This window comes from Pseudomonas sp. TKO26 (assembly GCF_003225665.1).
Classification (GTDB): Bacteria; Pseudomonadota; Gammaproteobacteria; order Pseudomonadales; family Pseudomonadaceae; genus Aquipseudomonas; species Aquipseudomonas saponiphila.
Window position 1 is genome coordinate 1 of sequence record NZ_QKLN01000042.1, and the last position, 57,671, is coordinate 57,671.

At 64.8% G+C, this 57,671-nt stretch carries 49 protein-coding genes (1 of these 49 running past the window's edge); 28 read left to right on the top strand and 21 right to left on the bottom strand.

Annotation, left to right across the window (positions count from 1 at the left end):
• From uvrC to DNK59_RS30255, 4 genes are all read right to left on the bottom strand, one after another.
• Nucleotides 1-855: excinuclease ABC subunit UvrC (gene uvrC, locus DNK59_RS30240; protein ID WP_146249950.1), on the bottom strand; the 855-nt coding region annotated here is incomplete at its 3' end.
• A 1-nt stretch (nt 856) separates the two neighbouring features.
• Nucleotides 857-1,498, bottom strand: a complete 642-nt coding sequence (gene uvrY / locus DNK59_RS30245; RefSeq protein ID WP_011061841.1) for a UvrY/SirA/GacA family response regulator transcription factor — start codon at nt 1,496-1,498, stop codon at nt 857-859.
• 171 nt (nt 1,499-1,669) lie between these two features.
• The gene (locus DNK59_RS30250; protein WP_092313882.1) at nt 1,670-2,122 is read right to left on the bottom strand and encodes a GNAT family N-acetyltransferase; all 453 of its coding nucleotides are present in this window, start codon (nt 2,120-2,122) and stop codon (nt 1,670-1,672) included.
• Nucleotides 2,122-2,877, bottom strand: a complete 756-nt coding sequence (locus DNK59_RS30255; protein ID WP_110725678.1) for a carbon-nitrogen hydrolase family protein — start codon at nt 2,875-2,877, stop codon at nt 2,122-2,124. Before DNK59_RS30255 ends, DNK59_RS30250 begins: the two co-directional genes overlap by 1 nt.
• A 159-nt stretch (nt 2,878-3,036) precedes the next feature.
• Between DNK59_RS30255 and DNK59_RS32210 the strand changes: the two genes are divergently transcribed.
• From DNK59_RS32210 to DNK59_RS30315, 13 genes are all read left to right on the top strand, one after another.
• The gene (locus DNK59_RS32210; protein WP_016968530.1) at nt 3,037-3,171 is read left to right on the top strand and encodes a hypothetical protein; all 135 of its coding nucleotides are present in this window, start codon (nt 3,037-3,039) and stop codon (nt 3,169-3,171) included.
• 347 nt (nt 3,172-3,518) lie between these two features.
• The gene (locus tag DNK59_RS30260) at nt 3,519-4,610 is read left to right on the top strand and encodes a 3-deoxy-7-phosphoheptulonate synthase (protein WP_110725679.1); all 1,092 of its coding nucleotides are present in this window, start codon (nt 3,519-3,521) and stop codon (nt 4,608-4,610) included.
• 194 nt (nt 4,611-4,804) lie between these two features.
• Nucleotides 4,805-5,086 carry a peptidylprolyl isomerase gene (locus DNK59_RS30265; protein WP_007924449.1) on the top strand — a complete coding sequence of 94 codons (282 nt, stop codon included), beginning with the start codon at nt 4,805-4,807 and terminating at the stop codon, nt 5,084-5,086.
• Between the two features lie 131 nt (nt 5,087-5,217).
• Nucleotides 5,218-7,080, top strand: coding sequence for an extracellular solute-binding protein (locus DNK59_RS30270; RefSeq protein ID WP_110725680.1), 1,863 nt, complete (start codon nt 5,218-5,220; stop codon nt 7,078-7,080).
• Entirely contained in the window at nt 7,080-8,141 is a 1,062-nt protein-coding gene (locus DNK59_RS30275; RefSeq protein WP_060839897.1) for a microcin C ABC transporter permease YejB, read from the top strand. The genes DNK59_RS30270 and DNK59_RS30275 overlap by 1 nt, the downstream gene beginning before the upstream one ends.
• Entirely contained in the window at nt 8,141-9,163 is a 1,023-nt protein-coding gene (locus tag DNK59_RS30280) for an ABC transporter permease (RefSeq protein WP_110725681.1), read from the top strand. The genes DNK59_RS30275 and DNK59_RS30280 overlap by 1 nt, the downstream gene beginning before the upstream one ends.
• A 14-nt stretch (nt 9,164-9,177) precedes the next feature.
• Nucleotides 9,178-10,752 carry an ABC transporter ATP-binding protein gene (locus DNK59_RS30285; RefSeq protein WP_110725682.1) on the top strand — a complete coding sequence of 525 codons (1,575 nt, stop codon included), beginning with the start codon at nt 9,178-9,180 and terminating at the stop codon, nt 10,750-10,752.
• A 141-nt stretch (nt 10,753-10,893) separates the two neighbouring features.
• A complete protein-coding gene (locus DNK59_RS30290) occupies nt 10,894-12,312 on the top strand; it encodes a sigma-54-dependent Fis family transcriptional regulator (RefSeq protein ID WP_110725683.1) in 1,419 nt (472 codons plus the stop codon).
• Nucleotides 12,313-12,632: 320 nt separating this feature from the next.
• Nucleotides 12,633-14,024 (top strand): GntP family permease, encoded by a 1,392-nt coding sequence (locus DNK59_RS30295; protein WP_110725684.1) that lies wholly within the window; start codon nt 12,633-12,635, stop codon nt 14,022-14,024.
• 7 nt (nt 14,025-14,031) lie between these two features.
• On the top strand, nt 14,032-14,805 hold the full coding sequence (hbdH, locus tag DNK59_RS30300; protein WP_110725685.1) for a 3-hydroxybutyrate dehydrogenase: 774 nt from the start codon (nt 14,032-14,034) through the stop codon (nt 14,803-14,805).
• A 197-nt stretch (nt 14,806-15,002) separates the two neighbouring features.
• Nucleotides 15,003-16,958: an acetoacetate--CoA ligase gene (locus DNK59_RS30305; protein WP_110725686.1), complete on the top strand. Its 1,956-nt coding sequence runs from the start codon at nt 15,003-15,005 to the stop codon at nt 16,956-16,958.
• A 242-nt stretch (nt 16,959-17,200) separates the two neighbouring features.
• A complete protein-coding gene (locus DNK59_RS30310; protein ID WP_110725687.1) occupies nt 17,201-19,741 on the top strand; it encodes a PAS domain-containing sensor histidine kinase in 2,541 nt (846 codons plus the stop codon).
• Between the two features lie 51 nt (nt 19,742-19,792).
• The gene (locus DNK59_RS30315; protein ID WP_011061856.1) at nt 19,793-20,068 is read left to right on the top strand and encodes a peptidylprolyl isomerase; all 276 of its coding nucleotides are present in this window, start codon (nt 19,793-19,795) and stop codon (nt 20,066-20,068) included.
• 47 nt (nt 20,069-20,115) lie between these two features.
• On the opposite strand, the gene DNK59_RS30320 is transcribed toward DNK59_RS30315, so the two are convergent.
• From DNK59_RS30320 to DNK59_RS30335, 4 genes are all read right to left on the bottom strand, one after another.
• Complete coding sequence (locus DNK59_RS30320; RefSeq protein WP_110725688.1) at nt 20,116-21,024, bottom strand: sugar kinase; 909 nt, start codon at nt 21,022-21,024, stop codon at nt 20,116-20,118.
• A gap of 99 nt (nt 21,025-21,123) precedes the next feature.
• The gene (locus tag DNK59_RS30325; protein WP_110725689.1) at nt 21,124-22,341 is read right to left on the bottom strand and encodes an amino acid deaminase; all 1,218 of its coding nucleotides are present in this window, start codon (nt 22,339-22,341) and stop codon (nt 21,124-21,126) included.
• 47 nt (nt 22,342-22,388) lie between these two features.
• Complete coding sequence (locus DNK59_RS30330; protein ID WP_110725690.1) at nt 22,389-23,153, bottom strand: IclR family transcriptional regulator; 765 nt, start codon at nt 23,151-23,153, stop codon at nt 22,389-22,391.
• Between the two features lie 71 nt (nt 23,154-23,224).
• The gene (locus tag DNK59_RS30335) at nt 23,225-23,611 is read right to left on the bottom strand and encodes a RidA family protein (RefSeq protein WP_022639351.1); all 387 of its coding nucleotides are present in this window, start codon (nt 23,609-23,611) and stop codon (nt 23,225-23,227) included.
• Nucleotides 23,612-24,137: 526 nt separating this feature from the next.
• On the opposite strand from DNK59_RS30335, the gene DNK59_RS30340 reads away from it, so the two are divergent.
• From DNK59_RS30340 to DNK59_RS30350, 3 genes are all read left to right on the top strand, one after another.
• Complete coding sequence (locus DNK59_RS30340; protein WP_256596735.1) at nt 24,138-24,326, top strand: hypothetical protein; 189 nt, start codon at nt 24,138-24,140, stop codon at nt 24,324-24,326.
• A gap of 89 nt (nt 24,327-24,415) precedes the next feature.
• Nucleotides 24,416-24,595 carry a type II toxin-antitoxin system HicA family toxin gene (locus tag DNK59_RS30345; RefSeq protein WP_110725691.1) on the top strand — a complete coding sequence of 60 codons (180 nt, stop codon included), beginning with the start codon at nt 24,416-24,418 and terminating at the stop codon, nt 24,593-24,595.
• Between the two features lie 50 nt (nt 24,596-24,645).
• Nucleotides 24,646-25,071 (top strand): type II toxin-antitoxin system HicB family antitoxin, encoded by a 426-nt coding sequence (locus DNK59_RS30350; protein ID WP_110725692.1) that lies wholly within the window; start codon nt 24,646-24,648, stop codon nt 25,069-25,071.
• A 608-nt stretch (nt 25,072-25,679) separates the two neighbouring features.
• Here DNK59_RS30350 and DNK59_RS30355 read toward each other — a convergent pair.
• The 4 genes from DNK59_RS30355 to DNK59_RS30370 all read right to left on the bottom strand — a co-directional run bounded on the left by DNK59_RS30355 (nt 25,680) and on the right by DNK59_RS30370 (nt 29,786).
• On the bottom strand, nt 25,680-26,225 hold the full coding sequence (locus DNK59_RS30355; protein ID WP_110725693.1) for a hypothetical protein: 546 nt from the start codon (nt 26,223-26,225) through the stop codon (nt 25,680-25,682).
• 182 nt (nt 26,226-26,407) lie between these two features.
• Nucleotides 26,408-27,841, bottom strand: coding sequence for an RtcB family protein (locus tag DNK59_RS30360; protein ID WP_110725694.1), 1,434 nt, complete (start codon nt 27,839-27,841; stop codon nt 26,408-26,410).
• Nucleotides 27,842-28,039: 198 nt separating this feature from the next.
• A complete protein-coding gene (locus DNK59_RS30365) occupies nt 28,040-28,825 on the bottom strand; it encodes a hypothetical protein (protein WP_146249949.1) in 786 nt (261 codons plus the stop codon).
• A 136-nt stretch (nt 28,826-28,961) separates the two neighbouring features.
• On the bottom strand, nt 28,962-29,786 hold the full coding sequence (locus DNK59_RS30370) for a hypothetical protein (RefSeq protein WP_110725696.1): 825 nt from the start codon (nt 29,784-29,786) through the stop codon (nt 28,962-28,964).
• 227 nt (nt 29,787-30,013) lie between these two features.
• On the opposite strand from DNK59_RS30370, the gene DNK59_RS30375 reads away from it, so the two are divergent.
• Nucleotides 30,014-30,586 (top strand): type 1 glutamine amidotransferase family protein, encoded by a 573-nt coding sequence (locus DNK59_RS30375; RefSeq protein WP_110725697.1) that lies wholly within the window; start codon nt 30,014-30,016, stop codon nt 30,584-30,586.
• A 45-nt stretch (nt 30,587-30,631) separates the two neighbouring features.
• Here the strand turns inward: DNK59_RS30375 and DNK59_RS30380 are convergent, their stop codons facing one another.
• The 4 genes from DNK59_RS30380 to DNK59_RS30395 all read right to left on the bottom strand — a co-directional run bounded on the left by DNK59_RS30380 (nt 30,632) and on the right by DNK59_RS30395 (nt 35,023).
• A complete protein-coding gene (locus DNK59_RS30380) occupies nt 30,632-31,429 on the bottom strand; it encodes a hypothetical protein (protein ID WP_110725698.1) in 798 nt (265 codons plus the stop codon).
• A gap of 354 nt (nt 31,430-31,783) precedes the next feature.
• The gene (locus tag DNK59_RS30385; protein ID WP_110725699.1) at nt 31,784-33,346 is read right to left on the bottom strand and encodes a TerC family protein; all 1,563 of its coding nucleotides are present in this window, start codon (nt 33,344-33,346) and stop codon (nt 31,784-31,786) included.
• Nucleotides 33,347-33,688: 342 nt separating this feature from the next.
• Nucleotides 33,689-34,066, bottom strand: a complete 378-nt coding sequence (locus DNK59_RS30390) for a VOC family protein (RefSeq protein WP_110725700.1) — start codon at nt 34,064-34,066, stop codon at nt 33,689-33,691.
• A 75-nt stretch (nt 34,067-34,141) separates the two neighbouring features.
• A complete protein-coding gene (locus DNK59_RS30395; protein ID WP_177431321.1) occupies nt 34,142-35,023 on the bottom strand; it encodes a LysR family transcriptional regulator in 882 nt (293 codons plus the stop codon).
• 104 nt (nt 35,024-35,127) lie between these two features.
• On the opposite strand from DNK59_RS30395, the gene DNK59_RS31850 reads away from it, so the two are divergent.
• The 7 genes from DNK59_RS31850 to DNK59_RS30425 all read left to right on the top strand — a co-directional run bounded on the left by DNK59_RS31850 (nt 35,128) and on the right by DNK59_RS30425 (nt 43,873).
• Nucleotides 35,128-35,277, top strand: a complete 150-nt coding sequence (locus DNK59_RS31850) for a hypothetical protein (protein WP_158288769.1) — start codon at nt 35,128-35,130, stop codon at nt 35,275-35,277.
• A complete protein-coding gene (locus DNK59_RS30400; protein WP_110725702.1) occupies nt 35,274-36,815 on the top strand; it encodes an MFS transporter in 1,542 nt (513 codons plus the stop codon). Before DNK59_RS31850 ends, DNK59_RS30400 begins: the two co-directional genes overlap by 4 nt.
• 66 nt (nt 36,816-36,881) lie before the next feature.
• Complete coding sequence (locus DNK59_RS30405) at nt 36,882-37,013, top strand: hypothetical protein (RefSeq protein ID WP_256596736.1); 132 nt, start codon at nt 36,882-36,884, stop codon at nt 37,011-37,013.
• Nucleotides 37,014-37,141: 128 nt separating this feature from the next.
• Nucleotides 37,142-37,591: a PTS sugar transporter subunit IIA gene (locus DNK59_RS30410; RefSeq protein WP_092313808.1), complete on the top strand. Its 450-nt coding sequence runs from the start codon at nt 37,142-37,144 to the stop codon at nt 37,589-37,591.
• 237 nt (nt 37,592-37,828) lie between these two features.
• Nucleotides 37,829-39,577, top strand: coding sequence for an efflux transporter outer membrane subunit (locus DNK59_RS30415; RefSeq protein ID WP_110725703.1), 1,749 nt, complete (start codon nt 37,829-37,831; stop codon nt 39,575-39,577).
• 12 nt (nt 39,578-39,589) lie between these two features.
• Nucleotides 39,590-40,786 carry an efflux RND transporter periplasmic adaptor subunit gene (locus DNK59_RS30420; protein ID WP_110725704.1) on the top strand — a complete coding sequence of 399 codons (1,197 nt, stop codon included), beginning with the start codon at nt 39,590-39,592 and terminating at the stop codon, nt 40,784-40,786.
• A 9-nt stretch (nt 40,787-40,795) separates the two neighbouring features.
• The gene (locus DNK59_RS30425) at nt 40,796-43,873 is read left to right on the top strand and encodes an efflux RND transporter permease subunit (protein WP_110725705.1); all 3,078 of its coding nucleotides are present in this window, start codon (nt 40,796-40,798) and stop codon (nt 43,871-43,873) included.
• 171 nt (nt 43,874-44,044) lie between these two features.
• Here DNK59_RS30425 and DNK59_RS30430 read toward each other — a convergent pair whose 3' ends face one another.
• From DNK59_RS30430 to DNK59_RS30445, 4 genes are all read right to left on the bottom strand, one after another.
• Nucleotides 44,045-45,664, bottom strand: a complete 1,620-nt coding sequence (locus tag DNK59_RS30430; protein ID WP_110725706.1) for a serine hydrolase — start codon at nt 45,662-45,664, stop codon at nt 44,045-44,047.
• 237 nt (nt 45,665-45,901) lie between these two features.
• Entirely contained in the window at nt 45,902-46,474 is a 573-nt protein-coding gene (locus DNK59_RS30435) for a TetR/AcrR family transcriptional regulator (RefSeq protein WP_110725707.1), read from the bottom strand.
• Entirely contained in the window at nt 46,467-47,015 is a 549-nt protein-coding gene (locus tag DNK59_RS30440; RefSeq protein ID WP_110725708.1) for a dihydrofolate reductase family protein, read from the bottom strand. Before DNK59_RS30440 ends, DNK59_RS30435 begins: the two co-directional genes overlap by 8 nt.
• A gap of 87 nt (nt 47,016-47,102) precedes the next feature.
• Nucleotides 47,103-48,008, bottom strand: a complete 906-nt coding sequence (locus tag DNK59_RS30445) for a LysR family transcriptional regulator (RefSeq protein ID WP_092313787.1) — start codon at nt 48,006-48,008, stop codon at nt 47,103-47,105.
• A gap of 92 nt (nt 48,009-48,100) precedes the next feature.
• Between DNK59_RS30445 and DNK59_RS30450 the strand changes: the two genes are divergently transcribed.
• The gene (locus DNK59_RS30450; RefSeq protein ID WP_110725709.1) at nt 48,101-49,063 is read left to right on the top strand and encodes an SDR family oxidoreductase; all 963 of its coding nucleotides are present in this window, start codon (nt 48,101-48,103) and stop codon (nt 49,061-49,063) included.
• Here DNK59_RS30450 and DNK59_RS30455 read toward each other — a convergent pair.
• Entirely contained in the window at nt 49,045-52,062 is a 3,018-nt protein-coding gene (locus DNK59_RS30455) for an autotransporter outer membrane beta-barrel domain-containing protein (RefSeq protein ID WP_110725710.1), read from the bottom strand. The genes DNK59_RS30450 and DNK59_RS30455 overlap by 19 nt on opposite strands.
• A 247-nt stretch (nt 52,063-52,309) precedes the next feature.
• Between DNK59_RS30455 and DNK59_RS30460 the strand changes: the two genes are divergently transcribed.
• The 3 genes in view from DNK59_RS30460 to DNK59_RS30470 are tightly spaced (each overlapping or abutting the next) and all read left to right on the top strand, a layout consistent with a single transcriptional unit that may run on beyond the window.
• Nucleotides 52,310-55,147, top strand: coding sequence for an ATP-binding protein (locus DNK59_RS30460; protein ID WP_110725711.1), 2,838 nt, complete (start codon nt 52,310-52,312; stop codon nt 55,145-55,147).
• Complete coding sequence (locus tag DNK59_RS30465; protein ID WP_110725712.1) at nt 55,144-56,424, top strand: EAL domain-containing protein; 1,281 nt, start codon at nt 55,144-55,146, stop codon at nt 56,422-56,424. Before DNK59_RS30460 ends, DNK59_RS30465 begins: the two co-directional genes overlap by 4 nt.
• Nucleotides 56,376-57,671, top strand: the 5' end (the start) of a protein-coding gene (locus DNK59_RS30470) for a hybrid sensor histidine kinase/response regulator (RefSeq protein WP_256596737.1). It continues 1,884 nt past the right edge of the window; 1,296 of the gene's 3,180 nt are visible here — the first part of the coding sequence; its start codon is at nt 56,376-56,378; its stop codon lies beyond the right edge, outside the window. The genes DNK59_RS30465 and DNK59_RS30470 overlap by 49 nt, the downstream gene beginning before the upstream one ends.

The following is a 57,671-nucleotide window of genomic DNA, read 5'->3' on the forward strand; positions in this document are numbered from 1 at the left end:
CACCTGGGGGAAGAAGGTCTTGCTGCCCAGCACCCGCCCGCCCCGCACGCTGATCAGGTGCACGCAGGCACCGCCCGGGTTGACGAAGGCGGCCACCACATCCACATCGCCGGTGCCGCCTTCCATGCTCTGCTGGTCCTGGACCCGGCGCAGCAGGGAGATCTGGTCCCGCAGTTCGGCGGCCTTTTCAAAATCCAGGGCGGCAGCCGCCGCTTCCATGGCGCTGGAGAGTTCATCGGTCAGGGCATTGCTGCGCCCTTCCAGGAACATCACCGAGTGGCGCACGTCCTCGGCATACACTTCAGGCTCCACCAGGCCTACGCAAGGCCCCTTGCAGCGCTTGATCTGATACTGCAGGCAGGGTCGGGTACGGTTCTTGTAGTAGCTGTCCTCGCACTGGCGAACCATGAAGGTCTTCTGCAACAGGCTGAGGCTTTCGCGGATCGCGCCGGCGCTGGGGTAAGGGCCGAAGTACTTGCCCTTCTGCTTCTTCGCCCCACGATGGATGCTGAATCGCGGAAAATCACCGTCCGAAAGGAACACATAGGGATATGATTTATCGTCGCGCAGCAGAATGTTGTAGGGCGGCCGCCATTCCTTGATCAGCGTCTGCTCCAGCAGCAGTGCTTCGGTTTCGTTGGCGGTGATGGTGGTTTCGATCTGGGCGATACGCGCCACCAGGGCGGCGGTCTTCGGTGCCTGGCCGGTCTTGCGGAAGTAGCTGGACAGGCGGTTTTTCAGGTTCTTGGCTTTACCGACGTACAGCAAGCGTGCATCGCTGTCGAACATGCGATACACGCCAGGACGGCCACTGCAGGTAGAAAGAAAAGCGCTGGGATCAAACAGGTCGGTCATTTCAGAGGCTGGCATCGACCATGCCATGACGAACCGCCAGCAGCGTCAGCTCGACATCGCTGCTGATCGAAAGCTTCTCGAAAATACGATAGCGATAGGTGTTCACGGTTTTCGGCGACAGACACAGCTTGTCGGAGATGATCTGCACTTTCTGGCAGCCGACAATCATCAGCGCGATCTGAATCTCACGCTCGGACAAAGCGTCGAACGGCGAGTCGCTGGAAGGCTGAAACGATTTGAAGACCAGTTGCTGGGCAATCTGCGGGCTGATGTAACGCTGACCGGCAAATACCAGGCGAATCGCCTGGACCATTTCGTTGAGGCCCGCGCCCTTGGTGAGGTAGCCCGCCGCGCCGGCTTGCAGCAGGCGTGTCGGGAACGGATCCTCTTCGCAGACAGTCACCGCCACGACCTTGATGTCCGGATGGCTGCGCAGCAGTTTGCGCGTGGCTTCAAGACCTCCGATCCCGGGCATCTTGACGTCCATCAGGACGACGTCGGGCTTCAGCTCCCGCGCCTTGAGCAGGGATTCTTCCCCTGACTCCGCCTGCCCGACTACTTGCAGGCCATCGATGTCAGCCAACATTCGTGTAATGCCCGTACGAACGAGATCATGGTCATCGACTACTAGCACCCTAATCAAGCAGACACCTCGCGATTTGGTCTTTAAAGGTTGCCGGACACCTTAGCAAAAAAGCGACGTACAAACCTAATCACAAGCGCTATATAAAATTCATCGGCGAGCGATAAAGCGACAGCGCCTGCCCGACCGCGGACGGCCTGGCACCTTCAGGCCCCGACAGCCCGGGGCCCGCTACCCAGGATCGGCGCCTGCGACAGTAGGACGCTCCATACGCCAGAAACACTCCTCCTCCCCCACCACCTTCAAACCCATCCGCTGGTACAGGCGCTGTGCCGGGTTGCCCTTGAACACCGTCAGGCGCAACAGCCCAAGGTGCTCCTGACGCGCCCGCTCCAGCAGCCGCGCCAGGGTCCAGGCGCCAACCCCACGCCCGCGCCATGCCTGCTGCACATGCAATTCACGAATATAAAGGGCCCGCAGGTCCCGACTCAGGCTGACATAGCCCAGCACCTCGTCTGCCTGGCAGATCAACAGGTTCTCGCGACCGGCCCAGGCCACATCGAAAGCCTCATCGAGCCATAGCAGATCATTGCGGATGTAGTAGCCGAGCATGGTCGAGCGGGTCAGGTCCCGGGCGAAGGCCAGGTCGGCCGCTGACGCCGGGCGCAATTGCAGCGCATTCATCAGCCGGCCACCGGCACAACCTGGGCCCGCCATTGCCCGGCAACACAGCGGGCAATCAGCAGCGCTTCGCCAACCCCCTCCACGGCGCCCAGCAACTGGCCGTCAGGACCCCAGATCGCGCTACGCCCGGCACAGGCCCAACCCCCGCTGGGACCGCCATGATTGGCCATCAACAGCACAATGCCGTGCTCCCGGGCATAACCCTGCAACAACGCACTGTCGGCGGCATAACCACCCTCGCTGATCAGCACTCCGGCGGCATAGATGTCGGCACCGGCCGCCACTGCGGCCTGGACATGACTGGCATGGCAAAAATCCGCACACACCGCCAGGGCCAACCTTGCCTCTGCCAGTTGCAGCGGCGCCCCGCCAGTGCCGGGGGCAAAAAAGCGCTCCTCCCCGGCATGCAGATGCTGCTTGCTGTACAGCGCCAACGAGCCGTCGGCTGCCAGCACCAGCGCCCCGATCAGCACCGGCCCGTCCTCGACCAGGCGAATCGGCAAGCCCACCACCGCCGTCAGCCGCAGCTCCCGGGCCAGGTCCCGCAACGGCTGCAGCTGCGGGGCATCCGGGGCCAGCGCCAGTTGTGCGGCCAGCTGTGGCTCATAACCGGTCAGGGACAGCTCGGGAAACACCAGGACCTGCACCCCCTGCTGCGCCGCCAGCCGCATCAGATGCTGATGCCGGGCGAGATTCCCCAGCCAGTCGCCAGCAATGGACACCGATTGGGCGGCAGCGAGGGTCAGCACGGTCATGGAGATTCCTTGGCGAGGCAACGAGGGGAGAGCGGCGAGTGTGGCATAAATCCTGGCGCCGCTTAATCCATCACCCGAGACAACCGCACCCATAGAAATTACTGATTGAATCGCGGCCCTGGCCTCTAGTAAGCTCGCCCCACTTCACGGAGAAACCCCATGCTGTCCCAGACCCTTTCCCTGCATCGCCACACCGCCAGCGCACTGCGCTCGGTCGCGGCTGCCTGGGTCAACGGCACTCTGGCTCCGGTCAACTTTTATTTTGGGTATTGGTTTAGCCACTGGCGCGCCTGATACCCAACCGGCGCCCACTTTGACGGGTCGCCTACCAGAGAAATCTCAACCCCCGGTCGGCCTCCCGACCGGGGGTTTTGTTTTTTCCGGCACAACGTTTTCAACCACGACTTTTACGCAACACACCGAACTTACCGAGGATTGCCCCATGAACTACGCCACCTATTACCGCTACGACATGTTTTCCGCCTGGCGATTTAGCAGCCTCCGCTCGGGACAGCCTGCCGCCTCCGATCGGTCACCTACCGGTGGCAATTGCACACTGATGGCCAGTACGGCCAATTGTCGAACACCCCAGTAGGGCCGCGCGCGGGACATCACCCGCCGCCCGCCCAGGAAGACCGCACATGAACTCGTCCGTATCCGCTTTGCCCCTGTCCGCCCAAGTCAGCGCCAATGAACCCCTGACCCGGCGCCTGCCCAGCTCCCTCGAGCTCAAGCAGCAACTGCCGCTGTCCCAGGCCTTGAGCCAGCAAGTTGCCAGCCACCGCCAGGCGGTGCGCGCCATTCTCGAAGGTCGCGACCCACGCCTACTGGTGGTGGTCGGCCCCTGCTCCATCCACGACCCGCAATCGGCCCTGGAATACGCCGCCAACCTGGCCCGTCTGGCCGAAGAGGTGAGCGAGCAGATGTTCCTGGTGATGCGCGCCTACGTGGAAAAGCCCCGCACCACCGTCGGCTGGAAAGGCCTGGCCTACGACCCGCGCCTGGATGGCAGCGACGACATGGCCGCTGGCCTGAGCCTGTCCCGGGACCTGATGCGCGAGATGCTGCGCCTGGGCCTGCCGATCGCCACTGAACTGCTGCAACCCATGGCCGCCGGCTACTTCGACGACCTGCTGAGCTGGGTGGCCATTGGCGCCCGCACCACCGAGTCGCAGATCCACCGGGAAATGGCCAGCGGCCTGGAGATGCCCGTGGGCTTCAAGAACGGCACCGACGGCGGCGTCGCCATCGCCTGTGACGCCATGCGCTCGGCGGCGCACCCGCACCGTCACTTCGGCGTCGACAGCCAGGGCCACCCGGCAGTCATCCAGACCCCGGGCAACCCCGACACCCACCTGGTACTGCGCGGCGGCCACAGCGGCCCGAACTACGATCGCCAGAGCGTGGCCCAGGTCCAGCGCGACCTGCACAAACTGAAGATCCCGGCGCGGATCATGGTCGATTGCAGCCACGCCAACAGCGGCAAGGACCCGTTGCGCCAGCCGGCAGTGTTCAACGAAGTGCTGGAGCAACGCCTGCAGGGCGATCGCTCGCTGATGGGCGTGATGCTGGAAAGCCACCTGTTCGAAGGCTGCCAGCCCCTGAGCGGTCAGCTGCGCTACGGCGTTTCGGTGACCGACGGCTGCCTGGGCTGGGCCGCCACCGAGCAACTGCTGCGCACTGCCGCGCAACAACTGCAGCAGGCAGACAAGGTCGCTGCCGTCCCCGCCTGAGCACCGCCCGCCCCCTGTAGGAGCTGGCTCGCCAGCGAAGACGTCACCAAGAGCACCGCCCGCTCCAAAGGCCTCTTCGCCGGCAAGCCGGCTCCTGCAACACCCGCCGGGCGGCAACGCTTTGCAGGAACTTTGACAAGAAATAGCCACCTGAATCCGGTAGGCTCTCAACTTTCTTGAAAGGAGCAACACCCATGGCCAAAGCCACTGCCCGTCACATCCTGGTTGCCAGCGAAGCCAAGTGCAACGAACTCAAAGCCGAGATCGAAGCCGGCGCCGACTTCGCCGAAGTCGCGAAAAAGAACTCCACCTGCCCGTCCAGCCGCGACGGCGGCAACCTGGGCTCCTTCGGCCCGGGCCAGATGGTCAAGGAATTCGACACCGTGGTGTTCAGCGCCCCGGTCAACGTGGTGCAAGGCCCGGTGAAGACCCAGTTTGGCTACCACCTGCTGGAAGTCACCAGCCGCCAGGACTGATCCCCTCGCGCTTGCGTCTGCTCAACGGCCCGCCTCCTGGTGGGCCGTTGCGCTTGTAGAAGCGGCTGGCCAGTCACAGGCCGCTAGCGTACAAATCGTGGTCATCGATCACCCGGCTCGTAAGGCTGACAATGCGACTGCTTTTCCCCTCCGTACTGTTCACCGCGCTGCTGCTCGGAGCCTCGGGCGCCCAGGCGGCACCGCAACACGCCATGACCGTCTACGGCGAACCAGCCAAGTATCCCCAGGGCTTCAGCCACTTCGACTACGTCAACCCCCAGGCCCCCAAGGGCGGAACCCTGCGCCGCTCGGCCATCGAGATCGGCCGTTTCGACCATGTGCTGCCTTATATAGACAAGGGCATCGGCGTCTCCCAGCTCGACGGCCTGGTCTATTCGCCCCTGGCCCTGCGCTCCCTGGACGAGCCCTACACCGTCTACGGCCTGGTGGCAGAAAAGATGGAGCGCGCCGAAGACGGCCTGTGGCTGCGCTTCTACCTCAACCCCAAGGCCCGCTTCGCCGATAACACACCGATCACCGCCGAAGACGTGCGCTACAGCTACGACCTGCTGATGACCCAGGGCAGCATGCGCTACCGCACCCAGTTCGAGGACGTCAAAGGCGTCACCGTGGAATCGCCGCGGGTGGTGCGTTTCGACTTCAAGAGCAACGAAAACCGCACCCTGCCCCTGGATATCGCGACCCTGCCAGTGTTCCCCGAACACTGGTGGAAGAGTCGCGACTTCGCCGCAGGCGGCGGCTATGAAGCGCCCCTGGGCAGCGGTCCCTATCGGGTGGCCAAGGTGGATTCGGGCAACAGCATCACCTTCGCCCGCAACCCCGACTGGTGGGGCAAGGACCTGCCGGTGAGCCGCGGCCTGTACAACTTCGATCATTTCAGTGTCGAGTACTTCGGCGATATCGACGTCGCCCGGCAAGTGCTGCGCGGTGGCGCCTACGACTACAACCGCGAGTTCTCCGCCACCGGCTATTCCATCGGCTACGACAGCCCGGCCCTGAGTGACGGCCGCCTGCAGAAGGCCCACCTGGCCCAGTCGGCGCCGCAACCGGCCCAGGGCTACGTGTTCAACCTCGACCGACCGGCGTTCCAGGACCGCCGGGTACGCCAGGCCCTGGCCATGCTCTGGGATTTCGAATGGAGCAACCGGCAGATGATGCGCAACCTGTACATCCGCCAGCAGAGCTTCTTCTCCAACACCTCCCTGGCAGCCCGCAGCCTGCCGGACGCCGAAGAGCTGAAAATCCTCGAACCGCTGCGCGGGCAGATCCCCGACGAAGTCTTCACCCAGGTCTTCGAAGCACCGAAGACCGACGGCAGCGGAGTCATCCGCGACAAGCAACTGCAGGCCCTGGCCCTGCTGGAACAGGCCGGCTGGAAAGCCGATGGCGACAAGCTGGTGAATGCCGAAGGCGAGCCCCTGAGCTTCACCTTCCTCATCACCCAGGGCTCCATCGAACGCCTGCTGCTGCCCTACAAGCGCAACCTGGCGCAGATCGGCATCAGCCTGAACATCCGCCGCATCGACCCTTCGCAATACGTCAACCGCCTGATGGCCCGGGACTACGACATGATCGTCACCGGCTACCCGGTGACCACCTCGCCGGGCATGGAGCTGTACAACTACTTCGGCTCGGCCGCGGCCAACGACCCCGGCTCCAACAACTACATGGTGCTCAAGAACCCGGCGGTGGACAGCCTGCTCAACGGCCTGGTGAAAGCCACCAGCCAGCCGGAGATGCTGCGCTATGCCCACGCCCTGGACCGGGTGCTGCAGTGGAACTACTACTGGATCGCCAACTACTACCCGCCCGGCACCTCCACGGTGTGGTGGAACCGCTTCGGCAAGCCCAAGGTGCCGGCGAGCAACGACGAAGCCATCGAAAGCTGGTGGGAAGTCAGCAGCACCGCGCTGACCAATGAACAGATGGCCGCCGAGCTGATCCGCCGTGGCCAACCCGGAGGGCGCCACTGATGCCGGCCTATATCCTGCGACGCCTGCTGCTGATCATTCCGACCCTGCTGATCATCCTCCTGGTGAACTTCGTCATCGTCCAGGCCGCTCCCGGCGGCCCGGTGGAACAGGCCATCGCCCGCCTGCAAGGGATCGGCGGCGGCGCGGTCGGCGGCTCCGCCGATGCCATGAGCAGCAGCGGCTCGCGAGCCAGCCGCGGCCTCGATCCCAAGCTGATCCAGGACATCGAGAAACAGTACGGCTTCGACAAGCCGGCCCATGAACGCCTGTGGCTGATGCTCAAAAGCTACGCCCGGCTGGACTTCGGCAAGAGCTTCTTCCGCGGCGCCACGGTCACCGACCTGATCCTGGAAAAAATGCCGGTGACCATCTCCCTCGGCCTCTGGGCGACCCTGATCACCTACCTGGTGTCGATCCCCCTGGGGATTCGCAAGGCGGTGCACCACGGCAGCCACTTCGACATCTGGAGCAGCACCGCGATCATCATCGGCTACGCCATGCCGGCCTTCCTGTTCGCCATGTTTCTGATCGTGCTGTTCGCCGGCGGCACCTCGCTGAACTGGTTCCCGGTGCGCGGGCTGGTGTCGGACAACTTCGAGCAACTGAGCACCCTGGGCAAGGTCGCCGACTACTTCTGGCACCTGGTGCTGCCGGTGAGCTCCCTGGTGATCGGCGGCTTCGCCACCCTGACCATCCTCACCAAGAACTCCTTCCTCAACGAGATCACCCGCCAGTACGTGGTCACCGCCCGGGCCAAGGGCCTGAGCGAACGCCGGGTGCTGTATGGGCATGTATTTCGCAACGCCATGCTGCTGGTGGTGTCGGGCATTCCCCAGGCCTTCATCAGCGTGTTCTTCGCCGGCTCCCTGCTGATCGAGGTGATCTTCTCCCTCGACGGCCTGGGGCGCATGAGCTACGAGGCCGCGGTGTCCCGGGACTACCCGGTGGTGTTCGGCTCGCTGTTCATCTTCACCCTGTTCGGCCTCTTGATAAAACTCATCGGCGACCTGTGCTACACCCTGGTCGACCCACGCATCGACTTCGCCGCGAGGAACGCCTGATGCTCAAGCTTTCTCCCGTGGCCCGCCGGCGCCTGGACCGCTTCAAGCAGAATCGCCGCGGCTGGTGGTCGCTGTGGCTGTTCATCGGCCTGTTCATCCTGACACTGGGTGGCGAGCTGATCGCCAACGACAAGCCGCTGGTGGTCAGCTACCAGGGCTCGCTGTATTTCCCGGTGTTCAAGCGCTACACCGAGCAGGAGTTCGGCGGCCAGCTGCCGTTCCAGGCCGACTACCGCAGCGACTACGTGCAGCAACTGATCCGCAAGGACGGTGGCTGGCTGCTGTTCCCGCCGATCCCCTTCAGCGAAGACACGCCCAACTACGATCTGGCCCAGCCGGCCCCCAGCCCGCCGAGCCAGGTCAACTGGCTGGGCACTGACGACCAGGCCCGGGACGTGGCCGCGCGGGTGATCTACGGCGCCCGGGTGTCGATCCTGTTCGCCCTGGCGCTGACCGCCATCAGCGCCCTGATCGGCATCGCCGCCGGCGCCCTGCAAGGCTATTACGGTGGCTGGGTCGACCTTTTGGGCCAGCGCCTGCTGGAAGTCTGGTCCGGGTTGCCGGTGCTCTACCTGCTGATCATCCTCTCGGGCTTTGTCGAGCCGAACTTCTGGTGGTTGCTGGGAATCATGGCGCTGTTCTCCTGGCTGGCCCTGGTGGACGTGGTGCGCGCCGAGTTCCTGCGTGGGCGCAACCTGGAATACGTCAAGGCCGCCCGGGCCCTGGGCCTGAGCGACCGCAAGGTGATTCTGCGGCACATCCTGCCCAATGCCATGAACGCCACCCTGAGCTACCTGCCGTTCATCCTCACTGGCGCCATCTCGACCCTCACCGCCCTGGACTTCCTCGGCTTCGGCATGCCCGCCGGCAGCGCTTCCCTGGGCGAGCTGATCGGCCAGGGCAAGCAGAACCTGCAGGCGCCGTGGCTCGGGCTGACGGCGTTTTTCACCCTGGCGCTGATCCTCTCGCTGCTGGTGTTTATCGGCGAAGCGTTGCGCGATGCCTTTGATCCACGATCTTGAAGCGGACTCTAGACATGACTGACAACCTCATCGAAATCCGCCAGCTCAACGTGGCCTTCGGCGCCCAGACCGTGGTCCGCGACCTGAGCCTGGACATCCGCCCCGGCGAATGCCTGGCCCTGGTAGGCGAGTCCGGTTCGGGCAAGTCGGTGACCGCCCACTCGATCCTGCAACTGTTGCCGCAGACCGGCTGCAACAGTTCCGGCAGCGTGCGCTACCGTGGCCAGGAACTGATGGGCAGCGATCCTGCGACCCTGCAAAAGCTGCGGGGCAACCGCATTGCCATGATCTTCCAGGAGCCCATGACCTCCCTCAACCCGCTGCACAGCGTGGAGAAGCAGATCGGCGAAACCCTGCTGCTGCATCGCGGCCTGGGCGGCAAACAGGCCCAGGCGCGAATCCTTGAACTGCTGGAACTGGTGGGCATCCAGAAACCCCGGGAACGGCTCAAGGCCTACCCGCACCAGCTCTCCGGCGGCCAGCGCCAGCGGGTGATGATCGCCATGGCCCTGGCCTGCGAGCCGGAACTGCTGATCGCCGACGAACCCACCACGGCCCTGGACGTGACGGTGCAGCGCAAGATCCTGCTGCTGCTCAAATCCCTGCAGCAGCGCCTGGGCATGTCCCTGCTGCTGATCAGCCACGACCTCAACCTGGTACGACGCATCGCCCAAAGGGTGTGCGTGATGAAGGCCGGGGAAATCGTCGAACAAGCCGACTGCGACACCCTGTTCAACGCCCCGCAACATCCCTACAGCTGCGAACTGCTGCACGCCGAGCCCGAAGGCCGGCCGTTGTGCCGCGACAGCCGGGAAACCGTGCTGGAAGTGGATCGGCTCAGCGTCGAATTCCAGATCGGCGGCGGCCTGTTCCGGCGCAAAGACTACCTGCGAGCGGTGGACGACATCAGCCTCAGCGTGGAGCAAGGCAAGACCCTGGGCATCGTCGGCGAGTCCGGCTCGGGCAAGTCGACCCTGGGCCAAGCGATCCTGCGCTTGCTGGATTCCCGGGGCAGCATCCGCTTCCAGGGCCAGGCCCTGGATGGCCTCGACCAGAAGCAACTGCGGCCCTGGCGCAAGCAGATGCAGGTAGTGTTCCAAGACCCCTTCGGCAGCCTCAGCCCGCGCATGTCGGTGGCGCAGATCATCAGCGAAGGCCTGGAAGTGCACAGCCAGTACGATGCCCGCCAGTGCGATGAACAGGTGATCCGCGCCCTGGAGGAAGTCGGCCTCGATCCCGACAGCCGCCACCGCTACCCCCACGAGTTTTCCGGCGGCCAGCGCCAGCGCATCGCCATTGCCCGGGCCCTGGTACTCAAGCCGGCGCTGATCCTGCTGGACGAACCGACCTCGGCCCTGGACCGCACCGTACAGAAACAAGTGGTGGCCCTGCTGCGCCAACTGCAGGAAAAGTACGGTTTGACCTACCTGTTCATCAGCCATGACCTGGCGGTGATACGGGCCCTGGCCCACGACATGATCGTCATCAAGGACGGCCAGGTGGTGGAGCGCGGCGCCAGCCATGAAGTCTTCGACAACCCGCAGCACCCCTACACCCAGGAGCTGCTGGCCGCCGCCCACCCCAGCTGACCCGCAACTCCCCCCCTGTAGGAACTGGCTTGCCAGCGAAGACACCCGCAAGATCGCCGCCCAACCCAAAGCCCCCTTCGCCGGCAAGCCGGCGACGTCAAATCGGGCATAATCCCTGGCGCCCATTTTCAGGATGCCGCCATGAACGACAGCGAAAGCCTCAAGGATTACCAGCGTGTGCGCCAACTGGCGATCCGCTCGCTGTTCGAGATCATCGAGCAGTCCAGTGAAGGCACGGTGATCGTCGACCGCGACGCCAATATCGTCTGGATGAACGAGCGCTACGCCCGGCGCTTCGGCCTGGAGTCCGCCGCCTTCGCCATCGGCAAACCCTGCGAAAGCGTGATCCCCGGCAGCCTGCTGCGGGAAGTGGTACGCAGCGGTCGCCCGATCCTGCTGGACATGCAGGACACCCCCAAGGAACCGCTGGTGGTGATGCGCCTGCCGATCCACGACGCCGCCGGCACGGTGATCGGCGCCATCGGCTTCGCCCTGTTCGACGAACTGCGCAGCCTGTCGCCGATGCTCAAGCGCTACCTGAGCATGCAGGAAGAACTGGCCTCCACTCGCTCCCTGTTGCGGGCCCGGCAGACCAAGTACAACTTCGCCCATTTCATCGGCACCAGCGCCGCCAGCCTGGAGGTCAAGCGCCGTGCCCGCCGTGGGGCCAGCGCCGAGTCGCCGATCCTGCTGCAAGGTGAAACCGGCACCGGCAAGGAACTGCTGGCCCAGGCCATTCATGCTGCCTCGCCCCGGGCCCACAAGCCCTTTGTCAGCATCAACAGCGCGGCGATTCCCGAAGCCCTGTTGGAGGCGGAGTTCTTCGGCACCGCCCCCGGCGCCTTCACCGGCGCCGACCGCAAGGGCCGTGCCGGCAAGTTGCAGATCGCCCAGGGCGGCAGCCTGTTCCTCGATGAAATCGGCGACATGCCCCTGCCCCTGCAAAGCAAGCTGCTGCGGGTGCTGCAAGAGAAGGAGTTCGAACCGGTGGGCTCCAACGAAGTGATCCACAGCGACGTGCGGATCATCGCCGCCACCTCCACCGACCTGGAAGCGGCGATCAAGCGTGGCGAGTTCCGCGCCGACCTCTACTACCGGCTCAACGTGCTGCCGATCCAGGTGCCGGCCCTGCGCGAGCGCCTGGACGACCTGCCAGCCCTGAGCGAAGGGATTCTCGAAGACCTGCGCAGCCAGCATGAACTGGATCAAGAGGCCCTGGCCCTGCTGGCGCAACACGCCTGGCCGGGCAATATCCGCGAACTGCGCAACGTGCTGGAACGGGCGGCACTGCTCAGCGATGACCTGATACTCAATGCCGCGGACATTCGCGCGGCAATCGGCAACTTCAGCCCGGCGCAGCGCAATGCGGCCCCGCTGGCGGCCGAGTCGCCGAGCCAGGAAACCTTCGCCGCGGCCCGGGAGCGTTTCGACCGGCAACTGATCAGCGCCACCCTGGCGCAATGCGCCGGCAAGGTGGACGAAGCGGCCCGGCGCCTGGGGCTGGGGCGCTCGACGCTGTACAAGAAAATGGCGGCCTTGGGGATTGCCGAATCTCAATAAAGAGACACAAATCCATTTTTAGAGACAAGCGCTTTTGTGGCGAGGGAGCTTGCTCCCGCTGGGCCGCGTAGTGGCCAAAAACCCAGTAATTGCGGTCTTTCTGAGGCCACCTGGTGGCCAGTATGAGGAGTGCTACGCACTCCAGCGGGAGCAAGCTCCCTCGCCACACTGTCTCAAATAAGAGAATATCTGGATAAATCATATTTGGAATATCTAAAAAGTACTTATATTTCAATAAGTTAACTACATGGCACAGTTCTCGCTAAACCGCTCTCCACACGCAACACCCGACAACAATAACAATCCTGGAGAGACACACCATGAGTGTGATCATTGCCTTGGCAGCCCTGGCGCTGCTGATGCTGGCGGCCTACCGTGGCTACAGCGTCATCCTCTTTGCCCCGATTGCCGCCCTCGGCGCGGTGCTGCTCACCGACCCGTCCGCCGTGGCGCCCGCCTTTACCGGGGTGTTCATGGAGAAGATGGTCGGCTTCATCAAACTGTATTTCCCGGTGTTCCTGCTCGGCGCGGTGTTCGGCAAGCTGATCGAACTGTCGGGCTTCTCGCGTTCCATCGTCGCCGCCGCGATCCGCCTGCTCGGCACCCGCCAGGCGATGCTGGTGATCGTGCTGGTCTGCGCCCTGCTGACCTACGGCGGCGTCTCGCTGTTCGTGGTGGTGTTCGCGGTCTACCCGTTCGCCGCCGAAATGTTCCGCCAGAGCAACATCCCCAAGCGGCTGATCCCGGCGACCATCGCCCTGGGCGCCTTCTCCTTCACCATGGACGCCCTGCCCGGCACCCCGCAGATCCAGAACATCATCCCCAGTACCTTCTTCAACACCACCGCCTGGGCCGCGCCCTGGCTGGGGGTGATCGGCACGGTGTTCGTGTTCTGCGCCGGCATGCTGTTCCTCCAGCGCCAGCGCAACAAGGCGCAGAAGGCCGGTGAAGGCTACGGCACCGAACTGCGCAACGAACCGGAAACCGCCCCAGACCTGAAGCTGCCCAACCCCTGGCTGGCGCTGTCGCCGCTGCTGCTGGTGGGCATCATGAACCTGCTGTTCACCCACTGGATTCCCCAGTGGTACGGCAAGACCCACAGCCTCAGCCTGCCGGGCATGGCCGCGCCGGTAACCAGCGAAATCGCCAAGCTCACCGCTATCTGGGCGGTGCAGGCGGCCTTGCTGGTGGGCATCCTGATGGTGCTGGTGTGCGGCTTCTCGGCGATTCGCAGCAAGCTCGCCGAGGGCAGCAAGAGCGCGGTCAGCGGTGCCTTGCTGGCAGCGATGAACACCGCTTCGGAATACGGGTTCGGGGCGGTGATCGCCTCCCTGCCAGGCTTCCTGGTGCTGGCCGACTGGCTCAAGAGCATACCCAATCCGCTGGTCAACGAAGCCATTACCGTAACCCTGCTGGCGGGCATCACCGGCTCCGCCTCGGGAGGCATGAGCATCGCCCTGGCGGCCATGTCCGAAAGCTTCATCAGCGCCGCCCACGCCGCCAACATCCCCCTGGAAGTGCTGCACCGGGTGGCGTCCATGGCCAGCGGCGGCATGGACACCCTGCCGCACAACGGTGCGGTGATCACCCTGCTGGCGGTCACCGGGCTGACCCACCGCGAGGCCTACAAGGACATTTTCTGCATCACCCTGATCAAGACCCTGGCGGTATTCGTCGTCATCGCCACTTTCTACGCCACCGGCATCGTGTGAGGTATTCATGAGCATTCTTTCTGGCAAGACCGCCCTGGTCACCGGTTCCACCAGCGGCATTGGCCTGGGCATCGCCCTGGTCCTGGCCAAGGCCGGGGCCAAGCTGATTCTCAACGGCTTTGGCGACGCCTCGAAGGCGATCGCCGAGGTCGGGCAATTCGGCGGCCAGGTGGGCCATCACCCGGCGGACGTCAGCGACCCGGCGCAGATCGCCGAGCTGTTCGCCTACGCCGAACGGGAATTCGGCGGCGTCGATATCCTGGTCAACAACGCCGGTATCCAGCACGTGGCGGCGGTGGAGGAGTTCCCCGTGGAGCGCTGGGATTCGATCATCGCCATCAACCTGTCGTCGGTGTTTCACAGCACCCGCCTGGGGCTGCCGGGAATGCGCGCCAAGGGCTGGGGGCGGATCGTCAACATCGCCTCGGTGCACGGCCAGGTCGGTTCCGTGGGCAAGGCCGCCTACGTCGCCGCCAAGCATGGGGTGATCGGCCTGACCAAGGTGGTGGGCCTGGAAACCGCCACCAGCAACGTCACCTGCAACGCCATCTGCCCCGGCTGGGTGCTGACCCCGCTGGTGCAGAAGCAGATCGACGATCGCGTCGCGGCGGGCACCGACCCGCAACAGGCCCAGCATGACCTGCTGGCGGAAAAACAGCCGTCCCTGGAGTTCGTCACCCCATCGCAGTTGGGGGAACTGGTGCTATTTTTGTGCAGCGAAGCCGGCGCCCAAGTGCGTGGCGCGGCCTGGAACATCGACGGCGGCTGGCTGGCGCAGTAAACAGGCCCATGCCCCTTTCTGTGGCGAGGGAGCTTGCTCCCGTTCGGCCGCGCAGCGGTCGCAAACCAGACGACCGTGTTTTGGAGTTGAATCTCGGTTGCCTGGTTTCAGGGCCGCTGCGCGCCCCAGCGGGAGCAAGCTCCCTCGCCACAAACAGCGACAGAGCCCCCCAACATAAGAATAAATAGAGGCCTTGCATGTCCGACATTCTCTGGCAACCCAGCGCCGAGCGCATCGGCAAGACGCGGATGGATGCCTTTCGCCGCTTCATCAACCAGCGTCACGGCCTGAATCTTCACGACTACCCCGCCCTGCACCAGTGGAGCATCGACCAGCGGCAAAGCTTCTGGCAGGCGATCGTCGATTTCTTCGAGGTCAGCTTCCACCAGCCTGCTCAATGCGTGCTCCGCGAAGGCCCGCAGATGCCCAGCGCGCAGTGGTTTCCCGGCGCCACCCTGAACTTCGCCGAGCACCTGCTCAAGCGCCGGGACAACGCAGTGGCGCTGGTGGCGATCAACGAAAACGGCCAGCGCGAACAACTGACCCACGCCGAACTGGCGGCCCAGGTCGCCGGCCTGCAACGCAGCCTGCGCGCCGCCGGGGTCGGCCTCGGCGACCGGGTCGCCGCCTGCATGCCCAACACCTGGCAAACCCTGGTGGCGATGCTCGCCAGCACCAGCCTCGGCGCGGTGTGGTCCAGCTGTTCGCCGGATTTCGGCACCCAGGGGGTGATCGACCGCTTCGGCCAGATCGAGCCCAAGGTGCTGATCACCTGCGCCGGTTATCGCTACGCCGGCAAGGACATCGAGCAGACCGCCAAGGTCAATGAAATCCTCGAACGCCTGCCGTCCCTGGAACAGTTGCTCATCGTCCCCTATGCCCGTCCGCAAGCCCGGGCCGAGGACTACCGCACCCCGGCCCGAGTCAGCCTGTGGGACGACTTCTACCGCCCCGGCGGCGAGCCCGAGTTCGTCCCGGTGCCCTTCGCCCATCCGCTGTACATCCTTTATTCCAGCGGCACCACCGGGGTGCCCAAGTGCATCGTCCACGGCACCGGCGGGGTGCTGCTGCAACATCTCAAGGAACACGGCCTGCATTGCGACCTCGGCCCCGGCGAGCGGCTGTTCTACTACACCACCTGCGGCTGGATGATGTGGAACTGGCTGGTGTCGGCGCTGGCCACCGGCGCCAGCCTGGTGCTCTACGACGGCTCGCCCTTTCATCCCGCCAACGAGCACCTGATCGACCTGATCGACCGCGAAGCCATCAACGTCTTCGGCACCAGCCCCAAGTACCTGGCGGCCCTGGAAAAGGCCGGCAGCCGGCCGCGCCAGAGCCACCGCCTGGACAGCCTGAAAACCCTGCTATGTACCGGCTCGCCGCTGTCGCCACAGAGCTACGACTACGTGTACCGCGAGATCAAGCGCGACCTGTGCCTGGCCTCAATGTCCGGCGGCACCGACATCGTCGCCTGCTTCGTCGCCGGCAACCCGGTCCAGCCGGTGCGCCGTGGCGAGATGCAGGGCAAGGGCCTGGGCATGGCCATCGAAGTGTGGAACGACCAGGGCCAGGCGGTGATCGGCGAAAAAGGCGAACTGGTATGCACCCGGCACTTTCCGAGCATCCCGGTGGGCCTGTGGCACGACCCGGACCAGAGCAAGCTCAAGGCCTCCTACTTCAGCCTGTTTCCCGGGGTCTGGGCCCAGGGCGACTACGCCGAACAGCTGGCCTCTGGCGGCTGGCTGATTCACGGCCGCTCCGATGCGGTGCTCAACCCCGGTGGCGTGCGCATCGGCACCGCGGAAATCTACCGCCAGGTGGAAAAACTGGAACAGGTCCTGGAAAGCCTGGCCATCGGCCAGAGCTGGGAGCACGACGTGCGGGTGGTGCTGTTCGTGCGCCTGCGGGACGGCGTGGTGCTGGATGAACCCCTGCGCGAACGGATCCGCCAGGTGATCCGTGACAACACCACCGCGCGCCACGTACCGGCGAAGATCCTCGCGGTCACCGACATCCCGCGCACAATCAGCGGCAAGATCGTCGAACTGGCGGTGCGCAACGTGGTGCATGGCATTGCCGTGAAAAACACCGACGCCCTGGCCAACCCCGAGGCCCTGGAGCAGTTCCGCGACCGTGAGGAATTGCTCAGCTGACCCGCTCCTGCAGGCGGCGCCCTCCAGCCCATGCCACCAGCCCGGGGCGGCTCGCTGCCCCCCCTGGACAACCGTTCAGCCCCTCTAGACTGGTCATCTGCCGCAAAAGCGGGTGAAAATGCGCGCGCCAGAAGCGCCTACAATCCACCCGCTTGAATATGCACGGCATGTCCATGGGACTTTTCCAGTACGCGCCCCATGACCTTGCCGCGTAACACCGCTGCACCCAGGACACACCCGACATGAACGCCCCCCACTCCGGCAACGAAGCCGCCACCCTGATTGCCCGCCTGGACTGGTCGGCCACGGCCCTCGGTCACTCCGGTCAATGGCCCCAGAGCCTGCGTACCGCGGTGGACATCGTGATCCATTCGCCGATGCCGATGCTGCTGCTGTGGGGTGGCGAGCTGACCCAGATCTACAACGACGGCTTCGCCTTGCTGGCCGGCAACAAGCACCCCAACGCCTTCGGCAAGCCGGCGCACCTGATCTGGCCGGAGCTGATGGACTTCACCGACCCGGTCTACCGCGCGGTGCTCAACGGCCAGGTGCGCAGCTTCAGCGAGCAGCGTTTCAGCCTGCAGCGCAGCAACGGCAGCCAATACGACCTGTGGCTGGACCTGACCTACAGCCCGATCCGCAACGAGCGCGGCGACGTTGCCGGGATCCTGGTGACCGCCATCGAAACCAACGAACGCCGGCGCATCGCCCTGGAGCTGCAACAGCGCTCCGAGGCCAGCCTGCGGGCCCAGCACGAAACCGAGGAGCGCCTGCAACTGGCCCTGGCGGCCACCGACGCGGTGGGCACCTGGGACTGGGACATTGGCGAAGACCGCTTCATTGCCGACGCCCACTTTGCCCAGCTGCACAGCGTCGACCCGCAGCAATCGCGGCAACTGCCGATCAGTGAATACCTCAAGGGCGTGCACCCGGAAGACCGCGCCACGGTGGCCCGCAGCATCAAGCACTGCATCACCCAGGGCAGCGAATACGCCGAGGAATACCGCCTGCAACTGGCCGACGGCCAGGTGCGCTGGGTGTTCGCCCGGGGCCGCTGCTACAAGGATCACCATGGCCGGCCCACGCGCTTTCTCGGCGCCGCCCTGGACCTGACCGAACGCAAGCAGATGGAGCAGGCCCTGCGCCAGAGCCAGACCGAGCTGCAACTGATCATCAACGCCATGCCGGTGCTGATCGGCTATGTCGACCACGAAGAACGTTTCCGCCTGAACAACAGCGCCTACCTGGACTGGTACGGCCTGACGCCCCAGGAGCTGTACGGCAAGACCATCCGCGAAGTGGTGGGAGACGAGATCTACGCCACCCGCGCCGACAACATCAAGGCGGCCCTGGCCGGCAAACCGTGCAGCTTCGAGGCCAATTCGCCGCACCGCGACGGCCGTCCGCGTCATGCCCTGATGAAGTACCTGCCACGCCACGGCGCCGACGGCGCGATCAACGGCTTCTACATCTTCGTCATCGATGAAACCGAGCGCCGACAGACCGAAGAAGCCCTGCGCAACCTCAACGAAACCCTGGAAGAACGGGTCAACCAGCGTACCGAGGCGCTGGCCACCGCCAACCAGCGCCTGCAGAACGAGATGTTCGAGCGCGAGCGTGCCGAAGACGCCCTGCGCCATGCGCAGAAGATGGAAGCCGTGGGCCAGCTCACCGGCGGCATCGCCCACGACTTCAACAACATGCTCACCGGCATCATCGGCAGCCTGGACCTGATGCAGCGCTACATCGACAACGGGCGCAGCGAGGAGATCGGCCGTTTTACCGAAGCCGCCATGTCCTCGGCCAAGCGCGCCGCCTCCCTGACCCACCGCCTGCTGGCCTTTTCCCGTCGCCAGTCCCTGGACCGCCGGCCCCTGGACCCCAACCAGTTGGTGCGTTCGCTGCACGAGCTGTTCAACCACACCAAGGGCGAGCACATCCAACTGCAGATGCAACTGGCGGACGATGTATGGCCGGTCAACACCGACGCCAGCCAGTTGGAAAACGCCCTGCTCAACCTGGTGATCAACGCCCGCGACGCCATGCCCCACGGCGGCTTGCTGCTGATCGAGACGGCCAACAGCTACCTCGACGGCAGCGACATCCGCACCCTGGAACCGGTCAAGGCCGGCGACTACGTGATGCTCGGGGTCAGCGACAACGGCGCCGGCATGAGCCCGCGGATCCTGGCCAAGGCCTTCGACCCGTTCTTCACCACCAAGCCCATCGGCCAGGGCACTGGGCTCGGCCTGTCGATGATCTATGGCTTCGCCCAGCAGTCCGGCGGCCACGTGACCATCAGCAGCGAACCGGACCAAGGCACCTGCGTGCGCCTGTACCTGCCGCGCCTGCACAGCGCGCCCCCGGCAACGGCAGAACCGGCCGGCAGCCAGCCAGCGCCCCAGGCCCTGGCAGGGGAAAGCGTGGTGGTGGTGGAAGACGACCCGGCGGTGCGCATGCTGGTGCTCAATGTGCTCAACGAGCTGGGCTACCGCGCCTTCGAGGCGCAAGATGCGCGCAGCGCCCTGCCCTTGCTGGAGTCGCCGACACGCGTTGATCTGCTGGTGACCGATGTCGGCCTGCCGGGCATGAACGGCCGGCAGCTGGCGGAGATCGCCCGCAAGCAGCGCCCGGGGCTCAAGGTGCTGTTCATGACCGGCTACGCGGAAATGGCCGCCGAGCGCCAGGGCTTCCTGGAGCCGGGGATGGACCTGCTGGCCAAGCCGTTTTCGATTGAAGAACTGGCGCAGAAGATTCGTCAGATGATCGGCTGCGAGGCCTGAATTCAGGCATAATCCGCGGCCGCCGATTTCCCGCTACCAGGTCACCCGCCCATGAAAGCCCAAGCCCGCCATATCCTGGTGAAAACCGCCGAAGAAGCCGAACAGCTCAAGCAGCGCATCGCCAAGGGCGAAGCCTTCGACGTCCTGGCCAAGAAGTATTCCACCTGCCCGTCCGGCAAGCGCGGCGGCGACCTGGGGGAAGTGCGTCCGGGGCAGATGGTCGGCGCCATCGACCAGGTGATCTTCAAGAAGCCCCTGCGCACCGTGCATGGCCCGATCAAGAGCAAGTTCGGCTATCACCTGGTGCAGGTGTTCTTCCGCGACTGACGGCGCCAAACCACCCCGCTCCCCCCACCCTCCTACGGGGCGGGTGTTCAATCCCGGGGAATCAACGCCCCGTGATGCTGAATCACCCGGCTCGCCAACCGGTGTCCGGCCTCTGCGGCCTGCACCGGGCTGCCGCCGCGCAAACGACAGGCCAGGTAAGCCGCGCTGAACGAGTCCCCCGCCGCCGTGGTGTCCACCACCCGCTGCACCGGCAGCGCCGGCACCTCGTAGCACTCGGCGCCGCAACGCACCAGGCACGAATCCGCCCCGCGCTTGATCACCACCTCGGCAATGTTCGGGTAAGCCGCAAACACGCCATGGGCATAGTCATGGCCAAATAGCGCCTTCTCGTCCTCCAGGGTCAACAGCGCCAGGTCCACATGCTCCAGCACCTGCAGATAGGCCGCTCGCGCCTGCTCCACCGAGGCCCAAAGCCTGGGCCGATAGTTGTTGTCAAACACGATCTGCGCCCGGCGGATGCGCGCTTCCACCAGCAGGTCAATCAGCTTCTTGCGCCCCGTCTCCCCCAGCACCGCCAGGGTGATGCCGCTGAAATACAGCACATCGTAATCGCACAGGTCCGCCAGGATCGGCCCCGCCGCCGCGGTGTTGAAACAGTCCCGTACCGCCGCCTCATTGCGCCAGTACAAGAAGCGCCGTTCTCCCCGGGCATCGGTCTGGATGCAATACAGGCCCGGCAATCGCCCCGGCAGGCGCTGGACCTTACCCAGGCCGATCCCTTCCTCGGCCCAGCTCTGGCACATGGCATCGCTGAAACTGTCCAGGCCCAGGGCGGTGACGTAATCCACCTCGGCCAGCGGCCCCAGTTCGCGGCACAGATACACCGCCGCATTCAAGGTATCGCCACCAAAACCCTGCTGCAGGCTGCCATCGTGATGCTGTTGCAACTCGATCATGCATTCACCGATGGCGGCAATGCGTTTCTTGTTACTCATGTTCATCTCCCCCTGTAGGAGCTGGCTTGCCAGCGAAGGCGTCCGTAAGACCTGTACCCCATCCAAGGGCTGCTTCGCCGGCAAGCCGGCTCCTACAGGTCAGAAGCAGGTTTCCAGGTTCTCGATCACTCGCAGCTGCTCATCCACCAGCAGGCCAATGCGCCACTTGTCGAAGGTCAGGCACGGGTGCGAGGTGCCAAAGGAAATGATGTCGCCAATCCGCAACTCCACGCCCGGCGCGACGGTGAGAAATGCATGCTGGTCCATCACCGCAGTGACCTTGCACGCCGTCACATCATCCCCGGAGCCCGCCTCGGCCCCGGCGCGATAACGCCGCAGCGGCACCGGCAAACCGGCGTCGTAGGCCACATCGCGCTTGCCCAGGGCCACCACGGCAAAGCCCGGTTCCGGCAGCGACTGCACATGGGCCCAGACTTCCATGGCCGGGCGCAGGCCCTCGTGCAGATCACTGCGTCGATCCAGCACGCAGCACTGGGCCTCCTTGTAGATGCCATGGTCGTGGGCGATGTAGCTGCCCGGACGCAGCACGCTGAGGAAGCGGCCCTTGGCGTTGTGCGTCTCGAACGACTCGGCGATCAGGTCGTACCAGGCCGAACCCGAAGCAGTGATGATCGGCCGCTCGATGGCGAACAGCCCGTCGCTGTGCAGCTCCACCGCCAGGCGCACCAGGGAGTCGGCAAACTGACGAATGCCGCTGACGGCCTGGTCGCCATGGATCACCCCTTCGTAGCCTTCGATGCCGCACAGGGCCAGGGCCGGCTGCGCCTGGATCGCCTTGGCCAGGGCCAGTACTTCCTGCTCGCTGCGACAGCCGCAGCGCCCACCGACCACGCCGTACTCGATCATCACCTTGAGGGTGACCCCGCGCTGGGCGAAAAACGCCCCCAGATCAGCGACGTTGTCCGGGTGGTCGACCATGCAATAGAAATCAAAATCGGCGTCCGCCAGCAGCTCGGCGATCAGCGCCATGTTCGGCGCCCCCACCAGTTGGTTGGCCATCAACACCCGGCGCGCGCCATGGGCGTAGGCGGCGCGGGTCTGTACCGCGGTCGCCAGGGTGATGCCCCAGGCACCGGCGTCCAGCTGCCGCTGGAACAGCGCGGGCATCATGCTGGTCTTGCCGTGAGGCGCCAGCTCGGCACCGCTGTCACTGACGAATTTCTGCATCCAGCGGATGTTGTGTTCCAGTGCCTCGCGGTGCAGCACCAGGGCGGGCAGGCTGACGTCGCTGAGCAGGCTCGCAGCGTGGGCCGCAGGGCCCTTTTCCACCAGGGGCAGATTCAAAGCAGAAGACATCTTGGCACTCCTTATCAAGGCGGCTGCGCACAGCCGCGACACAGTCATCAATCGTTGATACGCCGGGCCAGACGGTTGGCGCTGTCGATCAGCACCCGGCGATATTCCTGGTAATTGCTCTGGGCATCGGCCCTGGGCGCGACGATGCACAGGGTGCAGATGCACACCCCGCGCTCATCGCGCACCGGCGCGGCAAAACAATGGGTGAAGGTGTCGGCGACACTGTCGAAGGAGAAGAACCCCTCCTCGGTGGCCTGACGGATTTCCTTGAGGAAGGTCGCCAGCGGCAAGCGCTGGCCATCGGGGAGGATGAAGTCGCGCTCAGCGATCAACTCGACGATCTGCTCATCGCTCAAATGCCCTAACAGCAAGCGCCCGGAAGCGGTCCAGGGGATCGGCGCGTTCTCGCCAATGTCCGAGGTAATGCGGAAATTTCGCTCGCCCTCCTTCATCAGCGCCACGGTGTATTTGCGCCCGTTGAGCAGGCACATCTGCGCCGTTTCCCGGGTCTGACTGACAATTTCCTGCAAGGCCTGATCGGCCTCGCGGCTCAGATCGAAATGGCGCAAATGCGCCTGCCCGAGAAAATACAACTGGCGGCCCAGGTACACATGGCCGTCCTTGCCCACCGGCTCCAGCACCCGCCGCTCCAGCAAGGACGCCACCAGCTCGTAGACCGTGGACTTGGGACTGCTAATGCCCTTGGCGATATCGTTGGGCCGCAACGGCTGGCCGATCTCCTTGAGGAAATCGAGAATATCGAACGCCCGATCCAGCCCCTTGGCACGGCGCTTGATGCTGTCTTCGCTCATCTTCGAACAACCCTTCCAAAACACACCCAAATACACGCTTCGCCTTGCGCTTGCAGCTAGCCGCTTACCGCTTACCGCTGCTTGTACGCCACACAATCGATCTCGACCTTGCAGTCGACCATCATGCTGGCCTGCACACAGGCCCGGGCCGGCGCGTGCTCGGGCTTGAAGTACTCGCCGAACACCTTGTTGAAACTCCAGAAATCCCGCGGGTCTTCCAGCCACACCCCGACCCGCACCACATCCTCCAGGCCGTACCCGGCCTCTTCGAGAATGGCCACTAGATTGCGCATCGTCTGATGCGTCTGCTCGACGATCCCACCGTGAATGATCTCGCCATCCAGCGCCGGCACCTGGCCGGACACATGCAGCCAGCCATCGGCCTCCACGGCGCGAGCGAAAGGACGCGGCTGGCCACCGCCTGCGGTGCTGCCGGTGCCGTAACGGGTGATGCTCATGAGGAGTTCTCCTGGTTGAAGGTTGGCCAACTGGCGGCTCCATCCGGCCGCCCTGCGCAAGCGCCATCCAGCTCGCCGCGGACTTCTGCGCAAACTTTGCCGCAGCAACCCGCGATGGCCTGGAAACGTACAAGCGTTGAACGAATTAATTCCACTATAACGGAATTAAATATCAAATAGCGGAACAGGCGCCAGAGTGTGCCATGGAGAACAAAGGAGATAACAGGGGGGATGGAAAAACTTTCCGGAACGAGGAATGGAGAGATGAGAAACAGCCATTGGCCAATGTCAGGCATTTCTGTATTTGCTGAAGGCACGCCCGAATGCCTGGTGATGCGACTCGCCACCTTCTACATTGCGTTGCGTCACAGCAGTTCTGTGACCGGATTTGGCCGTCCGAATCTCCATGAGCACACCTCAATATTCCTTCATGGAGGGTCACCGGCATGGATCTGCAACCTTTCACCTCCTCCACCGACCACCCCGTCGCCTTCATCAACCCACAAGCGCCGCTGCTCGACCTGCTTTGACCTACGCCGGTCTGCGCATCCGCGCCGCCCGGGACATGCTGGACAGCCTTACCGACATGACCAGCCGCCACGCCGATCACCTCGACCTGCGGCGCTTCTCCAGCGTGGCGACCCTGATGTTGCAAGACGGCTGCGATGTATTGCATGCAGTTGAGCAGCGGGCAATGGGTCTGCCCGAGGAGTAATGGTCAGGTCACGGAAAAAACAACACACAAGTGTTGTACAAAAATATGAATGTTGTACCGTGCAGAAATCCAAGCCATGAGGCGAGGTGATGAAATTCAGCGAATTCAGACGATGGTTGAAATCTCAAGGCGTGGTATTCGAGGCCGGTAAAGGCAGCCACTTCAAAGTCACGGCCCCAAACGGCAACAAGACCACCTTTGCGGATCACGGCAGCAAGGAAATGCCCGAACCCACCCGCAAGGCAATCATCAGGCAATTGGGGCTTTAGAACTCTCATTCATCCTCTGCACGCTGAAACGTCGCCTCCGAGGAGTGACCATGTACGACTACGCCATTCGCTTCGAGCAAGACCGTGCACCGGGAGTGGCGGTCTTCTGCCGCGATCTGCCCGAATTCAATAGCTTTGGCGATGATCCCGAGCACGCCATCAACCAGGCCATCGACGCGCTCGAAACCACTCTGTCCCTTTACGTCGACCAGCGCCGCGCCATTCCCCCGGCCTCCGCGCCGCTACCAGGGGAACAGGTCATTCATTTGCCAATGGTGACCGTGGCCAAGATAGCGCTGTGGAACACGATGATGGAGCGGGACATGCGCAAAGCCGATCTATGCCGACTGCTCGGAATCCACCAGGCCCAGGGAGATCGCCTGGTAGACTTTCTACACAGCTCCAAAATGGAGCAGCTGGAAAATGCCCTGGCAGCCCTAGGTAAACGTCTTGCGGTATCAGTGGAGGCGGCATAGCCCGAAACGGATAGCCCGTAAAGCATTCGGCCAACGCCTACGCCTTGACGGTCAGAATCGGCGAAAACCGTGATGTATCGCGGCTAGCGAAACAACACGCGCTGCAACTGCCAGAGCCCTACCCCAAGGCACCGCCAAGGCTCCTGCTCTGCCCTGCTTAGATCTGATTTGCTTTGCTTTGGCTTTGGCTTTTGATCTTCAAGGCCCCGTCAACCACGATGGCCGCAATCACAGCAATGGATATGTACACAGTCCCTCGCTGTAAAAGCGAAACCGTCAGCAGCGGCACCCGCAGCAACGGATATGTACGCGCCCCTCATCGTAAGGACGAAACCTACAGCAGCAACGGATATACCCCAAAATCCGCGATATCAGGGATTACGACCGCTGCGCGCTCGTGCGGGAGCAAGCTCCCTCGCCACAAAGGTTGTGGCCATAGCAGAGGACTAGGGATTACCGCAGCAACAAGCACCTACTACGCCAGATACTCCGGCGCCCTCAAGGCAGCCTTCGCTGGCAAGCCAGCTCCTACAACAGCGAGCCGCACAGTTGGCGTCACACATGTGGGTGAACTCCTCCCACACAGCCAACCTCAAGCCCAAAAGCCATCAGTCAACATCAGCAACACACAGCACCCACCACAGATTCCGCGCCCCCTGACACACCACATAGGCAGAAGAAATCGTTGCCCCTCTGGTCAACTCACACCAATCAGGGCTATCGAACCGATACACCACCAGCTCGGAAAACGGCGCCGGAAACACCGCCTCCAGCGCCTCGGCCACCAAGGCCCGGGCCTTGACCAGAGGCAATCCGGCAGCGCTCCCGTGGCATCCACCCCGCAGCACCACCGCCAGCAACGAGCCCTCGAACTCATATCGATTCAACATGGAAAAAGGCCCGAACTCAGGCTCGACCCGCCCGATGGCCGTCGAGCTGGCGAGGCCGCTGAAACGCGCGAGAAACTCGGCCAGTCGCTGCCTCTCACCCAGCACCTTGATGGCGGGATCGGGCTTGAAGAAGCAGGACACCACCTCCCCACACTGGGCAAGCACGGCAAGCAGTTCGGCAAGGGGTTGCTTGTCGACGACAAACTCGCTGGCAGCGGTCAATGGCGCTAGCGCATCGTGCTTCAGGTTTTCATCTTGATTCATGCTTAAGCACCCGAGGTTGATCACAAACAGGCAAACACCCTAGCGGCTAGCGCACCCTGGGCTTTTGCGACCGCAGATAACTGCGACGGCGCCGCTCGGAGCGAACAGGCCGGGGGGCGACAATGTATCGAGCGCACAGTTGCACGGCAAACCCGAAAGCCATCCCCCCCAGCCCAGCACTCTTACGCCTTGAAGGTCAGGATCGGCGAAAACCGCGCCATCACCGACACCGTGCCCTCTTCCACCTGGGACTGGATCACCTGGCCGATTTCCTTGTAGGCCCCCGGTGCTTCCTCGATCATCCGTTCCTCCTTGGTGGTGATGCACTCCACGCCCTGCAAGCCGAGGAACGCCTTGTCCTGCTTGGCCTTGAACACAATCTCGCTGCGCGACATCGAGCGCCCGGCACCGTGGCTGGCCGAACGCAGCCAGCGCTCATTGCCCAGGCCGGTGAGCAGGTAGGAGTCATGCCCCATGCTCCCCGGAATCAGCAACGGCTGCCCGGCGTAAGCCGGTGTCGCGCCCTTGCGATGCACGTTGCCGCCTTCTTCGCGCAGCACGATGTTGTGCGGCACATCGACAATCAGCGGCGCTTCGATGCCCGCGCCGAACACCTGCCGGGTGCGCTGGCGGACCATTTCCGCGATCAGCGCGCGGTTGGCATCGGCGTAGTGGGCAGCGCTGTGCATGGCCAGCAGGTACTCGTCGGCCATCTCGCCAAACAGGGCGAAGATCTTCGAATCAGGATGCTTGATCCCCGCCGGCCACAGGGCCTTGGCCTTGTCCATCCAGCGCCGCCCGACATAGAAGCCCACATCGCGGGAGCCGGTGTGAATCATCATCACCACCTGCCCTACCGACAGGCCCTGGGCGAAACAAGCCTGGCGATCCACCAGTTCGGTGACCACCTGGATCTCGACAAAGTGATTGCCGCCACCCAGGGAGCCCAGGCCCGGGTCACGGAGGATCTTGCGCGACAGATCCTGCAAGGCTTCCGGCGCGTAGTCGGCGCTGCCGCGGGCGAACGACGACTCATGCAGTCCCGACAGCTCACGTTGCAGCTGGGCGAAGTCCGCCCCGGCAAACAAGCCGATCGGGGCCTGCTGCTGCACCTGGGCCCAGAAGTCTCCGAGCCCGGCCTGAAACAGCGCGGTCATGGCCATCGGGCTGGTAGGAATGTTGCGCGTACCTTCCAGCAGATCGCCGCGCACCAGGGCGGTCCACTTGGCTTTCTGCGCCATGAACTGCTCGTAGTTCAGCCCCAGCTTGTGCAGGCGCATACCGCAATTGATGTCGGTGCCGATGGCTTGCGGCACCACCAGGTCGTGGCTGGTGACAATCACGCTGCCCACCGGAATCGGGCTGCCGGTGTGGAAGTCCGGCGTGGCGCAGGCGCACTTCACTTCGCCGCCATGGGGGTGAGCCACCTTGGCGAAATCCATCAGTTGCAGGACGGCTTTTTCTTCAATGGCAAAGCTTTCGGGCAGCAGCAGATCCACCTTGAGCCCGGCGTCGTTGATCGAAGAGATGGAGAGGGAATTGGAATTCAGGCGTTCGATGGCCACCCCGGAACGGGCGAGCTTGTGCTGAATTCTTTTCAGAGGAGTCTTGGTCATTTTCAACTGCTTTTCTTGGACGCAACAAAACAACCACCCGGTTGGTGGCTGGAATTGTCTGGTCAGCAGCGAAACTTAGACGGCGCGGATGATGGGGGAATGACGCAGTGGATGTAAATAGACCGGGGGAATTTATTTGCCCAGGCGCCCGGGAAGGCGCCTTCGCCGGCAAGCCGACTCCTACCGCGCGGCGTGGCGTCAGTGCGGTGCCGGGCCGCCACGCCACGGCATGTACTCCACCAGCACCTCACCGCGACTCTGGCCGCCGGGCTGGCTGAGAAAGTCCGGCATCTGTCGCAGATCCAGCTGCAGGCAGCGCTGGGTCAAGCGTTGGCGCAAGGCGATATCAGCCTTGAACGCTGCTGGCCGGAGCGCGCTGCGTTCCAGGTTCACCAGGCATTCCTCGACCCGCCCCTGGGCATTGGCGCTGTATTGAAAGCGCGCCACGCCGATGCTGTCGATGCCCGGCCCGGCAACTGCCTGCTCCCAGAAAAAACGGCTTTGCTGGTAGCGGCTGGACCTCAGCCGATAGGCTTGCTGCTCACGGCGGGACAGTTGGCTGAAGCGCGGAAACTCCAGGTCGGCAATCGCCTTGATGCCGTCCTCATCGCCAAAGGCCTCGGGCGCGGCAGCAGGAAACAAGGTGTTCCAGCACACCTGGCGGGCCAGCCGCAACAGAGTCGGGGTGGCCAGCGCCTGTGAGGTATCTGCGCCGCGGCCCGGTCGCACCGTGCAGTCCAACACTTCGTTCTGCCGATTGAGCTTGATCCGCAACTCCACCGCGCCAGTCAGGCCCTGGGGGTTGGCGGCCATGATGTCGCGCCTCAGCACTTCGCTGATGGCGGCAGAAAACTCCAGGCTTTTCCGGGTTTCCAGGGCCTGGGCGGCGATCTGCTCCGGGGTCTGGCTCTGGCAGGCGCTCAGGGTCAGCAAGATCGGAATCAGCAAGGCCAGGGTCGTGGTGCGCAAGAATGCTAGTGGCATGAAGGGGTGACTCATTGATCAATGACGAGGCACAGGGGCGATGCCCCTTGCCCCAGAAAAAAGCCGGCTCATTCACTGAACGAACCAAGAGCCAAAGCTTTAGCGAAAGCAGCTCAGCGAGGCGCAGTAACCAGGCTCAACCTTCGGTGCCGCTTGCCTGCGGTAGCTGCGCGGCCTTGTTCGGCCCGCCTTTCCACGGCGTGTAAAACACGCTGGCATGGATCGGCTGCACCTTGCCCTGATCGACCGCAAAACCCGGCATCTGCCGCAGGTCCAACTGCTCACACAGCTGGGTGACGCGATTGCGCAATTGATTGTCGGGCTTGAATGACTCGGGTCGGTAGCGCACCGCCCGCAGGTTCACCCAGCACTCCTGGACCCGGCCCTGGGGGTCGGCCTTGACCTCAAAACTGGCGACCCCGACGCTGTCCACCGGCAAACGGGCCAGCGTGTGCATCCAGAAGAAATGGCCTTGGGCGTATTGAGCGGCATTGAAGGCAAACTCCTTCAACTGCTCGGGCTCCAGGGTCAAGCGAGGGAACATCAATGTCCCTTTGACCTCCAGCAGGCCATCAGGCTCAAAGGCGGCGGCGGGCGCCAAAGGGAACACCGTGTTCCAGCAGACGCCCTTGAGCATCTCGCCAAGTTTCGGGTTGTAGGGATAGGCCCTGGCGTCAGGCAAGGGGCTGCTCTGCGCTGCACAACCGATGACCTGATTCTGCCGATTGAACTGCATGACCAGTTCCACGCTGCCCATCAGTTGCTCGGCGTTGGCCCTGAGGCTTTCGCGGTACAGCACCTGCTGCACAGAGTTGGCGTAGAACTGCGTCTCCAGTTGTCGTTGCTGCTCTTCCTGGGACAGCGGGGTGCCAGGCAAGTCCGACTGGCAAGCGGACAGTGCCAGAAGCAGGCCGAGCAGGAACCCGCACCGCGCCGGGGTTCCGTTCAGACAGTTGTACATGTTCAGTTCCTTTGATGGGTTCACTCACGAACCGTCCTGTTCTGCGTTCAATGACCTCAAGAGGCCGGATCCTAAGGCAACATCCACGTTAAAAGCCAACGACACGACCGCCGCCGCTCCAAGCTCGCGATTGGCTGCGGTGCCGTAGGAGCTTCTCCAGCCACCCGCCGGAAATCAGGTTACCCTGTCGCTCCCCACCCGCAGCTAAGTCCAAGGAAGGAAGCTCCATGACCCGTGCCATCACCCTGCTCAGTGACAACTTCGCCGACTGGGAAACCGCCCTGATCAACGCCACCGGCCGTGGTTTCTACGGTTTCGACTGCCGCTACGCCACCCCCAAGGGCGCCGTCGTGACCTCTATGGGCGGCCTGCGGGTGACCCCGGACCTGGCGCTGGAAGACATTCATCTGGATGAAGTCGACCTGTTGATGGTCTGCGGCGGCACCATTTGGCAAAGCGCCAATGCACCGGACATCGGCGACCTGCTGCGCGCCGCCCAGGCACGCCACATCGTGATCGCCGCGATCTGTGACGGCACCCGCGAGCTGGCCCGCGCCGGGGTACTGGATGCGCTGAAACACACCTCCAACTCGGCGGCCAATCTGTTGGCGGTGAACTATGGCGGCGCCGCGTTCTATCAGGATGTGCCCCACGCCGTGGCGGACCAGCGCGTGATCACTGCCTCGGGCAGCGCCCCGGTGAGCTTCATGGCGCAGATTCTCGCCACCCTGGGCATCAACGACGCCAACCTGACCGCCTATCTCGCGATGCACGCTGCGCAACACCGCGCGTCGCAATGAATCGGCTGCCCATAGGCGGCCGGCGGGCCAAGGCGCTTGCCTTGCTCAAGGCCGCTTCGGCCCACCCCTCCAGGGGCTGTATTGCAGCTCGACGAGGAATCGATCGCCCACTGTCTCCGAGGCGAAAAAACCCGGCATCTGCCGGATATCCAGGGCCGTGCAACGCTCTTGCAGACGCTGCACCCGTTCAGGGTCCGGCTTGAAGTCGCAGGCTCTGGCGGCAATGGCGGACAGTCGCACCTGACAAGCTTGCACCTGTCCCTGAGCGTTGGCGTGGCCCTCGATCCGGGCGCTGCCCAGGCTGTCGAAGGTCTCTGCGGCGAACAGTTGCCGCCAGAAATACTGCTCTTGCGCCTTGTATTCGCGCACCGTCTCGCGAATCTTCTGTTCCTCCACGGGCAAGCGACCAGGAGGAGTGACCACCACCGGCAACACCACCTCAAGATTGGCTGCGGGCCGACCTGAGAACATCTGCGGTTCGGCCCTGGGGAACACCGAATCCCAACAGATCCGCTCCACCGCCGCGGCCAGCAGGCGATTATCCGGATAACGCGGCAACGGGTATTCGGGGAGTGCCTCGGTGCTGCAGGCCACCATCCGATTCAGCGGATCGATCACCGCTCGCAGCGACACGCCGCCAGACCAGCCATCGAGATCGGCGCTGCGCACGCCCTGTTCCAGCACCTGACGGAATTCGTCGACAAAGCGCTGGTAGCGGCGTTGCTGCTGTTGCTCCGGCGTCTCTGGGGCGGCGGTCTGGCAGGCGGCCAGCGCCAGCAGGCCGGTCAGCATCAGCGCCGCCAGAACGGCATGGGTAAGGTCGGTCGAGAAGCGGGCGTGCACGGTTCACTCCATGAAAAAGGGCCTCGGCCCCGGGAGCACAAACCTGCGGCCTCGTCCAAGGGACGCCGGAGCATATCGCCCGGCACCACCGGCGACAAAGTTTCCTGTGCTGCGACCGCCTACGCCCAAGCCAACTTGCTGCGAGAAACGTGCCCGCCGCCTGGACAACTGGCTCAAGGCCCAGGCCCGGCCCAACAAGGCATGCGCCTTGCCCGCATAACCAGAGAACGACCCGCTCAAACAGGTCAACGACGCCTGAGCAAACGCCAGCGGCGACGATATGCATAAGCAGATCGCCGCCGACATCCCATCAGGGGCAGAGGCGCGGCCAGGGCTCGCGCCCTCGCCAATCGCTCAGTCCACGGCCTGCCGCGCCAGCAGCACCTGGGTCACCCGGCGCTCTTCCACGGCCTTGACCTGAAGCGTCCAACCGCCCCACTCCACTCGGTCGCCCTTGATCGGCAAGCGGTCCAGCAGGCTCATCACCAGGCCGGCCAGGGTCTGGTAGTCCTCGGTGGGCTCGGCGCCAAAGCCGGTGCGCTGACGCACCTGCGGCAGGTTCAGCGCACCGTTGACCAGAAAGCCGCCCTCTTGCTCCACCACGTCCGGCCCCTCGATCTCACTGGCGTCCGGCAGCTCGCCAGCGATGGATTCGAGAATGTCGGTCATGGTCAGAATGCCCATGAAGTCGCCGAATTCGTTGATCACGAAGGCGATATGGGTCGACGCCTTGCGCATCTGCTCCAGCGCGTTGAGGATCGAAAAGCTCTCCAGCAGGTTGATGGTCTTGCGCGCCAGGTGCTCAAGGTTCGGCTGGTTGCCCGCCAGGTATTCCTTGAGCAGCTCCTTCTTGTGCACAAAGCCCAGGGGTTCATCCACCGCGCCATCGCGAATCAGCGGCAGGCGCGAGTAGGACGAGTGCATCAGCTTGGTCCGAATGCTTTCCGGGCTGTCGGTCAGGTCAATGCAGTCGACTTCGGCACGCACCGTCATCAGGCTGCGGATCGGCCGCTCCGCCAGTTGCAGGACGCCGCTGATCATCACCCGCTCGCGGCGGTCGAACAGCTCGCGGCTGGGCGCCTCGCCATCTTCCAGCAGATCGGCAATCTCCTCGCCCACCTCTTCCGCCGCCAGCTTGCGTCCGCCCAGCAGGCGCATCACCGCATAGGCCGTGCGCTCACGCATCGGACGCAGGCCCTGCATGGATTTCTTGCGCCGAGCCCGGGCGACCTGGTTGAACACCTCGATCAGGATCGAGAAGCCGATGGCCGCGTACAGGTAGCCCTTGGGAATATGGAAGCCCAGGCCCTCGGCGGTCAGGCTGAAGCCGATCATCATCAAGAAGCCCAGGCACAGCATGATCACCGTCGGGTGAGCGTTGACGAAGCGGGTCAGCGGCTTGCTGGCAACGATCATCACAGCGATGGACACCACCACCGCGATCATCATCACCGCCAGGTGCTCGACCATGCCCACCGCAGTGATCACCGCGTCCAGGGAGAACACTGCATCGAGCACCACGATCTGCGCCACGATCGGCCAGAACAGGGCGTAAGTGGTGCTGCCCGCGCGCTGGCTGACATGGCCCTCCAGGCGTTCGTGCAACTCCATGGTGGCCTTGAACAACAGGAACACACCGCCGAACAGCATGATCAGGTCACGGCCGGAGAAGCTGTGCCCGAACACCTCGAACAGCGGCTGGGTCAGGGTCACCATCCACGAGATGCTGGCCAGCAGGCCCAGGCGCATCAGCAATGCCAGGGACAGGCCGATCAGCCGCGCGCGGTCACGCTGCTCCGGCGGCAGCTTGTCCGCGAGGATGGCGATGAACACCAGGTTGTCGATGCCCAGTACCAGCTCCAGGACGATCAGGGTCAACAGGCCAAGCCAGGCCGTGGGGTCTGCAATCCATTCCATAACGACTCAAGTTCTCCGGAAAATTCAAACGGCCAGACGCGAGCGAGCGCCAAGACGCAGGAACTGCGAGATCTTGGGAGCGGGCTGGTCAGAAAAGGATGTGGCAAATGCCAGAAAAGTGCGGCCGGGAGAATGGCTGCCTGAAGAGCAAGGCCTCAGTGCGAGCGAATGGCGCGATAGGTCATGGGGCGAAACAAGGAAAGAGCGCCGACTGGGGGGCTCCGAGAGCGTGTTCATGCAAGTCCTGAGTGAAAAAACGGACTTGGAGATTACAGGCAGGACGGGCCGACTCCCCAGTGGGAAATCATTACAAAACTTTATCCGGCATCCCCCTGGCCGGAGCTAGAGCAGCTCGGAAATCTCGATCAGGTTCAAGTCCGGATCCCGCAGGTACACCGAGCGGATCGGCCCCGTGGCACCGGTGCGCGGCACTGGCCCTTCGATGATCGGCCAGTTGACCCGCTGCAGGTGAGCAATCACCTGTTCCAGGGGCACGCTGGCGATAAAGCACAGGTCCAGCGCCCCCGGCACCGGCAAATGGGCCTTGGGCTCGAACTCCTGACCGCGCACGTGCAGGTTGATCTTCTGATTGCCGTACTTGAAGGCCTTGCGCCCTCCGGCAAAGGTTTCCAGGCTCATCCCCAGCACCCGCACATAGAAGTCCTCGGCAGCCACGGGATCGACGGTGGTCAGTACCAGATGATCCAGGTGATCAAGCATCAACGGCATAACTCCTGAAGGGTAGGAAACGGCCCGGGGATTATGCGCGCCGGGCGCGCCCTTGAACACGCGCTATCAAGCCTTGCGCCGGTACTCGCGACGCACCTGCTCGATGTAGCGCACCACTGCCGGCGCCTGTTCGAAACGCCGGTGAATCAACGACAGCCAGGAGCTTGCCGAACTGCCGCCGATGGGCCGGTACACAACGTTGGGCAGGCTGACATGGCCCACCACCGATTCGGGTACCACCGCCACGCCCTGCCCCAGGGACACCAGGGCCAATACCGCCACCAGGCCACCGGGCTGGGCGCCCAGTTTCGGGGCATAGGCCCCCTGGGCCGCGACCTGCAAGGTGCCGCTGATCTGTTCCGGAAGGATGAAGGTTTCATTGAGCAGGTGCTCGGAGGCGATCTGCGGCAGGCGGCACAGCCAGGACTCGGCGGACAGCGCCAGGACGAAGCCTTCAGCGTCCAGGGCAATGGCCTCGACGCCCTCGGGCAGGGTCATGGGCGAGCGGATGTAGCCGACATCCAGGCGCCCGTCGGCGACCCGCGCCGGCAGGGTCGCCATCGGACACTCCCGCACATTCAGGCTGACGTCCGGACAATCGCGGCTGAAACCCTGCACCTGCTTCTGCAGCAACCCGCCGTACACCGCCGACGCCACATAACCCAGTTCGATATGACCGATCTCGCCCCGTCCCGCGCGCTGGGCATTGCGCTGGGCGAACTCGAACTGGCGCACCGTGGCTTCGGCCTCCATGAGCAAGGTGGCACCGGCTTCGGTGAGGCTGACCTCGCGCTGCTGACGCACGAACAGGCGGGTGCCGAGGGCTTTTTCCATGTCCTGGATTTGCCGGCTCAAGGTCGGCGGGGCGATCCCCAACTGCTCGGCGGCACGGGTGAAATTGCGTTGCCGGGCCACGGCGAGGAAGTAGCGAAAGTGACGAATTTCCATAAACGGCATTAGCTCAAAGGTAATGAACTGGCGCTTGGCGGCTAACAAAAGCCCGCAAAGCCCGGGATAAGCTGGGGGGACCTTCACAGTAGAGAGCCTCTGCCATGTCCGTCAAACCGCTGTTTCCGGCAATGATCGTCTGTTGCGGCCTGCACAACGCCGGGGCCGGGCACACTCGATTCGGCATTGCCTACGAAGCAATCCATACCCCGGACACTCCCCACAGCCTGCGCAACCGGCGGACTGCGCCATGAGCCGCCCCGTCAACCCGCGGGCAACCCTGCTGACCGCCTCCGGGGTCTGCTCGCTGATCGTCCTCGACACCAACATCGTCGCCGTCGCCCTGCCGAGCATCGCCCGCGACCTGGGGGCCAACTTCGCCGATATCGAGTGGGTGGTCAGTGCCTACATGCTGGCCTTTGCCGCCTTGCTGCTGCCGGCGGGCAGCCTGGCCGACCGCTTCGGGCGCCGAAAGACCCTGCTCTGCGGCCTCGGCCTGTTCATCCTCGCCTCCCTCGGCTGCGGCGCCGCCCCCAATGCGCTGCTGCTGGACATCGCCCGGGCCTTCAAGGGCGTGGGCGCGGCGCTGCTGCTGACCTCGGCCCTGGCTTCCATCGGCCACACCTTCCATGACGAGGTGGAGCGGGCCAGGGCCTGGGCCTTCTGGGGCGCTTGCATGGGCATGGCGATGACCGCCGCGCCCACGGTCGGCGGGCTGATCACCGAATACTGCGGCTGGCGCTGGATCTTCTACTTCAACCTGCCGGTGGGCGCCCTGCTGTTGTGGAGCGTGCTGCGCAATGTGCCCGAATCCCGGGATACCCAGGCCGCGCGCCTCGATCCCTGGGGCAGCCTGGCCTTCAGCGCCAGCCTGCTGTGCCTGATCTGGGGCCTGATCGAAGCCAATCGCATCGGCTGGGGCCACCCGGCCACCACCACCCGGCTGCTGGCAGGTCTGGCCCTGCTGGGCCTGTTCGTGCTGATCGAACGCCTGCAACGCCGGCCCATGGTGGATCTGCAGCTGTTCCGTCATCCGCGTTTCATCGGCGCCCTGCTGGGCATGTTCGCCTACGCCGGCTGCGCCCAGGTGATGATGACCCTGCTGCCCTTCTACCTGCAGAACGGCCTGGGCTTCTCGGCCATTGCCTCGGGCCTGGGCATGCTGCCCTTCGCCCTGACCATGCTCATCTGCCCACGGATCGGCGCGCGCCTGGCAGGACGTTATGCTCCGGCAACCCTGATGGCCGCCGGGCTGACCCTGGTCGGCGGCGGCAACCTGCTCAGCGCCTGGGCGGTGCACAGCGGCGGCTACCTGAGCTTCGCCCTGGCGATTGCCGTGACCGGCGCCGGGGCCGGCCTGCTCAACGGCGACACGCAGAAAAACATCATGGCTTGCGTGCCCCGGGAGCGCACCGGCATGGCCTCGGGCATGAGCACCACCATGCGCTTCAGCGCCATCATGCTGGCCATCGGCGTGTTCGGTGCGCTGCTGGCCAGCCATACCCAGCAACTGTTGCAAGGCAGCCTGCGGCAACTGCCCGGCAACTGGACGCTGTACGCGCCGGACATTGCCTCCCGCGTGGTGGCCGGGGACATGCCCGGCGCCCTGGCCGGCCTGCCACCACAAGCCCGGGCCCTGGTTGAGCCCCTGGCGCAGCAGGCGTTTGTCGGCGGCTTCGGGCTGGTGCTCGCGGTAGCGGGCCTGCTGGCCCTGCTCGGCGCCCTGGTGGTCGGGCGGCTGATGCGCAATCCCCTGCCCCAGGCGCAAGGGCTGGCCCTGAAGCTGGAGTAGCCGCCTGGTACCCGCTGCCGCACGTTCGGCAGCGGGTCCCCCTTGCTCCAGTCAACGGCCATCCACATGCCGGTACAGGTTTCGTCGTCGATCCTGATCCGTGTCGATGCTCCGCCAGGCCTGCTCAAGACTCTGGTTTCCAGCAGCCCGCTGGAAATCCGCGAAGCGCACCGACGGCGGCGCCAGGCCCAGGCCTGAAAGGCGACCACTTCAGGGCCCGGCGCCGACCTAAAAAGTTCGTAAAGAATGCTGGGGCCGCCCCCGTCGTGCCCGGCAAATGCGCTTCAATAACGCTCACGCCAAGCCTGAAACTCCCGGAGAACAGCATGAGCAAGCTTGCCCGCTACCTGCAGGTCGAAGACATTCTCCTGGCCGTCAACGTCTCGAACAAACAGCGCTTGTTCGAGCAGGTGGGCCGTCATCTTCAGGAAACACGACAGTTGCCCGGCGATGGGGTCACGGCCAGTCTGTGGCGCCGGGAGCTGGCCGCCAGTACCGCGATCGGCGATGGCGTGGCGCTGCCCCATGCCCGGTTGGCGGAACTGGACGCCATCCACGCCCTGTACCTGCGGCCGCAGAGCCCCATGGCCTTTGCCGCCCCCGACCACCAGCCGGTGAGCGATATTCTCGTGCTGCTGGTGCCCGCCCCCGCCGATCAGCAGCACCTGGACTTGCTGGCGGACACGGCGCGGCTGTTTTCCAACCCGCGCTTTCGCCTGGCGCTGCTGCGCTGCAAGGAGGCGCTACAGGTCAAGCAACTGTTCGATCACTGGTAGGGGTCAGCGCCGTCGAGCAGGCGCGGGGCGATGGACACCGGGCATCGGTGGAGATAGCTCCAGGCCACCGATCGCCGCACCGCACAAGATTTCCTCTATTGGCGGTTAGTCCACTCATCCATTAACGTTCATGACACCTCGCGCAGCGCGCTGCTTGAGGGGGGTGCCTGTCCTGCGCTTGGCCCGGCAGCCAGATGGCCGTTGAAACCACTCACCGATCGATCCATTCGAGTGATTATGAAAGAGCGACAGCTGCCGCCCCCATCCCCCGGCGGCCGGCCACCGAGCAACGGCCGCGCCGGTCGAAAACCCACCCGACACCCTGCCCTGTTCGCCTTCGCCCTGCCGCCCTTGAGCCTGATCTGCAGCGCCTGGCTGGCCGGCTGCGCGGTCGGGCCGGACTTCACTCGCCCCGAACTCGCCGCAGACGCCGGCTACAGCGCCACGCCCCTGCCCGCCAGCACGGCCTCGGCGCAGATCGCCAACGCTGGCACGGCGCAGCGCTGGGTGGCCGGCATGGACATCCCCGGGCAATGGTGGACGCTGTTCCGCTCACCCGAGCTCAACACCCTGGTGGAGGAAGCACTGCGGGCCAACCCCGATATCGACGCCGCCCAGGCCGCCCTGCGCCAGGCCAATGAGTTGCTGTATGCCGAGCAGGCTTCGCTGTTTCCGTCCCTTGGCGCCTCGCTGTCGAAAACCCGGGAAAAAGCCTCCGCCGCCAGCGCCCTGGGCACCAGCGGCGCGGCGGCGGCCGGTGGCTCGTCAGGGCAGATCTTTACCCTCAACTCGGCGTCGTTGACTGTGTCCTATGCCCCCGACGTGTTCGGCGGCAACCGTCGGCAGATCGAGGCCAGCGGCGCCCAGGTGGACTACCAGCGCTACCAGCTTGAAGCCGCCTACCTGACCCTGAGCGCCAACCTGGTGAACAGCGCCATCAGCCTGGCTTCGATCCGCGACCAGATCGCCGCCACCGAAAGCGTGATCGGCCTTCAGAGCGATCAGCTCGAACTGCTGCGGGCGCAACGCCGGCTCGGGGCCATCGGCGACAGTGACCTGCTGACCCAGGAAGCGACGCTGGCCCAGACCCGCGCCACCCTGCCGCCCTTGCAGAAGCAACTGGCGCAAACCCGCAACCAGTTGCAGGCCTACCTGGGCCGCCTGCCCAGCCAGGACCGCGGCGAGCAGTTCCAGCTGGCGTCCCTGCACCTGCCCGAGGAACTGCCCCTGAGCCTGCCCTCGGCCCTGGTCGAACAACGACCCGACGTGCGCGCAGCCGAGGCCCAGTTGCATCAGGCCAGCGCCAGTATCGGCGTGGCCATCGCCAATCAGTTGCCGCAGTTCAGCATCACCGGCTCCCTGGGCTCCACGGCGCTGGCCGGCACCCGGCTGTTTTCCTCGGGCACCGGGGTCTGGAGCCTGGCCGGTTCGATCACCCAGCCGATCTTCGACGCCGGGGCCCTGGAGCATCGCAAGCGCGCCGCGGTGGCCGCCTACGATGAGGCCGCCGCGCGCTATCGCAGCACGGTGATCGCCGCCTTCGAGGATGTGGCCAACGCCCTGCGCGCCCTCGAAGCCGACGCCGAGGCCCTCAAGCAGCAAGTGGCCGCCGAGAGCGCCGCGCGCCAGAGCCTGGACCTGGCCCAGGCCCAGTACCGCCTGGGCGCGGTGGGCTACCTGAACCTGCTCACCGCCCAGCAGGCCTACCAGAACGCCATTGTCGGCCGGGTCCGGGCCCAGGCCGCCCGCTACAGCGACACCACCGCACTGTTCCAGGCCCTGGGTGGCGGCTGGTGGCAACGCCACGATGTCGATCCTTCCAGCCTCGGCAGTCCCGACCGTTTCGGCTGGCCGTCGCTCAAGGAGATGTATCCGCCGGCCCCTGCGCACGACCGCGAGCACGCTCAAGTCGGGTCCGCAGCGACCGGTATCCGCACCTTGGCGCCCGCGCCGGCCGCCACCACCCGACCTGCACCCTTGCCCTAAGTGAGATCCGCCATGGCCGACGTCAATTCCAGCTCCGCCACCGCGCACCCCGCCGCGGCTCCACAGGCGCCGCGCAAGCGCCGCCTGCTGCGGCCCATGCTGATCATGCTGGGTGTGGTGCTGCTGATTGTCGCGGTGATCGGCGGGGTCAAGTTCGCGCAGATTTCCAAGCTGATCGCCCAGGCCAAGGTGCCTCTGCCACCCGCCGTGGTGACCGCGCTCAAGGCGCAATACGAAGACTGGCAACCGAGCCTCTCGGCCGTCGGCTCGATGAAGACCGTGCGCGGGGTGGATGTCACCACCGAGGTCGGCGGCATCGTGCGCAGCATCGGCTTCAAGCCCGGCCAGGAAGTGGCGGCGGGCGACCTGCTGGTGCAATTGAACGCCGACGCCGACATCGCCCAGTTGCGCGCGCTGGAGGCCACCGCCAACCTGGCCGGCACGGTGCTCAAGCGTGACAGGGCGCAGTTGGCGGTGAGCGCGGTGTCCCAGGCCCAGGTCGAAGCCGACGAGGCGGACCTCAAGGCCAAGCTCGCGGCCGCCGAGCAGCAGCGCGCGCTGGTGGCGAAAAAGAGCATCCGCGCGCCCTTCGCCGGCCGTATCGGCATCACCGGGATCAACCTCGGGCAGTACCTCAATCCCGGAGACAAGATCGCCAACCTGCAGACCTTCGACCCCATCTACATCGACTTCAACGTGCCCCAGACCCAGGTGCAGCAGATCGCCCTGGGCCAGAGCGTCACGGTCAGCGCCGACGGCCTGCCCAAGCAGCGCTTCAGCGGTCGGGTCAGCTCCATCGACACCCAGTTCGACCCCAATACCCGCAACGTCACGGTGGAAGCCACCATCGACAACCCCAAGCGCAGCCTGGTGCCGGGCATGTTCGCCCGGGCCGTGGTCGCCTCCGGCGGCACCCAGCGCTACCTGACCCTGCCGCAGACCTCGGTCACCTACAACCCTTATGGCACCACGGTGTTCGTCGCCACCCAGAAGAACAACGAGCAAGGCGAGGCGCTGTTCACCGCGCAGCAGACCTTTATCGAAACCGGCCCGACCCGGGGCGACCAGGTGGCGGTGCTGTCCGGCGTCAAGGAAGGCGACCTGGTGATCACCAGCGGCCAGATGAAGCTCAAGAACGGTTCGCCGGTGAAGATCGTCGACCGCGACGCGCCCTTGAACGATCCCTCCCCGACGCCACAAGAACACTAGGGCCCGGCCATGAATTTCACCGACACCTTCATCAAGCGCCCGGTCTGGGCCGTGGTGGTTTCGCTGTTCATCCTGATCCTGGGCCTGCGCTCGATCTTCGAGCTGCCGGTCAACCAGTGGCCGCGCACGGAAAACACCGTGGTGACCATCAGCACCTACTACTACGGCGCGGATGCGGCGACGGTGGCCGGCTTCATCACCCAGCCCCTGGAAGCGGCCATCGCCCAAGCCCAGGGCATCGACTACCTGTCCTCCTCCAGCATCACCGGGCTGTCCACCATCACCGCGACCCTGCGCCTGAACTATGACTCGAGCAAGGCGCTGACCGAGATCAACACCCAGGTCAACTCGGTGAAGAACCAGCTGCCGGCCCAGGCCCAGGAACCGGTGCTGACGGTGGCCGTCGGCCAGACCACCGACGCCATGTACCTGGGCTTCTACAGCGACACCCTGGCCACCAACAACATCACCGATTACCTGGTGCGGGTGGTCAAGCCCAAGCTCGACTCCCTGGAAGGCGTGCAGACCGCGGAGATTCTCGGCGGCCGCCAGTTCGCCCTGCGCGCCTGGCTCGATCCCGACAAGCTGGCGGCCCACAACGTCACCGCCCAGGACGTGGCCAGCGCCCTGGCCAACAACAACTACCTGTCCGCCGTGGGCTCGACCAAGGGCCAGATGATCACCGTGGACCTCACCGCCGGCACCGACCTGCACACGGTGGACGAATTCAAGCGCCTGGTGGTCAAGCACAACGGCGACGCCCTGGTGCACCTGGAGGACCTGGGCAACGTCACCCTGGGCGCCGAGAGCTACAACAGCAGCGTGGCCTTCTCCGGCAAGCGCTCGGTGTTCATCGGCATCAAGGCGGCGCCGACCGCCAACATCCTCAATGTCGCCGAGAACGTGCGCAAAGCCTTTCCCGACCTGCAATCGCAACTGCCCGCCGGGGTGCGCGGCGAGATCGTCTACGACTCCACGGCCTTCATCAACACCTCGATCTACGAGGTGGTGAAGACCCTGGTGGAAGCCATGATCATCGTCTCGGTGGTGATCTACCTGTTCCTCGGCTCGTTCCGCGCGGTGATCGTGCCCCTGGTGGCGATCCCGCTGTCGCTGGTGGGCACCTTTTTCGTCATGTACCTGCTGGGCTACTCGATCAACCTGCTGACCCTGCTGGCCCTGGTGCTGGCTATCGGCCTGGTGGTCGACGACGCGATCATCGTGGTGGAGAACGTCGACCGGCACATCAAGGAAGAAGGCCGCGGCGTGCTGGACGCGGCGTTGCTCGGGGCCCGTGAACTGGGTGGCCCGATCCTCGCCATGACCGTGGTGCTGATCGCCGCCTACGTGCCCATCGGCCTGCGCAGCGGCCTGACCGGGGCGCTGTTCAAGGAGTTCTGTTTTTCCCTGGCCGGCGCGGTAACGGTGTCGGCGGTGATCGCCCTGACCCTGTCGCCGATGATGACTTCGCGGCTGTTCAAGGACGGCCAGGAAGAAGGCCGTTTCGCCAAGCGCCTGGACCGTTACTTCGACTGGCTGCGAGGACGCTACCATCGGGTGCTGGCGGCCGGGCTGGATAGCTGGCCGGTGCTGGTGACCTTCGGCTTCCTGCTGTTCCTGCTGGTGGCCGCCAGCGGCATGACCGCCAAGAGCGAGCTGTCGCCCACCGAGGACCAGGGGCTGGTGTTCATGCAGATCAAGGGCGCGCCCACCGCGTCGCCGCAGCAGATGGAGCGGATTGCCGACCAGGCGTTCCAGATCGCCAACAAGGAGCCCGAATACCTGCAGATGTTCCAGCTCACCGGACTGCCGTCGCTGAACCAGGGGCTGGGCGGGGTGCTGCTCAAGTCCTGGGAAGACCGCAGCCGCACCCAGGCGCAGTTGATCCTCGACCTGCAGCAGAAGTGGAACCAGGTGCCCGGCGCCGCCATCGCCGCCTTCCCCCTGCCGTCACTGCCAGGGGCCCAGGGCCTGCCGGTGCAGTTCGTGATCAGCACCACCGAATCGGTGGCCAACCTCAACGAAGTGGCCCAGGCAGTGCTCGCCGAAGCCACCAGGCAGAAGCTGTTCTGGTTCTCCGACCTCGACCTCAAGCTCGACAAGCCCCAGGCCAAGCTGGTGGTGGACCGGGAAAAGATCGCCGCCCTGGGCATGACCCAGGCCGACGTCGGCGCCGCGCTGTCGGCGGCCCTGGGGGGCAACTACGTGAACTACTTCTCCACTGCCGGGCGCTCCTACCGGGTGATCCCGCAGGTGCTGCAGGTGGACCGCCTGAACCCGCAGCAGATCCTCGACTACTACATCCGCACCCCGTCAGGAAGCATGATCCCGGCCAGCACCGTGGCGCATATCGAGACCTCCACGGAACCGGAGTCGATCAACCACTTCCAGCAACTCAACTCGGCCACCCTGTCCGGCGTCAGTGGCCTGTCCCAGGGCGAGCTGCTGGCCAAGCTCAAGGGCATCCTCGAACAGGTGGCGCCCTCGGGCTATTCCACCGACTACGCTGGCGAGTCGCGGCAGTTCATCCAGGAATCCGGAGGCTTCGTCGGCTTGCTACTGTTCTCGATCCTGATCGTCTACCTGGCCCTGGCGTTCCAGTTCGAGAGCTACCGCGACCCGGTGGTGATCCTGTTCTCGGTGCCGCCGGCGCTGTTCGGCGCCCTGGCCTTCATCACCATGGGCTTTGCCTCGATCAACGTGTACACCCAGGTCGGGCTAGTGACCCTGCTGGGGCTGATCACCAAGCACGGCATCCTCATCGTGCAGTTCGCCAACCAGTTGCAACTGGCCGGATACAGCAAGCGCGAAGCCATCGAAGAGGCGGCGGCGGTACGCCTGCGGCCGATCCTGATGACCACCGCGGCCATGGTCCTGGGGGTGGTGCCGCTGGTCTGGGCGTCCGGCGCCGGGGCGGCGGGCCGCCACGACATGGGCCTGGTGATCTTCGCCGGGCTGTCCATCGGCACCCTGCTGACCCTGTTCATGGTGCCGGCCATGTACCTGTTCATTGGCACCACTCACTCTGCGGCCACCAGTACGGCACCAGGCCCGATAGCAGTCGAGGAAGGCGCGCCCGGGGCCTGAGCCGGCCCCCCGAGGTGGCTGCTGCCTTTTTCCGAGCCCCGAGCCACATCGCAAAATGCCCAGCCTGACGAGCTCGACTCAAGAACAAGAGGCCTGTCGCAAGCTCCAGCAGCTGCGCCACGTTGCCCAAAGCGGCAAGCGCTGCCGGGCCCCGCCGCGCCAGGCATGGCGCTATTCCTGCCGGACCTTGCCCAAGCGCAGGTTGCGCGCCAGGCTGCTGGTCAGCACCGTTCCTTGCTCGGCAAAGCTGAGCACCCCCAGCTCCCCGGCGCTGAAGCGCTCCGCGGTCAGTGGCTGCATCGGGTAGGTGTGCGGGCCGATACGCACGTAGAGCTTGCCTTGCCGGGCATAGACCTTGAGCTGCCCGGGACTGGTTTTCAGGGCATAGAGACCGACGTAGGGACGGATGTCCGTGGGCTTCCAGGCCGGGGCCAGGGCATAACTCGAAGCCGGGTTGTTGGCCACGATCCGCCCTGGCCCAGCCGCCGCCAGGTAGATCGGCGTGCCGTCGTTGTCTGCCGCCAGCACCCGGTCGCTGTGCCGGAGCAGCGGCAGAACATCAGGGAAGCTCTCCAGGGCCCAACCCTCGCCGCTGCGTTGCAGCTGGAATTGACGGCCCGATGCGTCCAGGTAGCTGCCGGCCACCAGGGTTTCCAGGGCCGCCTTGGGCACCGCCCTGATGCTCGGCGGCGGCGCTGGAATGTCCCCTTGCGCGGGAGCGCCGGGCGAGCCCAGCAAGGTATCCAGCAATTGACGAGCGCGCTCCGACGCCTGGCCATCCTTCAGGTTGCACAACACCGCGGTGGCAACATCCAGCTTGGGATACCAGGCCACGTCGGTGCTGAAACCGGCCCAACTGCCACCGTGGGACAGCTCTTGCAGGCCGCGATAGCTGCGGTTGGCCAGGCCCATGCCGTAGTAGCCCGGGTCGCCGTCGTTGAAGGGCGCGGTCTGGCGCATCTGCTTGACCAATGCCTGGCCTCCGATCCGCCCGGTGGACAGGTTGCGCAACCACCGCATGAGGTCCGCCACGTTGCTGTGCACCTGGCCGTCGCCAGTCTGTTCCCAGCGCGCATCCACCGCCACGAGGGGCTTGCCCTGCTCGTCCAACTCATAGCCCTGCGCCAGGTTCGGCAGCTGCACCGGGTACTGGTCGACGATGCTTGAGTGCTGCATGCCCAGGGGCTGGAAGATGTTGGCCTGCGAATAGTGCTTGAGCGGCTGGCCGCTGACCCGCTCGACGATGCTCGACAGCAGCAGGTAACCGCTGTTGCTGTAGCTGTATTCGCTGCCGGGCGGAAACATCAGGCTGTCCTGGCGCGCCAGCAGGTCCAGCGCCTGTTGCTGGGTGAAGCGCTGGGTCAGGGGGATCCCCGCCAGCTCGGCCAGCAGCATGTAGTCCTGCAACCCTGAAGTGTGGTGCAGCAGATGAGCGATCTTGATGCCCTGGGCATAGGCCGGCAGCTCGGGCAAAAAACGCCGGATCGGATCATCCAGGCTGAGGCGCCCCTGGGCCTCAAGCTGGAGGATCGCGAAAGCGGTGAACTGCTTGGACACCGAAGCCAGGTTGAACAAGGTGTCGGCCTGGATCGCCGTGCCGGTCGCCAGGTTGCCGACGCCATAACCCGCGCTCCAGATCAACTTGCCGCCGCGCATCACCCCGGCAGCGCAACCGGGCTGGTCGGCCGCAATATCCTCGAACACCTTGTGGAACGCCGGAAGCGCGCCGGCACTGGCCAGGGGCAAGGCCCCCAGGGTCGAGATCAGCAAGCAGGTCAGCAGTGCGCGCATGTGGTTCTTCCTTCAGTCGCGTCGGTCCCGAGTGCTCCGGCGGAGCAGGCAGCAGTATCCCCAGCGCCGGCGTTGCAATCTGTGGCGCTCTGGTGATTTTCTGTGAACAAAGGTGCAGGGATGTAAAGCGCGCCCGGATCTGTCGCAAAGGCCCGGTGACAGCCCGCCGACCGACCTGGACTGGCCGGGGTACTTCATCAGGGATGACGTCAAGTCGCTGGACACCGGCAGCGGGAGTCAGATGGGAGTGAGCGACGGCCAGGTATCGGACCGCAGCAAGCGCCGCAACCCCGCCTCGAATGCACCGTCCAGCCCTGCCCCGGCCTCGCCGGCCAGAGCCAGCGCCAGGGCGTGGCCGTGGCTGTAGTCCACCAGCAGGTCGAACAGCACCGGATCGGCGTCGAAGGCCTGCACTTCCTGGCGCAGGCGCTGGCTGAAGGCTGCCAGGGAACCGGCGAACAACCGCGGATCGCCGAGGATGCACAAGGTCAGCGCCGGGTGGCGACGAACCCGGGCCATGTACGCGCCCAACAGCGCCTGGATCCGTTGCCCCGGCAGCAACGACGGCGCCGGCTCGGGCAATGGCTCTGCGTGCACCCGCTCCACCAGCAGGCGCATCAGGTTGTACTGATCGCCGACGTGGTAGGCCACCGACATCGGCGTGATCCCCAGTTGCCGCGCCAGGGCCCGGCCGCCGAAGCCCTGGGGTCCCAACGCCTCCAGCAGCGCCAGGCCGGCGTCGAGAACCTGTTCCAGGCTCAGCTCGCGACCCGCCGCCGGCCGGCCGCTGCGCTTGGGGTGCTCAGTCATGGGCGGCCTCGCGCTCGACCCGATAACGAGTGCTGACCAGCCCGTCGGGATAGCGCCGGGAGTCGATGCAGCTCAGGCGCAGGTCCTGCGCCAGGGCGCCAAACAGTGGCCGGCCAGTGCCGATCAGCACCGGCACCCGGGTCAGGGTCATTTCATCGATCAGGCCGGCCTGGAGAAAGGCCTGGATCAGCTTGCCGCCGTCGACATAGGCGCTCTTCCAGCCCTCGGCCCGCAACTGCGCGACCAGTGCCACAGGCTGCGCGGCACTGATACGGACCTTGCCCTCCAGGCGCTGTGGCACATCCTGCTGGCCAAGGGTGCGGCTGAGCACCACCACCGGTTTGGTGAAAGGCCAGGGGGTGAAACCCAGCACGCTGTCGTAGGTGGCGCGGCCCATGACAATCCCGTCCACCGTATCCATGAAGGCGGCGTAGCCATAGTCCTCGGCGGATTCGCCGCTGGGCAGCCAGTCGATGGCGCCATCGTCGCGAGCGATGAAACCGTCCACCGAGGTGGCGATGAATACCTTGCCGAATGCCATGGGCGTTGCCTCCTGAGGGCTTAAACATACAGCGTATGATAAACCGCTGTCGGCGCCGCCGGACATCCCTGCTCAAGCTCCCGGCCGTCAACCGCCCTCGGCGTAGGCCGCCAGCCCCTGCACCAGCGCGGCAAAGGTCACCGCGCAACGCGGGCTGTCTCGCAGGTCTTCGTGCATGGCCACCCAGGTTTCCAGACGCGGTGCAAACTCCGCGGCCAGGACCCGCACCAGCCGCGGGTCGGCGCTGGCCAGCCGGACCTGGCAGGCACCAATGCCGAACCCCGCGCGCAGCGCCGCCAGTTGCGCCAGATCGCTGTCGCTGCGCAGGGCAAAACGACCGCGGGAGAGCAGCGGGTACTGCTGTTGCATGCGGCGGATAAAGGCGCTTTCCCGGTCGAAGCCGATCAGCGCATGCCCCTCCAGCTGCTCCTGGGTCTGCGGCGTGCCCTCACGCGCCAGATAATCGCGATGGGCATGCAGACCCAGTTCGATCTCCCCGACACGGCGCACCAGCAGCGCTTCCTGGGTCGGGCGAAACATCCGCACCGCGATGTCCGCCTCGCGCTGCAGCAAGTCCTCGGCACGGTTGGACAGCACCAGCTCGACCACCAGCTGGGGATGCTGCTGGCGCAAGCGGGCAAGCATCGGCGGCAATACCTCGACACCGATGACTTCGCTGGCCGAAATCCGCACACAGCCCTGCACGCCCTGCCCGTGGCTGCTGGCCACCCGGCGCAAAGCCGCCTCTCCCGCCGCCAGCTGCAGCAGGTAAGGCTTGAGCTCCAACGCCGCTTCGGTGGCGGCGTAACCATCGAAGGAGCGGATGAACAGCTTCAGGCCCAGGGCGGCTTCAAGCTGATCGATATGTCGGCCGACCGTGGGCTGGGTCAGGCCCATGGCACGGCCGGCAGCGGAAAGCGAACCGGTTTCCAGCACCGCGAGAAAGCTGCGGTACCAATCCCAGTGAGGAGTGCTGTCTGTCTGGGTATGCATTTTTTTATAGAGACCATCAAGGAACAGGCAATTTTCATTTAGCCGAGGATTTTGCACCCTGCAAGCACTCGTCAACCAGAAGGAACCTCAGCATGCCAAAAATCGCTCTGTTTGGTGCCGTCGGCGCCATCGGTCAAAGTATCGCCAGCAGCCTGCGCAGTCAGGGCCAGGCCTATCGAGTGGTGGGCCGCGATGCTGCCAGCCTGCAACAGGCGTTCGGCGCCGACCCGCTGGCCGAATGCGTGACCTGGAATCCCGACCACAGCGCCAGCATCGAAGCCGCAGCCGCCGGCATCGACACCCTGATCTATCTGGTGGGGGTCAACTACTGGCAGTTCGAACTGCACCCGCAACTGATGCGCAAGACCCTGGACGGGGCGATCGCCGCCGGGGTACGCAAGATCCTGCTGATCGGCACCGTCTACCCCTACGGCCCGGCCCAGAGCAATCCAGTGACCGAAGATCACCCGCGCCGGCCCAACAGCTACAAGGGGCGCATGCGCATGGCGCAGGAACAGGTGCTGTGGCAGGCCCACGCTGCGGGAAAAATCCAGGCCACGGTGCTGCGCCTGCCGGACTTCTACGGACCCGGGGTCGACAAGAGCCTGCTGCACAGCGCGTTTCAAGCCGCGCTCCAGGGCGGCACCGCGAACCTGGTGGGGCCCCTCGATCGCCCCCACGAATTCGTCTTCGTGCCCGACGTCGGCCCGGTGGTGTGCCGCTTGCTCGAACAGCCCGCCGCGTTCGGCAAGACCTGGCACCTGGGCGGCGCCGGCGTCACCAGCCAGCGTGAGCTGCTGGACCTGATCCGCCAGCATGGCGCCGTGCCCTTCAAGCAACGGGTGATCGGCAAGACCCTGCTGCGCCTGCTGGGACTGTTCGACCCGTTGCTGCGGGAGATGGTGGAGATGCACTACCTGCTCAGCTCGCCGCTGATCCTCGACGATTCGGCCTTGCAACGCTTGCTCGGGCCGATCGTCAAGACCTGCTATGCCGAAGGCGTGCGCCAGACATTGGCCGCGGCGATGCATGCACCTCAGAAGCTCAAGCGATAACCCAGGTTGGCGGCCCACGGCCGGTCGATGTTCGAGCCCTCACTGGTCTCAAGCTCGGCATACAGCTGGTGGCGGCGGCTCAGCTCGGCGTTGATGCCGACGCCAGCGTACCAGCCGCCACCGCTGCCATCGGGGCGACTGGCGATGCCGTTGGTGCGGACCTTGTTTTGCGCCGACAGGTCCTCGACCCAGCCAGCCTTGAGGTAAGGCTGCAAACCCGTGCCATCGTCCAGTTGCAGGTAGCGCCCGGCCCGGACACCGCTGCGGATCTGGGTCGACAGGCCTTCGCCGGGCTGCACCTGCAGGCCGTTGTCCAGGCGGTAGTTGTCGGAGCGCGCATAGAGCATGGAGACCTGCGCCTGAGGCTCGACGAACCAGCGGTTGCCCAGGTCGATCTGCTTGCCGGCTTCCACCGACAGGCCGGCACCCTTGCTGCGTGAATGCCCGGCAACCTTGGCGCCGTCGGTGCCCCGCACATCCAGGCGGGTGGACCAGCGGTTGAGGGTCAACAGGGTATCGGTGTACCAGCCCGAATCATCCAGGTAGGTGGCGTAGCCGCCCACATGGTAACTGTCGAGCTTGCCACTGCCCTCGTGCTTGAAGTCGCGGTCGGTCTGGCTGTAGCCGGCCAATGCACCCAGCACCAGGGCACCACCGGCGGTGTCGATCCGCGTATCCATTCCCAACTGAGTGCCCTGCACACGCTGGGAGAAATCGCGGCCGACGCCATTGTCCAGCGACTGCTGCTGGCCGAACCCGCGTATCCACAGCCCTTGGCGATCCGCCCCCTGGCGCAGGTCGCCCAGGCGCTGTACCAAGGTTGCGCGCTCGGCGTCCCAGGTGGCTCGCAAGCTGGCGATGGCGCTGCTGTTGACCGCCGCGCTGGCGCCGGTGGAAAGGTTGTCCGGTCCCGGCGCCGGTTGGGTACGGCCGACGTTCACCAGGTTCCAGTTGCCCGAGCCGTCGGCCTGCAAGCCGTAGCGGTAGGTGCCGGCATCCACCACGCCGTCACGGTTGGCCAGGCTGAACGCCCCCGGGCCACCCGCGCTTTGCACCAGGGTCAGGCTTTGCCCTTCGGCCCCTGGCTCACTGCCGGAGTTGCGTACCAGGATGTCGTTGTTGCCGGTGACCTGGCCACCGACGATCAACCGGTCACCCTGCTCCCGGCCCAGGTCGGTGTTCATGATGTAGTGGCCGTTGCCTTCGAGGTCGCCACTGACCTGCAACTGCTTGAAGGCCCCCGCCAGGCCGGGATCGGCGAACTCCACCACGCCGTTATTGCTCAGGCGAGTGAGCTGGGAGTCGCCACGCAGGGTCCAGGCACTGCTGTCGTCCAGGCTCAACCGAGTGTCCCGGCTGCCGCCCCTGATCGCCCCGTCCAGGCTGGAATGGTCGGCCAGGGACAGTTGCAGGCTGCCGCCGTCCACCTGCACGTCACCCACCAACTGCGACCTGACAGCCTCCAGTTGCACGGCGCCGGCCAGCACCCCGTCGGCGCGGTCGGTGATCCACAAGGCGGTGCCCGGCTCGCCAGCGCTGCGCCCCGTCAGGCTGCTGTCGGTGAAGCGCGTGCTCAGGCCGCCACCGTTGACCAGGATGCCGGCGCCGTTCTGGGTCTGGATATGGCTGGACGTGACCTCGACGTTGTTCACCACCCCGGCGCCAGTGGCGTAACTGACAATGCCGTTGGCGTCGGTTCCGCTGGTTGCCAGGGTCGCCCCCTGCAAGCGGGTGGTGGCATTGTTGCTGATGGCCAGGCCGTGGGCCTGCGCGCCCGAGGTCTGCACATCGCTGTCGAGCAGTTGCACGCTGGCGCCACGGCCCGAGGCGAACAGGCCATAGCCCAGATCACCGTGGGTGACGATGCGGCTGTTGCTCAGGCTGATCTTGGCACCCGACATCCGTGCCAATGCCCCTACGGCGCCACGCCCACTGGTTTCGATCAATACGCGGCTGACGTTGAACTCCGCGCCAGGGCTGTTTGAAGTATCCGGAGAGGCGTACAGCCCATGGGCGCTGTTGCCCTGGGTGATGATCGAGCCGCCGTCCATGCTGAACACACCGCCACGGTTGTCGATGGCCACGGCCTGAGTGCCGCTGGTTTGCAGAATGCTGTTCTTGACGTCCACCCGGGTGTTGCTGCCCGGCATCCAGATCGCCGAGCCATAGTCGCCCAGGGTGGTGACCTGAACGCTATCCAGGTCGGCGCTGGCCTGGTCGGCGTTGACGTTGATGCCGTTGCCGTTCTGCGAGGTGATCTGGCTGTGGCTGATCACCGCCGTGCCGCCTGAATTTGGGTATTGGCGGCTCAAGGTGATGCCATCGCCCTTGGCATTGATGGTGCCGTTACGAAAGGTCAGGGAACCACTATCCACACCTACGCCGCGCCCATTACTGGCAGTGATGTTGACGCCATTGGCGCTGATCGAAGAACCCACGCCTTCAGCAGACACCGCCATGTAGGCTCCCTGATTGTCGATGTCAACCTGATCCAGCTCAATCACCGCACCATTCTGGGCCTGCACTGTCGTGGAAAATCCGCTCCCTGTGCTGTTCAGGGTCAAGTTAGAGGCCTTGATCCCCGAACCCTTGCCGTTGGCGGATAACGCCGAGGCAGAGCTGCCCGAGGTGCTGATGGAGCCCCCAGACAACTCGGCCTGGCCACCGGCGGAAACCACTACACCGTGGCTTTGGCCACCACTGGTGGTGATCTGCACATCGTTCAGGGTCAATTGGCTGCCGGCGCCGGTGACCTGGGCCCCGGTGGCGAAATCCGAGCCGCCAGTGCTGATGGTCACGCCGCTCAGTTCGGCCTTGCCGCCGGCGTCCACCTGCACGCCCACCACCGAGTTGCTCGGGCCTCCCGCGGTGGCGTGGATCTCGTATCCGCTGCCCTGCAACTGATTTTGCGAACCACTGACGCGTACTGCCGGGCCGCTACCAACGTGGTCGACGCGCACGTCATCCAGGGTCAGGGATTCACCTTCGGGCGAGGACAAGTCGATTTTTTCATAATCAGCAGCGGTTGCAGACTGAGCAACAAGTGTCATCAATGACAGCGCGGAACTGACCGCGAGACTGACGGTTTTTTTAACCAGAACCATAACTTCCAAGCCTTTGCGTTAGAGCACAAGAGGCAGAAATGGTCGAGTCAACAGGCAAACTAACAAATGAGAATCTTCTTAAACCGCCGGCATTAAGAATATTCTGAAGATTGGCCTGGAAAGTTATTTCTACCATGGCCCAATGCATACACCAGCCCATTTCGAAAGCCTTACCAGCCACTTTTCCGGGTCCCATGCCCCGGTGATCCTGCTGCGGCTGTTCATGTACAGCCTGCTGTTCTGCATTCTGATCATCGCCGGCTTCGTGATTCATTGGTCACTTAATGAAACACTGTCCAACTATCGTCGGCAGATGAATGCCGCGGCATTCAAGGCCCAACAATTCTTCAATCAACGGGAAAACCTGTTGAAGGCCATCTCTTCCTCGGTGGTACGCACTAGCGATGATCGCCTTAGTTCTTCCACCCGCCATTTCCTGGCAACTAACGATCAACTGCGAGTATTGCCATTCGGCCATGCAGGGTCATCGCCCTGGGCCCTGGTACTCACTGCCCGCGATCTGATCGAGGTCGACAACACTCGCAGCCAACTGCTCTACATGGCCCCGGAACAGGGCCTGGTCAGCACCCTCTACCAGCCGCCAGGCCGCAAACCCATCTCGTCATCCGAGGACGCCAGCGCCGCCCCCTGGCTCAAGCAGCTTGACCTGCGCACCGCGCAGAACCTGCTGACCCAGCACCCAGGGGCGCGAACCTTGTGGTACTGGACCGGTGCCGACGGCAGCAAGCAGGTGTACCTGCTGCGCCCGGTGGACGAGCAGCACGCCAGCGAGGGCTGGCTCGGCCTGGAGCTCACCGAGGCCGACCTGGCGCTCGACCCGCTGGAGCTGCACCAGGGCAAATACCTGCTCTATGACGCCGACGGCGCGCTGGTGCTGCACAGCGCGAACTGGCAAGTGCCCGTGAGCCTGTCGCACCTGCCGGCCGACGCAGACTCCTTCGGCCTGCACCGCCTGGGCGGGCTGCCCGACTACATCGTGCTCAACCTATCGGTGGGCAACGCCGGCTGGCGCCTGGTGTACTACGCGCCGGTCAGCCAACTGCTGCAAGACAGTTCCGGCCCGCTGTACAGCACCCTGCTGGTGACCTTGCTGCTGTTCGCGGCGATTTTTCTCGGCGCGCGCTATATCCGCCTGCGCCTGGTGGAGCCGGCGATACGGCACTACAGCGCCCTGGCGGACAGCGTCTCCCTCAACCGGCGCTTCATCGAGGTAGCCCCCGTGGGCCTGTGCCTGATGCGCCGCGACAACGGCCGGCTGATCCTCGGCAACGAATCCGGGCGGCGCTGGCTGACCTCGGTCCCCGGCTTGCGCGAACGGATTCTTGGCGAACCGCATGGCCGCGTGCACGCGATTGACCATGCCCTTGAGGATGGCACGTTCATCCAGCTGACCTGCGCGCCCACCGGCTACAACGGCGTGGCAGCGGTGCTGTGCTGCATCAGCGACGTTACCGACTTCAAGGTGGCCGAGCAGTCGCTGCGGCAGGCCAAGCGGCTGTCGGACCGGGCCAACCGCGAGAAAACCCTGTTCCTCAGCACCTTGAGCCACGAGATCCGCACTCCCATGTACGGCATCCTCGGCTCCCTGGAAATGCTCCGTACCACCGCCCTCAGCGCACAGCAGAGCGACTACCTGGAAGCCACCCAACAAGCCTCCTCGGCGTTGATGCGGACCATCAACGACACCCTCGACCTGTCACTGATCGAGTCCGGTCGGCTGAGCCTGAACCACGCGCCGTTCTCGCCGATCCAGTTGGTGGAGGAAGTGGCCTTCAGTTACTCGGCCCGGGCCCGCAGCAAAGGCCTGCGCCTGTACGTGACCCTGGACCCGAATGTCGCCGAGCAGGTGCGCGGCGACGGCGAGCGCATTCGTCAGATCCTCAACAACCTGGTGAGCAACGCCATCAAGTTCACCGAGTCCGGCCATGTGGTGCTGCGCCTGCATGCCCAAACGCCGGCGGGCCAGGCTCCCGGCCTGCGTTTCCAGGTGGTGGACAGCGGCCCGGGAATAGCTCCGGAGTTCCAGGCCAACCTGTTCGAGCCCTATTACCGCGTCCCCAACTGGCTGGAGCAGAAGACCTCGGGCACCGGGCTCGGCCTGGCGATCTGCCAACGACTGGCGCGCATGATGCAGGGTCAGTTGACCGCCGTCAGCGAGCCGGGGCTGGGGTCCAGCTTCAGTTTCAGCCTGGCCCTGGAGCCCTGTAACGCGGCACCGGCGCCCGACCTGCCGCGCCTGGGGCTGACCCCGGTGTATGTACGCGGTGATGTTCAGGAAGTGAACCTCAACCTCTGCCACTGGTTGCGCCGCTGGGGCGCATTGGCGATCCCCTACGTCGCCGACCGCGACCCGCCGAGCCACAAGGCGGTGCTGGTGGAGGCCTTTCTCGGGCCATCGCGGCCGGTGGCCTGGAGCGGCCCGCGAGTGATCATGCACGCTCCCGGCATGGGCCCGCCACGGCGCCAGGCCAGCGACAGCTGGATCGCCCGCACCTTCAGCCTCGACAGCCTGCGCAATGCCGTGGCCCAGGCCCAGTCCGGCATCGTCACCGAGCGCTGCTTCGCCTCTCCCGAGGCCCTGGCTCCGAGCCTGGACCTCAAGCTGCTGGCGGTGGACGACAGCCCGCTGTCGCTGCAGGTGATCGTTCAGCAGGGTCGCTACCTGGGCAACCACATGGAGGCCTGCGACTGCGCCACCGATGCCCTGAAACGCAACGACCTGCTGTCCTTCGACGCAGTGCTGACCGACCTGCAGATGGAACACATGGACGGCCTGTCGTTTGCCCGTGCCCTGCGCAAGAGCGGGTTCCGCGGCCCCATCATCGGCATCACCGGCGAACTTTCACCGGTGCTGCGCAGCCGCTGCGAAGCGGCCGGGATCCGCCAATTACTCATCAAGCCGGTTCCCCTGGACGCCTTGAGCGAGGTATTGCAATCCATCAAGAGGAAAGTCATGTGAGCGTGCCCAAAACCCTGCGCGTCCTGGTGCTGGACGACCACCCGATGCACTGCATGCAGGCCCGGCAACTGCTACTGCAGGCGGGGTTCGGCCCGGTGGACAGCGCCCTGGATGCGCGCCAGGCCCTGGCCATGCTGCACCGCCAGGTCTACGACCTGGTGCTGGTGGACCTGCACATGCCGGAAATGGATGGGGTGCAGTTCATTCACGCCCTGACCGGTGTCGAGCAGGTGCCGATCCTGGCGATCGTTTCATCCTGCTCGCGACGGCTGAGGAACAGCGTCAGCCTGATGGCCAAGGAGCAAGGCCTGGCGGTGCTCGGGACCTTCCCCAAGCCACTGCAAGCAGCCCACGTCGAGCAGATCGGCACCATCATCGGCAACCGCCAGGTCCACGGGATAGCGCCCAGGCCCGAGCATGCGGCGGTGTTCGACCGCCAGTTGCTGGAGCGAGCCATCGAGCGTCGCGAACTCAAGGCCAGGTTCCAGCCGCGGCGCTCGCTGAGCAGCGGCCGGATCGTCGGCGCCGAGGCCCTGGTGCGCTGGGACAGCCCGTCATTCGGCCTGCTGATGCCGGATTCGTTCCTGGCCTCGATCAGCCGCTGCCAGCTGGACCATCAACTGTTGCTGCTGATGCTCGACGATGCGATCCAGGCGCAGCAGCACTGGCAGCGCCTGGGGTATCGCCTCAAGGTCTCGGTCAACCTGCCCACCGGGCTGCTGGACGATCCCGGCCTGCCGGACCAGTTGCAGCGCCTGACCGTTGCCGCGGGGCTGTCCACCAGCGACCTGTGCTTCGAGCTGCTGGAGACTGAACGGCCGCTGTCCCCGGGCCAGTACCACATGGGCGCCAGCCGCCTGCGCCTGAAGGGCTTCGGCCTGGCTCAGGATGATTTCGGCATGGGCTACAGTTCGATGTACGCGCTGATCTCCACGCCATTTACCGAGATGAAAATCGATCGCCACTTCGTCCATGGCGCCGCCGCCGATGACGCCCGTGCCGCGGCCCTGGTGGCGGCGGTGCAACTGGGCCGGCAACTAGGCCTGGAAGTGGTGGCTGAAGGCGTAGAATCGGCCCGCGACCTGGAGTTCTTGCGCTTGATTGGCTGCGATAGCGCCCAGGGCTATCTTATTTCTGCGGCATTGGAGCTGGACGCTTTTACACAATTGCTGGGATGCAGTGTCACACCCCATTTTTCTTCACCCACCCGGCCCGTCTCTCCACATCCATGCCAGACCTCCCGCTACGACGCATTGCACAAAACTTCCGACGACTGAATCTGGTTCTGTTCGTCATCCTGCCCTTGCTGCTGATCATGGGTGGCGCCCTGTTCTGGGGCGGGCAGCGGATCATTCGCCAGGAGCAGGAACGGATTGCCGTGGACTTCAAACTGCTGACCCACTACCTGGGCGAGCAGAAGGCCCTGCTCGAACGCCTGCAGAACGAGCCGTTCGGCGACGACGACCTGCAGAGCACGGCTCGCATCTTTCACCTGATGGACCAGCAGCAGGCACTCGGCGCGACCCTGTTCCAGGGCAACCCGTCGTCTGTGGAAACCCCCTTCACCCTGGTCTGCGAGGACATGCTCCATTGCCCCCTGGACAGCGCGCGAGCTGCGAGCTTCGGCCGCTACCTGGCGGACCTCTACTCCAGCTTCTGGGTCCGCTCCAGTTACCCGGCCTCGGCCTTGCTGGTGGTGGATGCAGACACCGGCAGCAGCTTTGCCGTGCCGACCGTCGGCGCGCACCAGCCGCAACTGTCCGCCGCCCTGGTCATGACCAGCATCCAGGCGATCCGCAACAGCGCCCGCGGCGTCGGCAACGATGAACTCCGCTGGATCAGTCTGCCGGGGTTCGCCGACCACCTGCTGGCCTTCAAGCCCCTGCGCAACCCGCGCTTGAGCGACAGAGCCACAGACACCTATGTCGCCGCCCTGAGCTACCGCCAGCGCATCAATGTCTTTTCCCAGCCAAGGCAACCGACCTTCTATGACGCCTTCTGGCTGGAAAACCAGCGCGATGGCCTGCTGCTGGGGGAACCGCCGAAACCGGCGGACATGGACCGGGCGGTGAACCTGCGCAGCGACGGCCTGGTCTTTCGCGTCAGTGACGCCAGTGCCACCTGGACCGGCTACTACCTGCTGAGCTACCGGACCCTGTTCCTCGGCCATTCCTGGCCCCTGGCGGGGCTCCTCCTGCTGCTGGTGCTCAGCCCCGTGGCCGGCCGCGCCTACACCCGCTGGTATCAGCGCCGGGTCATCGTGCCGGCGCAGCGAGCCCACCGCGAGCTGGTGGAAAGCGAACAGTTCAACCGGACCTTGCTGGAAACCACCCCGGTGGCGCTGTGCGTGTTCCGCCGCGAGCGCAGCCTGATTGTCTTCGCCAACACCCTGGCGCTGAAATGGTTCGATACCCAGGTCGGCCAGAGCCTGCAGGACAGCGGCCTGGAACCGGCGCTGCTGGCAACGATCAGCCAGGCCAGGGAGCCGGGGGAAATCGAAAACTATCAGAGCCACGACGGTCGC

Coding starts and splice junctions, on each gene's coding strand:
- hbdH (WP_110725685.1), top strand. CDS start 14,032: ATGAGCATTCTTTCTGGCAAGACCGCCCTGGTCACCGGTTCCACCAGC.
- DNK59_RS30385 (WP_110725699.1), bottom strand. CDS start 33,346: ATGGAATGGATTGCAGACCCCACGGCCTGGCTTGGCCTGTTGACCCTG.
- DNK59_RS30350 (WP_110725692.1), top strand. CDS start 24,646: ATGTACGACTACGCCATTCGCTTCGAGCAAGACCGTGCACCGGGAGTG.
- DNK59_RS30440 (WP_110725708.1), bottom strand. CDS start 47,015: ATGGCATTCGGCAAGGTATTCATCGCCACCTCGGTGGACGGTTTCATC.
- DNK59_RS31850 (WP_158288769.1), top strand. CDS start 35,128: ATGTCCGTCAAACCGCTGTTTCCGGCAATGATCGTCTGTTGCGGCCTG.
- DNK59_RS30435 (WP_110725707.1), bottom strand. CDS start 46,474: ATGACTGAGCACCCCAAGCGCAGCGGCCGGCCGGCGGCGGGTCGCGAG.
- DNK59_RS30410 (WP_092313808.1), top strand. CDS start 37,142: ATGAGCAAGCTTGCCCGCTACCTGCAGGTCGAAGACATTCTCCTGGCC.
- DNK59_RS30265 (WP_007924449.1), top strand. CDS start 4,805: ATGGCCAAAGCCACTGCCCGTCACATCCTGGTTGCCAGCGAAGCCAAG.
- DNK59_RS30445 (WP_092313787.1), bottom strand. CDS start 48,008: ATGCATACCCAGACAGACAGCACTCCTCACTGGGATTGGTACCGCAGC.
- DNK59_RS30255 (WP_110725678.1), bottom strand. CDS start 2,877: ATGACCGTGCTGACCCTCGCTGCCGCCCAATCGGTGTCCATTGCTGGC.
- DNK59_RS30430 (WP_110725706.1), bottom strand. CDS start 45,664: ATGCGCGCACTGCTGACCTGCTTGCTGATCTCGACCCTGGGGGCCTTG.
- DNK59_RS30365 (WP_146249949.1), bottom strand. CDS start 28,825: ATGCCACTAGCATTCTTGCGCACCACGACCCTGGCCTTGCTGATTCCG.
- DNK59_RS30280 (WP_110725681.1), top strand. CDS start 8,141: ATGCTCAAGCTTTCTCCCGTGGCCCGCCGGCGCCTGGACCGCTTCAAG.
- DNK59_RS30320 (WP_110725688.1), bottom strand. CDS start 21,024: ATGAGTAACAAGAAACGCATTGCCGCCATCGGTGAATGCATGATCGAG.
- DNK59_RS30420 (WP_110725704.1), top strand. CDS start 39,590: ATGGCCGACGTCAATTCCAGCTCCGCCACCGCGCACCCCGCCGCGGCT.
- DNK59_RS30260 (WP_110725679.1), top strand. CDS start 3,519: ATGAACTCGTCCGTATCCGCTTTGCCCCTGTCCGCCCAAGTCAGCGCC.
- DNK59_RS30395 (WP_177431321.1), bottom strand. CDS start 35,023: ATGGAAATTCGTCACTTTCGCTACTTCCTCGCCGTGGCCCGGCAACGC.
- DNK59_RS30405 (WP_256596736.1), top strand. CDS start 36,882: ATGCCGGTACAGGTTTCGTCGTCGATCCTGATCCGTGTCGATGCTCCG.
- DNK59_RS30325 (WP_110725689.1), bottom strand. CDS start 22,341: ATGTCTTCTGCTTTGAATCTGCCCCTGGTGGAAAAGGGCCCTGCGGCC.
- DNK59_RS30335 (WP_022639351.1), bottom strand. CDS start 23,611: ATGAGCATCACCCGTTACGGCACCGGCAGCACCGCAGGCGGTGGCCAG.
- DNK59_RS30415 (WP_110725703.1), top strand. CDS start 37,829: ATGAAAGAGCGACAGCTGCCGCCCCCATCCCCCGGCGGCCGGCCACCG.
- DNK59_RS30460 (WP_110725711.1), top strand. CDS start 52,310: ATGCATACACCAGCCCATTTCGAAAGCCTTACCAGCCACTTTTCCGGG.
- DNK59_RS30285 (WP_110725682.1), top strand. CDS start 9,178: ATGACTGACAACCTCATCGAAATCCGCCAGCTCAACGTGGCCTTCGGC.
- DNK59_RS32210 (WP_016968530.1), top strand. CDS start 3,037: ATGCTGTCCCAGACCCTTTCCCTGCATCGCCACACCGCCAGCGCACTG.
- DNK59_RS30390 (WP_110725700.1), bottom strand. CDS start 34,066: ATGCTTGATCACCTGGATCATCTGGTACTGACCACCGTCGATCCCGTG.
- DNK59_RS30375 (WP_110725697.1), top strand. CDS start 30,014: ATGACCCGTGCCATCACCCTGCTCAGTGACAACTTCGCCGACTGGGAA.
- DNK59_RS30400 (WP_110725702.1), top strand. CDS start 35,274: ATGAGCCGCCCCGTCAACCCGCGGGCAACCCTGCTGACCGCCTCCGGG.
- DNK59_RS30275 (WP_060839897.1), top strand. CDS start 7,080: ATGCCGGCCTATATCCTGCGACGCCTGCTGCTGATCATTCCGACCCTG.
- DNK59_RS30450 (WP_110725709.1), top strand. CDS start 48,101: ATGCCAAAAATCGCTCTGTTTGGTGCCGTCGGCGCCATCGGTCAAAGT.
- DNK59_RS30330 (WP_110725690.1), bottom strand. CDS start 23,153: ATGAGCGAAGACAGCATCAAGCGCCGTGCCAAGGGGCTGGATCGGGCG.
- DNK59_RS30370 (WP_110725696.1), bottom strand. CDS start 29,786: ATGTACAACTGTCTGAACGGAACCCCGGCGCGGTGCGGGTTCCTGCTC.
- DNK59_RS30270 (WP_110725680.1), top strand. CDS start 5,218: ATGCGACTGCTTTTCCCCTCCGTACTGTTCACCGCGCTGCTGCTCGGA.
- DNK59_RS30345 (WP_110725691.1), top strand. CDS start 24,416: ATGAAATTCAGCGAATTCAGACGATGGTTGAAATCTCAAGGCGTGGTA.
- DNK59_RS30250 (WP_092313882.1), bottom strand. CDS start 2,122: ATGAATGCGCTGCAATTGCGCCCGGCGTCAGCGGCCGACCTGGCCTTC.
- DNK59_RS30360 (WP_110725694.1), bottom strand. CDS start 27,841: ATGACCAAGACTCCTCTGAAAAGAATTCAGCACAAGCTCGCCCGTTCC.
- DNK59_RS30355 (WP_110725693.1), bottom strand. CDS start 26,225: ATGAATCAAGATGAAAACCTGAAGCACGATGCGCTAGCGCCATTGACC.
- DNK59_RS30315 (WP_011061856.1), top strand. CDS start 19,793: ATGAAAGCCCAAGCCCGCCATATCCTGGTGAAAACCGCCGAAGAAGCC.
- DNK59_RS30290 (WP_110725683.1), top strand. CDS start 10,894: ATGAACGACAGCGAAAGCCTCAAGGATTACCAGCGTGTGCGCCAACTG.
- DNK59_RS30310 (WP_110725687.1), top strand. CDS start 17,201: ATGAACGCCCCCCACTCCGGCAACGAAGCCGCCACCCTGATTGCCCGC.
- DNK59_RS30305 (WP_110725686.1), top strand. CDS start 15,003: ATGTCCGACATTCTCTGGCAACCCAGCGCCGAGCGCATCGGCAAGACG.
- DNK59_RS30425 (WP_110725705.1), top strand. CDS start 40,796: ATGAATTTCACCGACACCTTCATCAAGCGCCCGGTCTGGGCCGTGGTG.
- DNK59_RS30295 (WP_110725684.1), top strand. CDS start 12,633: ATGAGTGTGATCATTGCCTTGGCAGCCCTGGCGCTGCTGATGCTGGCG.